We start from the raw sequence: 57,671 nt of genomic DNA on the forward strand, positions 1-57,671 counted from the left end.
GATGAATAAAAACAGGGAGTGTTAATCATGGAAGATTTCCTCTGTTTTACCTTTCTTTTACATCAAGTTTCTATCAATAATTTATGCTTATAAAGATGTTAAGTATAAATGTTCAATTAAAATAATGATCTTCTGAATAATCCCATCAAATAGCTTACGACTTTTAGGCAGAGTTAAAAATAGAAAAACTAGTCTCGCTATAAATAAAATAATATCGTTTGAGGAAAGTGGCCCACCCGACAGGATTTGAACCTGTGACCGCACGCTTCGGAGGCGTGTACTCTATCCAGCTGAGCTACGGGTGGTTAATATGTTAAGGCACTATTATTCAATAATAAAAATCAGTGTTCCCTGTACTATTAGCTGCAGGTGAATACTAGAATGTGTCATGGCTTAATTTATATAACACTAAGTTCTAAATGAACAACAAATAGTGTAAAGATTCAAGCGCGGCAAATACTATAGTTTAACGCCGATTATGTCTAGGGAATATGTTAATTTGTGTCGACATATATAACTTCGTTGATAAGAACCTCGAATACTGCAGTTGATAGCAGTCGTGATCGAAAGACGGTAGTTAACCTACGCATTCATCGTGAGAATATACTTGTTTGTTAATTAAATTGTTAACAGAATGAGGGAAAAAGATGTACTTTCATCATGAAGATGCCTAAAGTAAAGGCTATAATATCTCTTATCTCAATACCCTATAAGCAAACACTTGACTATGAAATATCTCTCGATTGTTTTTACCTTTCTATTCATATCTATGATTACTCCTTTAGCAGCGCAATCATTTGATACAGAAGTTATTAGTGCAGAGTTGTACAATGACACAATACAACGTACAGGCAAGCTTGATTATAAGCGCACTTTAGCGCTTTCATTTAAAAGTACTGGCTACTTAGAATTACTAAAAGTAGATGAGGGCGATCAATTTACCAAAGGGCAATTATTAGCCTCACTTGATGTAACTGAATTAAAAGAACAAAAAAACTCAAACTATGCAAAATTAGTACAAGCTAAGCGTGAGGTAAAACGTTTAAGTAAGCTTATGGGTGCCAAACTAAGTTCTGAGCGTGATTTAGACACAGCAAAAACAGAAGTTGAAGTATTACGAGCAGCCTATCAGCTTTCAAGTTACAGTTTAGAAAAGGCACAAATATATGCGCCCTTTTCTGGTGTAGTGTTGTCACGTACTACTGAGCTTGGTGAATTACAGAGTCCAGGACAAACAGCATTAAAAATAGCTAAACTCGAATGGGTTGTAAAAGTAGCTTTAACTGGACAAGAAATTGCTCAAATTCAATTAGGTCAAAAAGCGAGTGTTTCACTCAGCCATGTCGGTATCGTTGAAGGCGTAATTAGTAAAATACCAGCAATGGCTGGTAGCAACGGCAACCTATTCACAATAGAGATATTATTACCGAAAATAAAAATATCTGCGGGGATGATTGCTGGGCAATTGGCTGCTGCCACCATAGCTTTTGAAAGTAATATGTTTGTCTACAAATTACCAATATCTGCACTGGTTGCTGTGGACGAAGTAGGTAAAGCAATTGTGATTGCACAAACAGAGCAGAGTTCAGACTTCAAACAATATAGCTTTGAAATTTTTCAAATAGACAACGATTATGTATACGTAAAAGCCAATCGTAATGACGAGTCATTAAAGATAATGACTACAGGTTGGCAAAATTATTCTGAAGTAGGGAAATAGTCGTTATGCAACTCCCTCGCATTGCAATTAAAAATGCTCAGTTTACTTTTACAATAGTTGTACTTTTAGTGCTGGTTGGCATAGTGTCATATTTTCAAATGCCACGTTCTGAAGATCCTCAGTTTGATATTCCGATCACCTTACTTGAAATTATTTATCCTGGTGCATCTCCTACCGATATTGAAACATTAGTCGTTGACCCTCTCGAAGAAGAATTCGCAGAAATTGAAGGGATCAAAAAAGTTGAGTCGCAAATTAAAAATGGTGGTGCGCGCATCGAAGTTACCTTTTTATATGGTAGTGACCCAAATGCAGCTTACAATGAAGTAAAGCAAGCCGTTTCAACAGTAAAACCCTCGTTACCTGAAGGTGTACAAGACGTATTAGTATTGAAAGCAACACCTACCAGCGTTGCTATTATCCAATTAGCCTTGTGGAGTGAAACAACAGATTACAAAAGCATGGAGTTTCATGCCAAGCAGCTCGAAAAGCGCCTTGAGGCAATTGAGGCGGTAAAAAAAGCCGATATTTGGGGATACCCAACACAAGTAGTCGCGGTTGACTTAAATCTTGCCATGCTTAAGCACTACGGTATTAGTATTGCCTCAATCAACAATGTACTCCAAAAGCGGGCTGTAAATATAACGCCAGGCTTTGTTGATGCAAGTACTCGCCGTTTTAATGTTAAAACTAGCGGCAATTATCAACATATTGATGAACTTAATAATACGGTAGTTTATTCTGACAACACTGGCGTTATTCGGTTAAAAGATGTTGCGCATGTTACCTTTTCAAATAGAGAAGCAAACTACTTAGCCTACTACGATGAGAAACCGGTAATATTTTTAACGGCTGAACAAAGAACGAACACGAATATATTTGCATTGACGCAGGCAATAGAGTCTGAAATTTCAGCGTTTAAACAAACGCTACCCGATAACATAAAAATAGACACACTTTTTAAACAATCTGATGGTGTAGAAAACCGAGTGAATGGCTTCTTCGATAATTTATGGCAAGGCCTAGTGCTTGTTGGGATTATGTCATTGATTTTTTTAGGTGTGCGTGAAGCCGTTGTTGTTATTGTTGCTATTCCTTTATCTTTTCTAGTGGCGATTGGTTGGTTAGACTTCGCAGGCTTTGGCTTGCAGCAAATGTCTATTGTAGGTTTAATTATCGCGCTAGGTTTATTAGTAGATAATGCCATTGTAGTCACTGAGAGCATTCATCGAGAAAAGAAAAATACCGCATCTCTGGCTGATGCAGCAGCAGCGGGCACCAGTAAAGTCGGTTGGGCAATTACCAGTGGCACAGTGACGACAATGTTAGCTTTTTTACCTATGCTGATGTTGGCAAGTGATACGGGAGATTTTGTTCGCTCTATGCCTGTTACCGTAGTGTTAGTTTTATTGGCTTCTTTATTAATCGCCTTAACACTAACACCATTGCTTGCGAGTAAGTTTTTCAGTAAAAAGCCGAGTAAATTTAAAACCCTACAACACTATGCTAATGGCTTTGCTGAGCAATATTATGTGCAAGGGTTAAGCCGCTTAATGAACATAAAGCTCATTATGCTTGTAGTTGCCTTTATTGCTTTATTCGCTATGGCGTCTCTCTTTGGACAGGTAGGCGTGAGCTTATTTCCAAAAGCTGAGAAGTCTATGCTGTTAATTGATGTAGAAACACCAGCAAATTCATCTCTGGATTATACCAACGATGTTATGCAATCAATGACTGGCTTTATTAAAACTCAGCCTTATGTAGAAAAAATTGCCCTTAATGTGGGTAACTCTAATCCTCGTATTTACTACAATGAGATTCCAAAACGTGGTGTATCGAGCTACGGGCAAGTACTATTGGTTCTAAAAGAATATGACGAGCAAGAAGTTAATAAGCTAGTTGCGTCATTGCGAAAAGAGTTTTCAACATGGCAACAAGCAAAAGTTACCGTGAAAGAGTTCACCCAAGGGCCAGTAACTGATCAGCCAATTACCGTAAGGTTAATCAGCGAGTCATTGTCAGATCTTGAAAATGTAGCCAGTGATTTACAGCGTAAAATAGCTTCAATACCAGGCGCTATTAATTTAGATAACCCAATTGGTATTGCTAATACGGAATTAGCCTTAGCAATTGATTATGATAAAGCGGCTTTATCAGGTATTGATATCAACCAATTAGACAATGCAATTCAAACTGCGTTATCAGGCACCTTTATTGGGCAATTTAACGATGCCAACGGGGAAAACTATCCAATATTAGTTCGCAGACCTAAAAGTGATTTATCAGGCCTTTCTGACATCACCATCGTTAATCAGCAAGGTGAAAACATTCCATTAGGGCAATTTGTAGAGATTAAATTACAAAAAGGCCGAACAGACTTTTTTCATTATCAAAAGTTACGGATGGCTAGAGTATCTGCTGATGCCGCCCAAGGTTATTCGGTGCAAGAGATTACCAGCGAAGTAGTTAACTATTTAGATAACTACACATTACCAGCAGGCATGTATTACATATTAGGTGGTGAAGAAGAGTCTCGACAAGAGTCTTTTGCAGGTTTATCTCAAATTATGTTGATCACGGCAATCGGTATATTTGCTATTTTAGTTTTACAATTTAAGTCATTTTTGCAGCCATTAATTATTTTTACTTCGATACCTTTTGCTATGACAGGTGCAATTCTAGGCTTGTACATCACGAATTTATCATTTTCTATGATGGCCTTTATTGGTTTAATTAGTTTATTTGGTATTGTAGTTAATAATGCCATTATTTTGATTGATACGACCAATAGAAACTTGTCGACGGGTTTAGCTAAAAAAGAAGCTATTTTATTGGCCAGCTCAACGCGATTTACCCCAATACTACTAACCACGATCACTACCATTGGTGGTTTATTACCGTTAACACTTTTTGGTGGTAGTTTATGGCAACCATTAGGCGTAGTTATAATTTCAGGACTGTGTGTTTCGGCGATAGCGAGTTTTATTATTGTGCCAATACTCACCGAGCTATTTACAAAAACAGATGAACCTCAAATAATAAAAGAATAAATCATGGATTTTTACGGCTTAATTGGTTTTTCACTTGCAGTAGGTGTTTATACATTATTTGCACTGCTCATTATTGCCGCGCGTAATTATAGCTTGGTTGCTCGTGCAGTATTAATTTGTACTTTAGTTACTTTAAGCAGTAACTTAATTGCAGCATTACAAATTAAGCTTGGATTCAGTCTTCAATGGGCAATGCTTGCAGACGGATTTAAAATTGCTTGTTGGTCGTTACTCATTATTTTGTGCAATACCGAGCACCGAAACCTAAAAGCATTGGTGAGCAACTATTATGTTCGACAATATATCGGCATTTGGTCTGTACTCATGGTGGGCTCTTGGCTCGCCAGCTATTGGTTAGGTTATGCGTATGAATATATATTCTTACTATTCATTATTTTAAACTTATGGGTGTTGGTATTGCTCGAGCAGCTATATCGTAATGCTGACTTGCAGGTGCGTTGGGCTATTTGGCCGTTGGTTGTAGCATTGGCCAGTGTTGCTATTTTTGACTTTGTTATTTATGCGCAAGCCACCATGGTTGATGGCATTGATTTTAATTTTTGGTTTAGTCGTGGTTATTTAGCTTTTCTGGTAACACCACTGCTATTAATTAGTATTCGTCGAATTAAAAATGGCGAAGTCCGTATTTTTGTTTCTCGTAATGTTGTCTTCTATAGCTCAATGTTAATGATAGCCGGCGCTTACTTATTGTTAATGTCTTTTGCCGGATATATCATCAACTTTATTGGTGGAGAGTGGGGTGACTTAGTCAGTCTCGGGTTTTTAGTGCTGAGTGGTATTGTGCTAGTGGCTTTACTGATCACCGAATCTTTAAGGCGCCGTGTAAAAGTTTTTATTGCGAAAAACTTTTTTGCCAATAAGTATGAGTATCGTGACGAGTGGCTAAACTTAATTGAGAAAATTGAAACCACAAGTGGTGCAAGTCATTATCAAATGGCTACGCAAATTATGCAGTCTAAGGTTGAAGCGTCTTGTGGTGCAATAATTAAAAAATTCTCTAATCAGCATTATCAGTTACAGTATAGTCATGGCATAGAAATTAACGACGAACTCGAAGAACACCTTTTAGAGGTTGGCTTATTTTGTCATCAACAAGGCTGGATTGTTGACGTAAACGAATATGAAAAATCTCCTTTACTTTATCCTGATTTGACATTGAATATTGCGTTATTACGAGCTAAAAAAATTCAAATAATAGTGCCAATATTTATTGGCAAAGCATTTTATGGTTTGTTTCTCCTCGCCAATGAACAAGAGCTAAAACGCTTAAACTGGGAAGATAGAGATTTATTATTTGCGATTTCTAAACAATTAGGCAACTTCGTATCTTTGTACGAAGCCACAGACAAGTTAAGTGAATCGAAACAATTCGATGCCTTCAATCGCATGTCAGCATTTTTGGTACATGATCTAAAAAATGTTCAAGCGCAATTAGCGTTAATAACAGCAAATGCTGAAAAACACCGAAATAATCCTGAATTTATTGATGACGTATTTGAAACGGTAGAATCAGCGACACAACGTCTAGAAAAGGTTTTATCACAATTACGGAAAAAACAAGTAGAGCAATCGTCGAATAGTCAAACAGATATCGCATTAACTATCAAAAAAGTGGTTGAACAAAGCAACTTAAGCTTACCTGTAGTGCAGTTTGAACAGCAAGGTGATTGTTCCACTTTTATTGATAACGAATCATTTCATTCGGTTATACATCACTTAATACAAAATGCTCAAGAAGCTACAGAAAGTGATGGTTGGATAAAAGTATCAATTGTTGAGAAACAGCGAGTTATCAGAATTATCATTGAAGATAATGGTTGCGGTATGAGCGAAGAATTTATTAAGAATAGATTGTTTAGACCTTTTGATACCACCAAAGGAAATGCCGGTATGGGCATTGGGGTATTTGAAGCTAAACAATTTTTTGAAAACATGGCTGGTATTATAAAAGTTACAAGCACGCCTAAAAAAGGCACAATGTTTACCATTGATGTACCAAAAAGAACAATAGGCGCGATAAACGGCCAAAATTTACACTAAGGATCCAAGTAGCATGGAAAAGTTGTTAATAGTAGATGACGATAAAGGTATCCAAAAACAATTAAAATGGAGCTTATCTGATTATGATGCTGTACTCGCGGCGGATCGTGAAAGTGCAGTTGCTGCTGTTAGGCGCTATGAGCCAAAAGTGGTTACATTAGATTTAGGCTTGCCACCAGACGAAGCAAATGCCTCTGAAGGCCTTGCGGCATTACAAGAAATCTTAACTATTGCCCCACATACTAAAGTCATTGTAATAACAGGTAATGATGACCGTACCAATGCCCTTGCAGCGATTTCTGCTGGCGCTTACGATTTTTATCAAAAGCCAATTGAAACTGACGTTATTAATGTCATCGTCGCTAGGGCGTTTAGTGTTGCTGCCATTGAAGAAGAAAACCGCAAAATGCGTGCAGTTGGTGGAAATGACATTGGTATTATTGGTAATAGCGAAAGCATTGAACGTTTACGTATGATGGTTAAGCGCATTGCACCAACGGCAATTACTGCTTTATTATTGGGCGAAAGTGGTACTGGTAAAGAAGTAACCGCTAATGCCGTACATTTAGCTAGTGACCGAAAAAATAAACCTTTCATTGCGATTAACTGTGCCTCTATTCCTGAAACGCTTTTAGAAAGTGAATTATTTGGCTTTGAAAAAGGTGCTTTCACAGGAGCACACAGAGCAACTAAAGGGAAAATAGAATGTGCAGAAGGCGGTACATTATTCCTCGACGAAATAGGGGACATGCCTTACAGCTTACAAGCTAAACTGTTACGTTTTCTTCAAGAAAAAAGCATTGAACGCTTAGGTGGCAGACAAGAGATTGCTGTAGATGTTCGTGTAGTTTGTGCAACTAACCAAAACCTTGAACAAATGGTTGCTGATAAAACCTTTCGTGAAGATTTATTCTATCGAGTCAGTGAAATAACGTTAAACATTCCGCCGCTTAGAGATCGTGATGAAGACGTCATCATCCTTTCACAGTACTTTCTTCAACATTATGCGGTTGAGTATAAGCGTAATGTTAAAAGCTTCTCTGAAGATGCCTTAAGCGCGATTAAAGCACATAAATGGCCGGGTAATATACGTGAGTTACAAAATAAAGTGAAAAGCTCGGTAATTATGACCACAGGTACACAAGTTACTGCGATAGATTTAGGTTTTTTTGAAAATCAGGATAAGAGTTTCGAACTTTCGCTAAACTTGCGTACTGTGCGCGAACAAGCTGAGTCAATTGCGATACAAAAAGCCTATGCTATTTCTGAAGGCAATATGTCGAAAGCCGCTGACTTGTTAGGGGTAACTCGACCAACGTTATATTCATTAATAGAAAAATACGAATTAAAAATTAACGCTTAGTGTTTAGTTTGAAAATTCGAGTAAAAAGCTAAAAATAACCGTCGTAAGGCGGTTTTTTAGTTTAAGAGGTTTAGAAATAAATCAAGCGAATAGCAATCAGTTGTAGCTCGGACTTTAGTCCGTCAGTCCGCCAGCGATCAACAATAAATTATTACAAAGCGCAGGTGTACTTTCTCTTTAGCTGAATATTACTGCAGAGGATTTATCGCGAGAAACAGGCTGACATGGTATTTAACCTGAACTCTGGATAATGAGTGCTTGAAACTCAAGTGAACCAAAAGCTTAGGTAATAAAGTAAATGCTATAGCCAGGTGAACATCACGAATAGATATTATCAATGCTTCATTTTATGCCATTTCCAAGGCAAAACGTTTATGAATAGCGCGCTATTTATCGACGTTTTAACGCTGAAAATGGCTTAAAAGGGAGCATTGAGCAAGTGCTGCTTATCCAGAGTTCAGGTTATTTAACATGATGGACTAAAGTCCAACCTACATAAGTCCTAACAATACTAATCTAACGTGTAGGTCGGACTTTAGTCTGTCAGCGCTCAAACAAGCGTTAATGACATACGCAGTGCTTATGCAAATAAAATTATCAAGGTAATCCCCACTAAAAGCAGGGATACAAGCAGGTTAGGTGTTATTTTTCGCTTTTATCGTCTGTATCAGTGTAAATGCGACTTTTATGTTTAAGCATCTTATCAACATAACGTGCCATTTTAATTTTCTGCTTAATATTACTTTCTAATATTTCTTCTACTTCTCGTAATACTTCTTTAATGCTCTCAACTTTTTCAGCAGAATTTACCACAACTTGATTTGGTTCAGTGCTGGTTAATTCTGCGGCATTTAAAGAACCGGTTAACTCAACTTCCATCTCTTGTGCTACTTCATTGATCGCAGCCGAATTTATACTGTTTAGCTCTTCTAAAAAGCCAAACAAGAGTAGCCGATCAACAAAAATATTAATCTTACGTGGCACACCTAATGTTTTCTCATGAATAAGATCAAATGCAGCATCAGAAAATAAATCTTCTTTATTACAGCCCGCTTGATGTAGCCTATGGTTAATATACTTTTTAACTTCTTCTTTAGATAAAGGTTTTAAATGCGCAGAGGCGATAATTCGTTGACGAAATTGCTCCATATTTGGCGCTTGTATAATACCTTTAAGCTCTTCCTGTCCGAGTAAAAAGCTCTGGATCAAAGGTTTATTATCTAATTGAAAGTTAGATAACATACGCAACTCTTCAACGGTCTCACCAGGTAGATTTTGTGCTTCATCAACAATTAATAATGCACGCTTACCTTGTTGATGTAACTGAATAAGAAACTTCTCTATACCTTGTAGTAAGTCGGCTTTACTGTTGCCTTCAACAGAAATGTTAAACTCTGACACCACTAACTCGAGTAATTCTTGAGGATTAAGTTTAGTGGTTACAAGTTGCGCGGCAACAATGCTTTTATCCGCTAAGTTATTTAATAAATTGCGGGCTATTGTCGTTTTTCCTGTGCCAATTGGCCCAGTTACCACAATAAAGCCTTCGCCTTGATCTAAACCATATTGTAGGTAAGACAAAGCGCGTTGATGATGGCTAGAAGCGAAAAAAAATCGTGGATCTGGACTTAACTGGAACGGTCTTTCTTTAAAACCATAGTAATTTTCATACATACTGCTAAAAACCTTTGGTTACTTTGGCGCTAACGCGACCTTCTTCGTAATTGAATAATGCATTATCAGAAGCTCTGTTTAAGTAGCTTAACGATAAATCAAAAGACAAGGCGCTATTTAATGATTTCTGATAACTGATTTCGTAACGTCTATATCTGTCGATACGCTCAAACTCTGTATCTATTTGCAAATTAGTTTCGGTATAAGATAAATCAAAACTGATACTCGAACGACCACTGACTTTTCTGCTTACATTTAAGCTGGAAGCACTTCGTTCATCCTCATTAAAGGATTCTAAATTTTCTCTATTTTGATGGCTCGCGGTAAAGCTAATTGTTGTTCTAGGTAATGCTAAAACAGAACTCCAATTTAAGGTTTTATTTAAAGAAAAAACGTTGTCTTCAACCAAAGTAAAGTCTTGAATAGGGAATAATTGAAACCCAGGGTTGTCAGGTTCATTAGGGTTATCAGGAAATATACTGCCCTCATCTTTAATAATACAATCAGCTACGGATGTTATATTACTTGAAGGACAAAAATAAAACCCAACGAGGTTTGCTGCAAAATTATTACGGGTGAAAGTTTGTACATCTTCTACATAACTAATTGAGTTAGTTAAGCGTTTATTTCTATGAGTAAAATCTAAACCATAACTGGTGCCATAAAAGCGTTCAGAAATATTAGCGGTAAGTTTAGTTCGTGGTGAAGGTTGCCATTGCACTGAAGCATTAACATAAGCTTCTTGTTCGTCGCCATCTAAATCTAGGTTATCACCAATAGGCTGATTATAAGAAACATTTAACGCTAAACGCGGTGTAATTAACCAACGAGCACCTAAGCCGTATGAGTTCGACTCAATAGAGCGATTACTGTTATTAATATCGCCACTATTGTCTTCATCATAATATCGTAGAAAAGGATTAAGGCCATAGCCTGTTATCCAACCAATTTTAACTTCACTTTGGCTTTGTTTACCTTTTTGATTATTATTTTCTAAATCTTGGTAATCATGTTCAACTTCCCAAAAAACATGGCGAGCGCCAGTGCCATTTGTGCTGGTAATTCTGCTGTTTATTCCTTTTTGATTTCCAATATTGTCTTCTGAATTAGTTTCTCGATAACCAATCGAAGAGTTTACAATAAAGTCACTATTATCGATGTTGTATTCAAGACCACCGCTGTAAGTTTCTACTTGCACTGTATCAGCTGAAACAATATCGGCTAATGCATTTCGGCTGCCATTTCGTGATTGATTAGCAATATCGACGCCACCATAAACGACAATACCATTAGGCCAAAGTTGAACTCTTAAATCACTCGATAAGGTTTGATAGTCGCTATCAAGATCATGATCATGACTATATAAAGCATAAATACTTTCTGATGAAAAATTAAATTCTGCCTGTTGTGCTTTATATGTAGATTCAATGTTTAATCCAACTTGGGTTACCAAGCTAGATTGTTCATTATTAGTGGTTAAGCCAACATTATCAGAGTATGTTTCATCGACAATAATACTAGGATCAAACTGCCACTCACCTGCAACAGCAAGTTTAGAGCAAATTAATGCAATACAAACAGCACTAAGCTTAGTTTTATGCGCCATACCCATAGCCGTAATAGCCATACAAATCCTTATGAGATCTTATTGCTTTATTTAATACTAGACCTAGTGCTAAATCTTCATTGAGATGTCGAGTTGCTGTTTGAATATCAGCAATAGAACTTTTAGATTCTTCAACAACAATAACGCCTTGCCCCATTAAACTCGCTAGTACCAATGTTTCGGTCACACCTATTAATGGCGGGCAATCAAAAATAACAATACGATCAGGGTATCTATTCGCCAATTCATTCGCTAGTGTTGCCATTTTCTCACTGGCTAACAACTCGTTAGACAAATGATGCGGCTTACCCGCGGGGATTAATTTTAGTTTATCGATATCGGTGTTATAAATTATATCGCTAACTTTTTCAGATTTACCCAGTAAGTATTCAATAAGGCCAGGACTGTCTTCAACACCTAACTCGCGAACTACACTTGGGCGAAGTACGTCGGCATCAATAAGTAACACGGTTTTATCTTGCTCAAGTGCAATACTTAACGCTAGGTTAATCGCAACGAAAGTTTTACCTTCATTAGGCTTTGCGCTACTCACCATAATTAAATTACTGTGGTGTAAAGTTTTTGAGGCATTACCAAAAGCATTATTAAGAAGCTTACGTTTAATTTGTCTAAATTCGTCTTTAATACTTTTGCGGGTACCGTTATCGATTAAATAGCCACGCTCAGCTAAGCTTACTTTATCAAGTGCTAACGTATCTTTTTTCTCTACATTAGTTGCTTCGACAGCAACCTTTTCATGAGGAATTGGCTGTTGTTCAACTTTCTCTGAATCGTCATGACTTTTTTGTTGTTGCTTAGCTAGCGCTTTTTCTATGATACTCATAAGTTATAAAATCCCTCTGATCGGCGCTAATAAAGCATTAGGAGCAATGGCATAAAGTATAAAAAATGCCAATACGATTAATAGCACACTATTAGAAATAATAAATATCAGGGTTTTTCTTTTGTGCCAACGTTGTAAACCTAAGTTCTCAGTGGCAGACACAATACCGAATACAGGAATACCAGTAAGTTTAGACACTTGGCTACTAGAAGTAACCACAGGGTTAATTTGGCTAAATAATAATGACAAGCCAACACCTACACCAAAAGCAAAAATTGTAGAGCCAAGTAAAAACAAAATACGTTTTGGCCCTGCAGGTTCAGTAGGAGCTCTGGGTGGATCAATCACTCTAAATTGAATCGGATTGGTTGTTTCATCAGCTTGTTGTGCTAATTGAGCTGTTTCCTGACGATTCAATAATTCTTCATATTTATCTTTTGTTATTTCATAGCCACGGTTTAATGAGGTTAATTCAGCTTCTATTTCTGGCAAAATATGAATTTTACTTTCAAGCTCTTTAACTTGTTGGCGATAATCCTTTGCGCGAACATTAGTTGAAGCAACAGCGTTTTCTAATTGGTTGACTTGAATTTGCAATTGTTGAATAACAGGGTTTTGACTAGTAGCAAGCTTATTGTTATCACCGTTATTAGTTGCATTCAAATACTCATCAATTTCTTTAGTTCGCTGAGCGTTTAAATGTTCTAACCGACGTTTAACTTCTTTAACATCAGGATGCATTTCAGTATATCGTAACTGAAGTGAATCGAGGTTAGCTTCTAATTCCGAAATTCTGTCGTCATACGTCGTTTGAATACTGTTCGAATTCATAATGTTATTTTGAGCATTATCATTACTTGACGGAGAAGAATTCAATTGTGACTTCGCTGATTTTAATTGCGTTTCTTGTTCAAGTAAGTTCAATTCAGTTATTTTTAGCTGCTCTTTAACTATATTTAATTTTTGATAAAAGCCACCATATTGGTCAGGTAATACGCCGCTGTACTTTTGTTTAAAATCAGTTAGTCGAGATTCTGCAGCTAATAAACGGTTTTCATAATCCTTAATCTGAGTTGTTAAGAACTTTTGTGCGGTATTAGAATCACTACGATTTTCGCCTAAGGTATTTTCGATAAATACAGTAAGTGCAGAATTAACCACGTTTTTGGCCATTTCAGGATCTTTATCTCGGTAAGTTATAGTAAAGATATTTTCATTACGACCACCGGTTTTCTTAATAATAATATTAGTTTTTAAGTCATCTATTAGTTCTTCATAAGCTGCTGGAGTGTTAGCTTGAACATCAAGATCTGTCATACGGGTAATGCGTTCTAAATTCGGACGACTTAACAACGTTTTTATCATTAAACGTATTTGCACTTCAGGATCTGTATTTACAGTTAAACCTTTAAGTAGCGGACCGAGAATAGATTGAGTATCAGCATATACACGAGCTTCAGACTCATAAACATTATCGAGTTGAGAAATAAAAACCCAAGCAAAAGGGCATATTAACCATGTTGATATGATAATAAAGCGACGTTTAAGCCAAATACCTTTAAGGTAATCGACAATTTGTTCTATAATTTCTTGCATTCCTGACCTCTAAAACAGGTAAATAAATCTATTGTGTTTAAAACCATGTTTCAGGTATAACAATAATATCGCCAGGTAATACATCAACGTTAGCTAATATTTCACCATTTTTAATCAAGTCTTCAATGTAAATTTCATACTGTTTTTGAAGACCATTTTCTATTCTGACTAACTTAGCACCATTACCGTTAGCAAATTCAGTTAAGCCACCTACCTGAATCATCACATCAAGTAACGTCATGTGTTGAATATAATTAACGGCTTGCGGTTGAGCAGCTTCACCTATTACACGAATTTGTTCACTAAAAGGGCCTACAAAGTTGTTTACGGTTACGGTAACAACGGGCTCTCGTAAATAAGTTGCTAGTATTTCTTCAATTGAACGGGCAAGTTCGGTTGGGGTTTTACCGGATACAGGAATGTCTTCAACCAAAGAAGTCGTGATCATGCCATCGGGGCGGACTTTAAATGTGCCTGAAACTTCAGGGTTACGCCAAACAAAAATATTAACCACATCACCAGCACCAATTAAATATTTATAGGAGTCAACATCAACTGTATTCGACTGATGAAGCTTGGCAGGTGGCAATGTAGCTGAGCTACAACCAGCTAAAATATAACCAAAAGTAAGAAATAAAATCGCTTTTAATGTAGTAGTCATGCGTTTTTCCATGGTTTTAACCTTATTTATTTATAACCGTATTTTATATAAGCTAATTGATTGTATTTGATTTTTACAATTGATGCACATTATTTAATTTATGTAAATATATTGTAAATGTAGTATTTTAAATAGTCTCTTGTTTACATTTCACAGTGAATCCATTCTAATATACAGCTTAAAAAATAAAAACATCTAATAATGAACTGTGCTTCATACTAGAAAGGAACTTTATTACCTTATGTCTAGCCCTAAATTTCGTGATTTATCTGCGGGTAGTAAATCTTTAGTGTTAATCGAATTTATCTGCTTTGCTGGCGCACTTTTACTTAGCTTATACCTAAATAAAGTATTTCAGTTTGTTGAACACGATACTCAAAAAACGCCAACGAATATTCTTTTTATTCATTCAGTTGTTTACGCCTTAGTAGTGCAGTTATCGTGCCTTGCTATGGGCCTTTATGACTCGAAATTGAGAGAAAGTTTGCGAGGTGTAATAAGGCGTTTACTCGTTTCAATTGCCATAGGCTTTTTTATTGTCTCATTATTCAATCCATTTTACGGCTCAGGCTCATTAGCCATTGAGTTACTTGCAGTCGCTTCATTAATTAGCTTCTTTTTTGTTTGTGGAGTACGTTATTTTACCCTTCAAATTGATTTCTTTGGCTTTAATAAGCGTAATATTCTCGTATTAGGGGCAGGTGAGCGAGCGTCAATTATAGAGAAACGAATGCGTCGTGACGTTGACCGACAAGGTTTTTTTATGCACGGCTTTGTGGTTATGAATGGCGATGCTGAACATGGCATTGTCAACGAAAACAGAATTACACTCGACTGCTCATTGGTTAATTATGCACTAGAGCATCAAATTGATGAAATTGTTGTTGCCAATGATGAACGTCGAGAAAACCTGCCAGTAGATGAACTATTTGCTTGTAAAATTAGAGGTGTTGAAATAACCGAAATATTAGATTTTATTGAGCGTGAAACAGGTCAAATTGCAGTTAATTTAATTTATCCAAGTTGGGTTATATATTCAAATGGTTTTGCGTCTGCGAATCACTTAAGAAACACCTTAGACTGGATTTTTAATGCCACCATGGGGTTTTTCTTATTCCTCGTTACATGGCCTGTAATGTTGATTACCGCATTATTGATTAAGCTCGAAGATGGCTGGAAATCACCCATATTTTACTCGCAAGAGCGTGTAGGGTTAGACGGGCAAGCTTTTAGAATTGTTAAATTTAGAAGTATGCGAATAGATGCAGAAAAAAATGGCGCACAAATGGCAGCCAAAGATGACGATAGAACAACACGCATCGGTAAAGCCCTTCGCAAATATCGTATTGACGAACTCCCTCAAATTTATAACGTAATGGTAGGAGATATGGGCTTTGTTGGCCCACGCCCAGAGCGTCCTCAATTTGTTCAACAGTTAATTAAAAATATTCCATATTACAACGAACGTCACAACGTTAAACCTGGGTTAACTGGTTGGGCACAGCTTAAATACCCTTATGGCGCTACAGAAAAGGACTCTTTAGAAAAGCTAAAGTACGATCTGTATTATATTAAGCATCGCAGTTTTATGTTGGATTTACTTATTTTAATTCGAACGGTTGAAATTGTATTGTTTGGAAAAGGTAGATAGCTTTTAGTTTTCTATTATTTTCGTTAAATTTTTCGTTTAAAGTTTTTGTAAAGAGGTAAGATAAGTTGAAAGTTTTGCACGTATTGGAATATTCTAGGCCTAATATCAGTGGTTACTCTTTGCGTTCAGATGCCATTATTCGTCATCAACGAAAAATAGGTATTATAACCAATCAGTTGACAAGTCAACGTTATCAAGATTTCAAAGCATTAGAAGAAGATGTTGAAGGGGTTGTTTATCAGCGAACCGAACAATCGACTTCTTTTTTATCTAAAATACCTTTTATTAATTATCTCGCACACATCAGTCATTTAGCTAAACGAATTGAAAAAGCGGTACTAAAAGATAGGCCAGAGGTTATTCAAACCCATTCGCCAATGTTCAATGCACTAGCGGCAGTAAAAGTAGGGAAAAAATATAATATCCCGGTGACATATGAAGTTAGAGCATTGTGGGAAGACGCGGCAGTAGACACTGGAAAAACCAAAGAAGGTAGTTTTAAGTATCGTATGATCAAAGCCATTGAGCAAAGTGCCTTTGAAAAAGTTGATGCGATTAGTTGTATTTGTGAAGGTTTAAAGGCCGACATAATTAAACGTAACATACCCGAGAATAAAATATTTGTTACACCTAATGCGGTAGATATTGAAAATTTTCAACCCTCATATAGTCGAGATGCGGAGCTAGAAAGATCTTTAGGCTTATCTGGAAAAAAAGTGGTAGCATTTATTGGCACTTTTTTTAAATATGAAGGATTAGCTTATGCAATAGAAGCTATGAAAACTATTGCTAAAAGTCGTGATGATATTCATTTATTACTTGTTGGTGCCGGTAACGAGTTAGAAAATTTAAAACAACAAGTTGCTCAAGCTAAGCTAGAGAAATTTGTGTCATTCGTGGGCAGAGTCCCATTTGATCAAGTTAGTCGTTATTACAGTTTGGCTGACGTTATGGTCTTTCCTCGAGAAAGCATTCGATTAACCGAGTTAGTTACACCCTTAAAACCTTTAGAATCTATGGCTCAATTTAAACCGGTTATTGCTTCAGATATAGGTGGCCACCGCGAGTTAATTAATGATGGTGAAACTGGTTTTTTATTTCCTGCTGACAATGCTAGCGAGTTAGCTAGTAAAATTATTGAAGTTATCGATAACAAAGTATTACTGAATAAAATTAGTGAGCAAGGCTTGCTGTTTGTTCGTGAAAATCGCAACTGGTTAAATACCGCTAAACAGTATTTACCTGTTTACGAAAGGCTAACTAAATAAATGCCTGAGGAAAACAAGTCAATACTAATTATAACCAATTTGTATCCGGTTCCGTGGGGACCAAACAGAGCAAGTTTTAATAAACAGCAATTTGACCTACTAAGTAAACACTTAACAGTTAATATAGTTATATTGTTGACATGGAAAGAATGGTTAGGTCATCGCAAAGCATGCAATAACACATCAAATATTAAATATTGTCCATATTTTTATATTCCTAAATTCGGTCGTCGCTTAGTGCCGACCTTTCAATTTTTATCATTACTCTTTTATTTACCTTGGATCAAGAAACAACAGTTTTCTGGAATTTTAGCCTCCTGGGGATTTCCCGATGCTGTTGCTGTTTCAATGTTAAATAAATTTATCAAGTTACCTTTGTATGTGAAAGTTCATGGCACTGATGTTAATGAAAATAGTCAATACCCAGCACGCAGTGCTTTAATGAAAAAATGGCTCAATAAGGCTAATACTATTTTTTGTGCGAGCCAAGCCCTAGCTGATGTCTTGCAAAAAACAGGAATTAACAAACATAAATTAGCCGTTAACTATAACGGTGTAAATCCTGAGGTTTTCTACCCTGTGGATCAGAAGCCGCATCATCAGCATTTTGTTTTTGTTGGTAGTTTAATTGAAACAAAAGGCTGTAATGAGCTACTTTCAGCATTTATTCAAGTTAAACATAAACACCCTGAAATAGAGTTAGATATTATAGGTGAAGGGCCAATGAAAAAAATATTGGCTGAGAAAATTAGTCAATCTGGTTTCACAGATAGTATTCGTTTACAAGGTTCTGTAGTCTTATCAAAAGTGGCTGAATTTATTCGCCATGCAAACATTTTAGTTTTACCAAGTTACCGTGAAGGTGTTCCAAACGTGTTGTTGGAAGCATTTGCTAGTGGTACACCGGTAATATCGACACGTGTTGGTGGTATCCCAGAAGTAGTCAACAATGAAGTAGGGTTAATCGTTGATGCAAAAAATGAATTAATGTTGGCAAGTGCAATGGAAAAATCATTGACTATAAAATGGTCAACTCAAGCTATTCTTAAGCATGCAGAAAACTTTGATTGGGAAAGAAATGTCCAACATGTTTTAGATAAAATGGAAGGTTCATGAAATATCTAAAAAGAGACATAAGACAAAAACAACAAGTTTTAACAGATGAAGGTTATCAAGTCTCCATGTTACGTACAATAGTGAGTGATGGCACCTCAGCTAATGTATTATTTCGTTTAACTAGTTGGCTTATTAAATACAAGCTATCACCTTTAGCACTCATTTCCTTGTGGTTAAATAGAGTAATTAATGGTTGTGTAATAGGCGCAGGAGCTACGTTTGAACAAGGGTTCGTAATTATGCACCCTGTAGGTGTAGTGATAAATTCTAAAGTTATTGGCGGAAAAAATATTGTGGTGGAAAGCGGTGTAGTTATTGGTGATGAAAAAGGTCAGGCACCAATATTAGGCAGTAATATCTTTATAGGTGCTGGTGCAAAAATTATTGGTGGTATTAGCATTGGAGATAATGTGAAAATTGGCGCAAATGCGGTCGTGGTAAAAAGTCTTCCAAGTAATGTTACTGCAGTAGGTATACCGGCAAAAATAATAAACAAAGGTGATAAATAATGTTAATCATCTTTTGGCTTTCATTATGTTTATTAGTATATTCATACTTTATTTATCCCTTGCTACTAAAGCTATTCATCAAGCCTAAAAGCATTACTTTACAAGAATTAAAAGAATACCCAAGTGTTGATATTATCATTGCGGCCTATAACGAAGAGTCTTGCATAAAAGCACGCATAGAAAATGCTTTAGCGCAGGATTACGCTGGCGAACTGAACATATTTGTTGCATCAGACGGTAGTAAGGATAATACCGGTGAAATCATCACGAGTTTTACCGACCCTCGCGTTAAAGCTTTTAATTTTCCTGAAAATAGAGGGAAAATATCTGTTTTAAACGATCTTATTGCGCAATCAAATGCTGATTACTTGGTGTTAACCGATGCTAATACTGACTTTAAGGCCGATGCAATTGATATACTTATAAGAAGCTTTACTGATCAAGTTGGCGCTGTTTCAGGTGAATTAATCCTAGAAACTGATGACGGCAACCAAAACCAAGACGGACTTTATTGGCAATATGAGCAACTCCTTAAAAAGTACGAGTCAGCGTTAGGTGGCTTGTTGGGGGCTAACGGTGCTATTTATGCAATTAAACGCGAACTCTATATGCCGTTATCGAAAGACACAGTCGTTGATGACTTTTGTATCGTTATGAATGTTAAAAAGCAGGGATACCAAGTGTTATACAACGACCTTGCCATTGCAACAGAAGAAGTCGCCCCTTCACTCAAAGAAGAGTTCGGTCGTAGAGTAAGAATAGGTGTTGGTAACTATAAAGCCTTTATGGTTAACACATGGGCACTATCACCTTTGCAAGGTTGGTTTAGCTTATGTTATTGGTCGCATAAAGTATTACGGTGGTTCGCACCGCATTTAATGTTGGTTATATTTTTAACAAATTTAGCATTGCTAGGTGCGCCATTTTATAATTTGTTGTTTATTGGTCAAATACTGTTTTATGCAATCGGCCTTTATGGTCAGAAAAAAATAGATAATGGTGATAAAGTTAGCGGGATTATTGCAATAGTCAGTTTTTTCTTATCGATGAATATTGCCTTAGGACAAGGTTTCTTAAAGTTTTTGAAAGGACATCAAAGCGGTGGCTGGCAGAGAACAGCTCGTTCAGGAGATAAAAAATAATGTATGCTTTTCTAGTTTTATTCGTTTTAGGTTTAGTGGCTTTTTGGATGATACTCAAAAAGAAAAATATGGACATTTGGTTTGTTTCATACCTGAAAAATGTAATAAGCAGACCAAAAGTTGATGGCCCAGTACATGTTTTGTTTTGCTTTGTTGATCACTTTGAACCACAGTGGAAAAATCGAGATAATATTGAGCTAGAACGTGCACGTGTCGATCGTTGGTTTAAAGACTATCCATTAATGGCTGAGCAACATAAAGATGCTGATGGCCACATGCCTCAACACTCTTTCTTTTATCCACAAGAAGAATACAGACATGAGCATTTAGCTAAGCTATCTGATATGTGTTACCGCGGTTTTGGTGAAATAGAAATTCACTTGCATCATGATAAAGATACGCCAGAAAACTTTACTAAGGTCATGACAGATTTTGCCAATATCTTACACCATGATCATAATGCGTTACCTGTTCATCCAGACACAGGGCAAATAATGTATGCTTTTATCCATGGTAACTGGTCACTAGATAACTCACTTCCCGATGGTTATATGTGCGGTATCGATAATGAACTAGCGCTACTAAATAGAACTGGTTGTTATGTTGATATGACATTACCTGCAACGCCTAGCCCAGCGCAAACTAGTAAAGTTAATGCTATTTATTATGCCGAAGGACGACCAGGTAAATGTAAAAGTCATGATACCGGTATTGATGTTGAAGTGGACAAAGCTGAGTCTGGTGATGTCATGCTTATTCAAGGCCCTATTGGTATTAACTTTAAGTGGAGAACACCCAAAGGTTTACCTCATGTTGAAAATGCTGATGTCAGAAAAGCCTGTCCGCCACTTAAAAGCAGAATTGATCAATGGGTTAGTTCACACATCCATGTGAAAGGCAGACCAGAATGGACGTTCATAAAAGTGCATACTCATGGCACACAAGAAAATGATATGGATACTTTGTTAGGACAACCCCGCCATGATATGCATAGTTATTTAGAAACCAAATATAACGATGGCAAAAATTATGTACTACATTATGTATCAGCAAGAGAGATGTACAATATTGCCAAAGCCGCTGAGGCGGGGAAAAACGGCAATCCAAATGAGTACAGAGACTTTATTTTAGCTAAACCAACATTTAAACAGTTGTAGTTGTATGGGAGCTAGGATGCTAACAAATGTTAAACATAAGTTGAGTAAACTTATTGCTGATGCGGTATTGCCCAATGGACTCTATTGTTTTAATTACCATAGAATTGGCGAAGCTAGTCTTACTGAATACGATCCTAATGTTTTTAGCTGTAATGAAGCTCATTTTGCTGAACATATGCAATATATTAAAAAGAGTTTCACTGTCGTTACGCTTGAAGATCTCCCCGTAATATTTAAAGGAAAAATTACAGATAAAAGATATGCGTTAATTACCTTTGATGACGGCTACATTGACAACTACACTAAAGCGTTTCCTATACTACAGAATAATGAAATATCAGCTACTTTTTTCTTGGCAACAGATTTTATGAATAATGCCGAAATTCCATGGTGGGATAGAATTGCTTACTTGGTTCGTCATGCTCAAGTTGATGAAATTAAACTTAATAATTGGCCTGATGTAATTACTCTATCTAAAGAGGATGTACCGACAAGCATAAGAAAAGTGCTAGATATTGTAAAAATAAATAATGGTTCCACTATTCAAGAAATACTTCTCGAATTAGAGCAAAAATTATACATACCTAATGATGAACTTGTGAACAATGAACCTTTATTTATGACTTGGGATATGGCGAGAGAAATGCAAAATGCGGGTATGAGTTTTGGTTCACAAACCTGCAGCCACAGAATCATGTCGCATTTAAGTATTGATGAACAAGATCTCGAAGCTAAGATCTCAAAAGAAACTATAGATAAAGAACTGGATATAAATATAACAGCCTTTGCTTACCCTGTAGGCGGTAAAGACAGTTTTACAGTTGATACCATCGATATTATTAAAAAATATTATCAGATGTCATTTTCTTTTATCGCTGGTATTAATACCTCTGAACATTTAAATGAGTTTTCTATCGAGAGAATATCCGTCGACAGTAATTGTAATGGTATGCAATTCCCTTATAAAGTATTAAAGCTTTATTTAAAAAAGCTGCATAAAAGTGTTTGGAAGTAAAAATGAATTATAGAAAAATTTTTCGTAAAGTACTATTTCCTTTCTATTACACCACCTTGAAAAAAAGTCACGTTGTAGAAAAGGTATCTCAAGCTAATAAGCGTTTAACGTGGACACAAGACGAGCTTAAATCATACCAATGGCAGCAACTAGAAAAGCTATTACATTTTTGCTGGAGCAACGTGCCTTACTACAAGCGAGTTTGGCAAAGTGCTGGTATTGAATCTGTTGAGCAAATAGATAGCTTAGAGAAGTTCTCAACATTACCCGCATTAACGAAACAAGACGTGATGACTTACTATGACGAACTTGTTCCTGCTTGTAATAAAGCCACAAATATAAAAAAATCTACCGGTGGTTCAACCGGGCAGCCATTTCACTTTGAATTAAACATGGCTAGCCATGAAGAAAGGTTAGCCATAGCATGGAGAGGGTACGGCGAAGTGGGCGCTGACTTAGGCACTAAAGCTGTATATTTGTGGGGTGCTAGCTTAGGCAATGTGTCAGCCTTTCGTCAGCTCAAAGAAAGCCTTTATCATCGCTTTTTCAATAACTACATACTGAACTCTTTTGAGATGAATAACAGCAATATTGATGAGTATGTAAAACGCATCAATAAAATAAAGCCCGATGCAATTGTTAGCTACGTAAACCCTTTAGTTGAATTAGCAAAATATATTATTGCTAATAAAATTAAAATGCATCAGCCCAATACCATTGTTACCGGTGCTGAAGCGCTTTATGAACATCAAAGAGAATTAATTGAAAAAGCCTTTAGTTGTCCTGTTCATAATACTTATGGCTGCCGTGAAGTTATGCTTATTTCTTCAGAATGTAAAAAGCAGCAAGGCTTACACATTAATATTGATCAATTAGTGGTTGAAACGCTTGTTGATGGGAAAAGTGTTGTTGAACAAAGCGGCGATATAGCCATTACAGATTTAACCAATTACGGTATGCCACTCATTCGATATCTCAACGGTGATTGTGCCACGTTATCAAAAGACACATGCGACTGTGGTAACCCGCTGCCTATGATGAACTCAGTCGACGGGCGCAAGCTCGATATTATAAAATGCCCGAATGGCCAATTACTTCCGGGTGAATTATTTCCACATATGTTTAAAGACTTCACTTGGATTGCAAAGTTTCAAGTGGTGCAAACTGAACTCGAAGCCATTAATGTAAAAATAGTGCTCAACGCACAAAGTACATCGCCTGACTTTCAGCCAATAGAAAAAATAATCAATAAATATTCAGAAGGTAGCTTAATCATTAAATTTGATATTGTAGATGATATCCCTCTGACACCTTCAGGTAAAAGACGAGTAACCGTGTGCAAAGTATAGAAAGTGCCTTAGGAGAAAACGTGGATAGTAAGCCTAAAAGTGTTCTGCATATATTGTCTAGCTTAAATATAGGCGGTGCAGAGCGTTTTGTTATCGACTTAGCCATTGAGCAGCGGCAGTCACTAAAGCTTAATAGTGCTATTTTATCTTTTGGTGAACAGGATGATGTTTTAGTTGCTGAATGCATAAAAAACGATATCCCTGTACATTTTGTTGAAGGCAGCCGAACAGAAAAAATAAAAACTATTCAGCGTGTGATTAACGAATTTGATATTTTGCACTTTCATTCGCCTTTCACTCTATTATTTACTTGTTATAGCCCAATGCTATGCAAACGAAAAACAGTTATTTATACGCGCCACGGAGCTGAACCATTTAATCAACTTAAATGGCGTGTTATGCATAAAATTACGCAATTTATCGTCGACCAAATCACCTTTGTCTCAAATGAAGGGCAAGCTGTTTTTGGCAAAGTTAATAATTGGCAGAACAAACCACAATCTGTTGTTGATAATGGCATTTTAATACCGCAAGAAAATCATCAGAAACCACTGAATGAACAACAGGCTAAAATTAAACTAGGCTCTGTTGCCAGAATGGTTCCCTTAAAAAATCAAATCTGTTTGCTACGAGCTTTAGCAAAAGTGCCAAAAGAGTTAGCAAGTAAATTCGACATTCACTTCTTTGGTAATGGCCCTTGTGAGGAATTATTAAAATCAGCGGCGGCTGAAAGTAACCTATCTGCAAGCATACATTTTCATGGCATGCTAGTTGACCGAGAGAGTATATACAAACACATTGATGTAATGGTAGTAACTTCAGAGATGGAAGGTCTATCTATTGCTATTTTAGAGGCTATGGCACGACACATACCGATATTGGCAACTAATGTAGGTGGAAATCCCAAACTAGTACAAAGCAATGTTACAGGTCAGTTATTTAACTATGATGATGATACAGCGCTTTCAAAATTGTTAACGGAGATAGCCGCCACACCAGAGTTAATTGAAAAATGGGGTAATGAAGCCTATCAACTGGTAGTTCAAAACTATTCTCTGGAAACTGTTGCACAAAAATATATGAAGCTTTATTTAGCTGACTAAATTGAATTATTAAGGACTTTGCATGAGCGTATTAGTTTCTGTTGTCATACCCGTTTATAACGGTGATGAATATTTAGAAGCAACGGTTAAAACGATTTTAGAGCAAGACTATCATAACTTTGAAATAATACTGATCAACGATGGTAGTAAAGATGGCTCTGAGCAGCTGATAAATACCTTAGTTGACAACAACAGCAATATTAAAGGCTTCCACAAGCAAAATGGTGGTGTAGCGGCTGCACGCAACTATGGCATTGAAAGGGCAAATGGAGAATTAGTCGCTTTTTGTGATCAGGACGACTTTTGGCTGCCTACTAAGTTATCGAAACAAGTACCACTTTTTGAAAACTCTAAAGTAGGTCTAGTTTATTGTGGCGCCATTGCTGATTATGCCCATCTTAATAAGCAAGATAAACCGAGCTTCGAACGTAAATATCGTGGCGATGTATTCGACAAGCTTATACAAGTCAACATGTTCACGTGCTGTACAGCTGTTGCACGCAGAAGCTTATTACAAGAAACGAAAGCATTTGACGAAGAGCGCAGCTTGATGGGAGTAGATGACTGGTTAGCTTGGTTAAAACTCTCGCTAGTGTGTGAACTTGATTTTGTGCCTGAGCATTTAGCCATTCATGTATTTCATGGTGACAACTATTCATCAAATGAAGAAAAAATGCATGCCGCTGAGTTAGTCTGCTTGGATAAAATTCAACCTATGGCTGAGAAACATAACAAATCGGTTGATTGGGATGAAATAAAGCAGAATTTACATGTTAGATATGCCAATACCTATATTTATAATGGCATGTTTAATTTAGCGGGTGACACGCTATTAAAAGCGTCGTTACTGAAAAATAACAGCAAATTGTCTATAAAGGGTAAGTTGTTTAAAACAGTGCCTAATTTTATTTGGCGATTTATGCAAAAAATAAAACGTGCTGCTTAACATTTTTAATAGCGTTATAGTTCAAATTTATTATCCACAAAGAGTTAATTATGAATGTTTTCCCACGAGCACTGAAAGATGAGTACTAAAAAACTATTTTTTAAGAGTTCAGTTTTTCGATTTATAGAAAGAATTGTATTAGTTGTATCCTCGTTATTACTTACTCCTTATTTTATCAATGTACTTGGTGCTAATGGTTACGGCTTTTGGTTGTTAATCCTTTCCATAATCGGCTGGTTCAATATTATTGAACTTGGTTTTCCGTCAGCAGTTCAACGCCATACCATACTAGCGTTAGAGAAGGATGATCCTGTAGAAGTGAATACTGTCTTTTCAACAAGTATTGTACTTTTTGGTTGTTTAGGCTTTGCTGCTGCAACTTTGCTGGCTTGTGTTGCTTTGTTTTCTGCTGATTTCTTTGGATCAACAGTCGATGCAGATGCATTAAAAATGGCTTTATTTATCTTATCAGCAAAAATATTGATGGATTTTTTAATGAACCCTTTTCATGGTTTCATTACTGCTTTTTTAAGACTCGATATTGATTCAAATTTGGTCATGGTTAATGTACTAATAAAGTCTATTTTGATATTTTTATTAATACCGAGCATGAATATTTGGGGGGCAATCATCGCAACCTTGTTTGCCGACGTATTAACAAATGGGGTCAAGATTTATTACATAAAAAAACTTTATCCAGCGATGAAGTTTAGTTTCAAGTTAGTGTCTAAAGAAGAGTTAAAATCATTATTCGCTTTCTCTAAACACGTAGTTGCTAATGGGGTTGCTAATACCTTAAATTCGAAAGCCGATCCCTTCATTGTTACAAAGCTTATAGGTCTTTCATCTGTTGCTGTTTATGGCGTTGCTAACCGTTTAGCTGAACACATTAAGTCTTTTGTTTTTACAGTGAATGGCTTTTTATCTCCTGTTTTTATGAAAAAAATGTCGAAAAATGAAAATTTAGATGATTTGTTTCATAACGCGATAATGATTAACTTATTTTTTGCTACGTTGTTTTCAGCACCTTTAATTATTCTAGGTAAAGCCTTTATTGTTCTTTGGGTAGGCGAAGAATTTGAACCTGCGGCCAATATTCTTTATTTTCTAATTTTTACCTTCTTTTGCCAATCAATTTATACATCGGTTAATCAAGTGCTACTTGCACAAGCTCAGCATCAATATATTTCATTGGTTAGCCTTTTTGGGGCAATAACTAATATTTCATTATCGATAGTATTAGGCTTGAAGTATGGACTTATAGGGGTTGCTATAGGCACCTCTATTGGTTCGTTTATTGCTAATGTTGTACTCAGTTTATGGTTGTATAGTTTCTATAATAAATTAAAGCTTTATTTAATTATACGTAAACTCTTTATGGCGAATGCTTTAGTTTTTGGTGTCGGTTTATGGCTTGCACTATCGGTTATGACTAAGATTTCTTGGTTTGAACTTGTTTTATATGGCGCAGCGAGCTTTGCTATATTCTTAGTGCTTAGCTGGTTATTGGTGTTAGATAAAAACTTGAGAAAGATATCCGGGGACTACTTTATATCTATAAGTAAAAAAGTACTTTCTAGAAAGTAAGATTGGATTGTATAAAGCTATTTGAGAAAAAGTACTTAAGTTTGAACAAAATTATTAACGGATTAATGCTAGCGCTATATAACGCTCTATTGGAGAATAAGTTTTGGGAAAATGTTTAAGCTGTTTTTTAGAGTCGAGAGATAATAACTTTAATTTAATCCGGTTTATTGCCGCCTTCGGTGTCTTGCTGAGCCATAGCTATGCGCTGTCTATAGGTAATAATTCTAAAGAGCCCTTCAAACAATTAGTAAATATGTCATTTGGGCATATCGCTGTTGATATTTTTTTTATTTCAAGCGGTTTTTTAATCGCTAATAGTTTGTTTTTGAAAAAAAACTTAACGACCTTTTTATGGGCAAGGTTTCTTCGTATATATCCTGGTTTATTTGTAGCTGTATTATTCTGTGTGTTTATTGTCGGAACATATTTCACAAGTTACTCATTAGTGCAATATTTAACAGATAGTCAAACATACTTTTTTCTGTTCAAAAATACAGTACTTTTCTTTGGCGAAGAACCCCGCTTACCAGGCGTATTTGAATCATTACCTTGGCCAGGAGTTGTTAATGGTTCTTTGTGGACATTACCATTCGAGGTTAAAGCCTACTGCCTTTTAGTTTTTTTCAGTATTGTTATCAATCGATTACTTATTTGGTCAAATGGCGCGTTAAATGAACGTTTAATATATTTACTAATTCCTATTTTGGGTATGCTAATTTATATATCTAATCACTTTTCTAATTTCTTACCTATTTCATATTTTGCATCCGAAGATTTTAGGCTTTATTCGTTATTTTTTATAGGGACAGCATGCTATATTTTTAAAGATAATTTAGTACTTTCGAAACGAATATTTTATCCTGTTGTACTCACATTGCTAGCTTCATCTATAAACACAGAACTGTTTTTTATTGTTTATAATTTGACTATATTTTATGTGATATTTTATATCGCATATATACCTAGAGGTTACATACGTAAATTTAATCAATATGGTGATTATTCTTATGGTATTTATATTTACGCATGGCCAGTACAACAAAGTGTTATTGCTTTTATACCAGAGGTTGGTGTTTTAGCACTGTGTATTTATTCTTTTATTGTGACTATATTTTTATCTTACTTTTCTTGGCATTTGATTGAAAAAAAGGCATTGAAATTAAAAGGAAAAGTGTCATTTAAGCTTAAATGATACTGTATTTTTAGACTTTTAAACCAAAAATATTAACTGTCTCGTATCAAATGTTCATTCCCACATCACTGGCTTGAAAAACTAAATGGGTAAGGAAGGAAAAATGAAAAACGTCGCTGTATTATCCTGCTGGTTTGGTCATAAATTTAATTTACCGCTAAAAATTAATTCACTCCTCACCTGTAAACAGTGGATATATGCGAGTATTAAAAACCTTCTGCCTTTTAAAATTTTAGATGCGTTGGGGTTTATATCCATTATTCCACATTCGCCTTACGGTATAGAGAACTGTTATTTTTATTCAAATAATAAAACATTAAAAAAAGAAGTTGAGTTTAAGGGGTGGCATTTTTGTTTTGTAGAAGGGGATATTGATAATGGAGAAAGTATCGCTTCATCATTACTTGCTAAGAAAGTTAAGTTTCTGCAGATAAATAATATTAATTTCAACTACTTTGAGCATCTTATATATATGGATAGCCGACGAATTACCGACGATATAAACCATATAATAGAAAAGAATCAAAAGGGTATCCTTATAAGGTATGAAGCAAAGCTTAAACCTACAATATGGCATGAAGTAGAAGAAGCGAAAGGCCAAGAAAGATACGCTAAACATATGAGTAAAACCATTGATTTTATTAATGTTAAGTTAACGAAAGGCTACTCTCCTAATAATAGGGTAATGAATACAGGTATTATCGCTTACTCAATGAGCAAAAAAGATGAAGAGATTAGAGCAATGTGTGATGAAATATACAACGCCTGTATTAGGCTAAAACAACCAGAGTGTCAGATATTCTGGTGTCTTTTATCACAGCCTTACATTGATATAATCTATGCTATTGAATCTTCAGAACTAAAAAGTCGTTCGGGACTATAATTTGACTTAAAAATTAAAACTCATATTTCTAAAATTTTCCATGTAAGTATCTGTTAAGTGTTGACCCAATTGTTTCAAGTCTTTAGTTGGAGTAGCCATTGCAATGCCTACAGATACCGATAGATTTTCAGGCAAAACACCGCTAGGCATATGAGGGAGATCCCATGTTTTCATGTAATTAATTTGTTTTCTCAAAGTTGGAAGTAATGCAACTCTCGGTACACCAAAAGACATTGATGTAATTAAACCGTGTAGGCTACTACCGCAGTAACAAGAGGAGTTACGGATAATATTCATTAAATCAAAAATATTACCTTTTAAATAAGTGCTATAAGGTATGTCACTCGCTAGTAAAGACGCAACTTTATTAATGCCTATAACGTCATTGTGGCCAGCTGCGTTACCTATTGCTATAAATACTATAGGTAAGTTAAGAGCCTTACTGGTTTGAGATAGGGCTTCAGCAAATGCTTTTTCTTTACCTCTTACATGTCCTTGAGATATTTGGAATACTATATATCCGTTGATATGCATTTCTATGATACTTTTAGTTTTAAATGAAGACTTCTGCTCGAGTTCGTCGATAGGTATATAAGACGACATAATCGTAGCCGAGTCAGGAGCTAGTTTGGGTTTAGAACAACCTACTCTTTCTAATTGAGATTGAGAAAATTTATCCCTAACAGAAACAAAATTAGTCTCATTCATTAGCTTATATAGAGCATATATATCATGCTCCTTAGTAACATTTGAAACGCCTGTAGCTCCCACTGAATTGTAAATAACTTTTCTTGAAGTTCCTATGTCATTACGACTTAAATTGAATGGTAAATCAGAGGTTAAACCCACAAGACGAGAGGTTAAATACTGTGTGAACTTAGGGAAGTAATAACAAGCTATACGCTCATATAATGGGAAAAGGGACTTTGGTAAAAGATATCCATAGGCTGATTGCCAATCGCAAGCTACCACATCGCCACCAGCCAGAATTAACGTTGCATCATCCTTACTCATTTTAAGTGCTTTTTTTATTGTGATTGTCTTTTTCGCACCGTAGGTAGATAAATCACTATTAATTAAACCTGCAATTAATACTTTTTTTTCAGGGAATTGTTCATTAATCACACGTCCCATGATCAAAGGAAATAATAAATCACCATAATTGTGCCTATCAAAAGCACCATATAAAATAATATCATTCATAGTAATAAAACTGGAAAATTTAAGTTGGTTGCAGCTAAACTACCAAGCGTTTATGAACAAAAGATGACAAATTAAAAATAGTTTCCAGATGAGATATACAGTATTTCACATCGTTGGATGTATCTTTATTTGGATAGATAAAGAAGAGGTAGGAAGTTATTTTAAGGTTTTACGATTCGAAAAGATAACCAGCAGGAATTACAAAAAAATCAGTTTCACTTGCTTTAACCCCTCATCCCTCTAAATATCTCTAACTATTTCTATAAGCTCAGTTGTTGAGATTGATGGTGTTCTAGGTAAATAGATAACTTCGCAAATATCTTTGAACTCATCAAAGCGTCCTTTCCAATCATCACCCATCACCAATACATCGGCTTTAGTATCAATAATATATTGGCGTTTAAGCTCTAAAGATTCCTCAAAAAAAACTTCGTCAACACACTTTAACTCTTGAATTATTTCTCTTCGATGAGTTTGATTACAGATGGGATTACGTTGTTTTTTAGAAAAATTTAAAGCGTCTGTAGATATCCCTACAATTAAGTATGAGCCCAAAGATTTCGCTCTTTTTAATATTTGTAAATGACCGATATGAAATAAATCAAATGTACCAAATGTGAGGACTCTTTTCATAAGTTAATATCCTTATTTACTGTCTAAGTAGTTAAATAGTTTAGTGGAAAAAGGACAAGCACCATCATTAGCCTTTTCATGAAATTGATTTTTTAAAGCCTTATATTCATTTTTATATTCATCATTAGTTTGATGTTCTTTTAATGATATTAAGCGCTCCAGCACCTCATTCCAAGAATAACAATAAGGCTTGAGTGTTACATCTTCAAATTCGAAATAAAGAGACCGCTCACGTTTTTTGTATTCGTCTAAATCAAATGGAGCGAAAATAATTGGCTTGTCGGATAATAAAAAATCAAAGTAAATACTTGAATAGTCGGTAATTAAACAGTCATATTGATTGATTGATTGATAAATGTCGTTGCCAGCATCGAGCTTAATTACAGGAGAATTTTTGATTTCTTCAACTACTTGAATAGGTGGTTTATTTACAGGATGCATGCGTAGTGTTAATTGAATATTATGCTTAGCCAGTTGGTTTTCTATTGTTTTAAAGTCAAAACCATAGCGCTCAAATAAATCACACTCTGACGCTATTCCTCCTCTAAATGTTGGCATATAGATACATTTAAATGGGCTGTTCTCAGTTTTATTTATGTTATCAAAAAACACATCATTGCGAGGAAAACCACAGGTTAATACTTGTGATTTATCTACTCTAAAAGCTTGAGCCAATGTCGTTTGAGTTAATTTACTGGTAGAAATGACTATGTCATTTCTATGTTTATTATAAGGTGACAAGTAATCAACAAATCGACCAAATATATTTTTTGGTTCTTTGTTTTCTGTGAAGGCATCAAACATGATTTTTTTTAAAGGAATACCATGCCAAAGCTGAATTACTTTAGTTTTCTTACCTATAGACGGTGAAAATAGATCATCGTGCAAAGATTGACAAATTATAACCTTGCTCGCTCTGAGTTGATGCCAAATACCTAATAAGCTTTTTTCATGATAAGCAATGTAACCTAATTGCTGAACTTCCTTGATAACATCAAAATTCTTAGAGATCCAAACTACTTTAATCTCTTGCTTATGGTGTTTATTCACATATTCAAAAAATGCTTTTGGATTGTCATTATATTTTTGGCCAAACCACGCACTAAATACCCATATTTTTTTATTCTTTGGAGTAATGTTCCCCAAAGTGTAAATAATAATATTTATTAGTAATGTGACGATAAGTTTAATTTTTTTCATTTAAGTGACTCATAATCTTTTGGTAACTTTACACTGCATTAACTAGGAATAGCGACTAGGTTTTACAAACCTAGTTTTAATGAAATATATACAGCAACTATAACGACCCAGCAGTACCCCATAGATCTTAACGCAGGAGAACTACTGAAATGTTGTTGGTATTCAGGGCAGACCTTAACCATACGGATATGAGACGCAATTGTCATGCCCATAAAAATGAAGAGTGTTAAGGTAAACATACGACTGATAAAAAAACCTGTGATCATAAAACCAATCATCGAGAAGAATAGGGTTTTATTAAGTAATCGCTCATTTTCAAATGCGATGTGTTTCTCTTCGTCTACTATCGATTCTTCAGCATCAGCTTCTTTTTTTAGCTTACTTGCTTTGATAAATAGGTAGCCTGTTAATACCGTGAAAATTAAGGCCCCACCCCATAGAGAATAACCAGGGACACCTAATTCACCTGCAACATGTATATAGGAGTTATGAGCAACGAGGCCATGATGATCAAAAAACCTACCTTTGCCAACACCAAACACTGGATTGGCCATGAGCATTTGTATACCAGCATACCAAGCTTCTAATCGTCCATTAGCAGAAGAATCAATGCTACTCTGTAATGAAGCAATAACAGTAGCAGCAATAGGGGCCAATAAAACAACAGAAACAAATAATTTAGGTCCTGCATTCACGACTAGAAAATAAATACCAACTAAACCACCAGCACCTAGCATACTGCCTCTTGAGCCCGTCAAATAAATACCGTAGCCCAAAGCACAGAGGACACCAAGCATCGTTAGCTTTAAAATTCTTGAACTTTTCTTATAAAAATATATTGCAAAAGGGATGTTCATGACTAGAAACATTCCCAAGTCATTAGGATCATTGAAAAAGCCTAGATACGTGATTCTTCTTTCACCTAAATCTATATAGCCAACAGAGTGTGTATTTAATGCCCATCCAAAGCCTTCGTATGCAGTTTGCTGCACATGGCCATTATGTACCATTAATAACGCAGCTATTAAACAAACCACCATTAAAATGTGTTGTCGTTTGATTGTCGTAATGCAGACACTCATTAAAAACAGTGGAATGATTGCACTAATAAAGAGCTTCTTTGCTTCTTCGATACCAAACATGCCTGAGCCATTTAAAAAGCCTGACATTATAATCAAGGGGATTAAAGCTAATAACATCCAGTGTTGTGGGTATAACTTTAATGGTCTTTGTGCGAGTAAGACTATAAAAAATGAAGTTATGGCAAATACTTTTATCAATATCCATTCAACACTTGCTTGAAACATTTCATGGGGACGTATAAGTGATGATGCCGTATAAAGAAATAAAAAGAAAAATGCTGCTGTAGAGTCTTTTTCTTCACTAGTAGGAAACTTACGTGTCATTGGAATGAGAGTCCTTTCGATATTTTCATTATCGTATTGTTATGACGGAGACTAAAGTAATCGAGGTTATTATCTATTAAACAGATTAAATGTCTATCATGTTTTTTTGATTAGCCCGTGATAGCTCTTCTATAATGCTTGATATTTATGTTATGAAAGAAATAATTCTATGTACTAATTTATGTAGAAAGACTTTTTTAGGACTAACCTTAATGTCGATATTAGTCATAGGTTCTCGAAGAGCCGAAAATTTTTCTTTATAGCTATCTTTGAGCTCTCCCATCATAAAGTCATAATACTGGTGAGGGCAATTTTCGATGCTCCATAGGTGTAAAGATAATCCTAATGAAAAATTGGCATATCCTTCGCTGTTCCAACCACATTGATAGAAATACAGTGTAGTTTCATCGAAAAAATAATAGTTAATCGCAATAGGATTATTATCAATACTAATAGCACTGATTTTTATCGAACTTTTAGCTCTAAACTCTTCATGAAAACGGTTAAAGTCTGCATGAGCGAAAGCACCTGTATTACCTCTACTTTCCCAAAGGCTTTGATGATATTCAATAAGCTTAGCAATATAAATTTCATAGGCTTCGGGTTTAACCCAATGATAAGTGGCATTGATTTTTTTTAATTGGTTATTTGAACGTTTATATCGAGCACGTGTATTTTTACTTATGTTTTGCAGTGTCCATTTTGAGCGTTCAACGCAATATCGACTATGTGTTGTTACTGCAGTGTATTTAAAAACACTCTCTAACAGGCATTTAATATGACTGCTTTGCAAAGCAGCACGCCAATATATTTTATCTACATTGAATTCAGCTAATCTTTTTTGCAGATCGGGTAATACGATTGCTTCATATTTTTTGGCTATGATAGCGTCACAGTATTCCGACGAAACTTCAGCTTCTTCTGGTTCTCCTTGCCCTAGAGGGTACAACACCTTCAAGTGAGGCCACTGCAATGAATGCTGGATGTAACATGGCAATATAGCGACTAAGTTGTTGTCAACGTAACCCGTTAGCGTAGATAACTGCCAATTACTTTGCCAATAAGTGTGATACCAAATTAATATCCATTGAGGGGAAGAAAATGGACTTGTAGTAGAAGATTGCTGTAATAATTCTTGCCACTGTTGTGCAATTGTATCTAAGCCAGCAAAGTCAGTAATTAATTGCCACTGTATACTTTGAGTTACCTGTTTATTTTCTGTTATTTGGCTCATTGCGTGTTGTTTGCGTTTAACCATAACTCTAACCAAGGTAAGTCACTGCTAGTTGAGTATGTCCAGCCAAAACGCCTTGGCGGTAAAATGGGTAAATAGTCATGCTTTTTGTTTTGGTACTTTTTGTTAATGTCTTTGCATTGCTGTACAAACACGTTAAAAAGCTCTTGTAGTATAAAAGTATCTTCATTGTTCTTTGTTTTTACATATAAAGACTTTCCAATGAGGCTAGCTACATCACATGCATGTTGGCGGTCTGTCCATTGGTTTTTAATTTGCAGGCGTTCATTATCCATTGAAGAAAGATAGAGAGGCAATACCATGTTATTTAGTCTTTCGTCTGCGAAATGAATCCCATAATTCGGCATAAAATCACCAAAAGCACTTAGTAATGCGGCCGACTTCTTATCACCGCTCAGTTTATAATAACGCCATAAACCATCACTTAATAGCGCCATCATCCATGGTGAGCATACAGGAGAACTACCCGCTTTACCTTCATGCGATTTATAGGTATGTTGAGGGCACCCTCGCATTGGCCAATCTTCTCTTGGATTAAAAACCATTTGTACAGTCGCTTCGATAATTTCGTCTATCCGATTTTTAGCCTTGATGTTGCCCGTTACCTCCCAGTAGGCAATAGCAATGTTTAATGCGGCAGCTTGATGCCGTTCAGTCCAGAATATATGTTCATTTTCATAGACTGGAGACCAACTTAATGACCTTTCATAAAAAGTTTTTAAAACACTGATTATTTGTTTATCACCAGTTAGAAAATAGTAATAAAGTAACCCATTGGGCATTAAGTACTTTAAGTCATAGCTTTCTTTTAATGTAAATTGGCCGGTATCATCTATATTTTTCAAGTAAAACTTTGCTAGCCTTGTACCTTCTCTAAGCCACTTAGGATCGCCAGTTAATATAAATAATTGATAAATTGCTCTGGGTCGATCAAATAACCATTGTGAAAACTTGTTCATTGGATAGCCTTTTTCGATCAGCATGTCCGCATTAGTAACAAAATTTGCATAAAGGGTCTGAGGATCGGTATACCAGCTATTATCTATAGCGTGATTTTCTGGCTGCAACAAAACACTTTCGCCAAGCCATGATATAGAAGGATAAACCAGATACGTTTGAGTGTTTGTAAATATGTTGTTTGTTGGTAGCTCTTTTTCTGCAGGTACCCATTTTAGGGAAAATTTTATAGAATGTGGAGGTTGCTTTAGGTTTTCATGATTGCTTATATCTATCGCTAGCAATCGAATAAATTTTGATGATTGATTATTGTGCCACGTGTTTAGTACAGCAAAGTCACTAGCAATTTTCTCATCATTTATGTGCAAGCTGAGTTTAGTATTTATGGCTATTTTTAAGTTTGGTACAGGTAAGATAAACACAGATTCATTTACCGGCGCTGAAAATGTAATTCGAGACTCTTGCGAGTATAAAGGTATTGATGCTATTAAAGTCAGCAGTAAGGTAAATAACTTCACCAATTTAATTTTATTCATCATTATTTATGATCTATTAAGGTGAATTTTGATAAAACAGGACGGTGGTCACCACCAAGGCTATTTAAAGTAGTAGCTTGTTCGATACTAAAGTTTTTTGAAAGCAATATGTGATCTACTCTCACACCAGGAACAGAAAATCCTCTGTATTTGTAGTCAAAAGTATTGTTAAAACCCACGGAAAAATCTGAAATCACATTTTTAAATTGATTGAAATTACGTCGGTATAAATTGTCAGTAACGGTCATATTAAAATCTCCCGAAATTATTACGTTTGTCTCTTTTTCTGCCCACTCACTTATTAAACTAGCAGAAATTACTCTATTAGAGTGAACTGTATCTAAACTATTGTGATCACTAAAGGCTCGTCTAACTGTAGGAAAGTGAACATTAGCAAGGTTTACATTATGATTATTGATCTTAAGTTCATAGAATGCAGCTAAGTCACCATAGCCATTAAATAAAGAGTTCCCTAGAGAGTTAACCTTCTTAAATTTATACTTGCTGATGAAACATAAATTACCTTTGCAATCTTTAAACGGGTAAGTATCGAAAATTTTATAGCTTTTAATGTTTTTTGCCTCTTGAAAAGCAATGGCATCTGGGTCGTAGTATTTTATTAATAATGCTAAACGACTCAACTCTACGCCTTCACCAATGTTTGCCGTTACTAAAGTAAATGAAGGCAAGTTACTTGTATTTGGTGCATTAGTGTTTATGTTTACTTGAAAATCTAGGTAATAAAAGCTCACTGTAACAATGAATGGCAAGGTATATTTTTGCCACATAGTTAAACGTGACCATAAGGCAGCTAATATTACGCAAATACATATGAGCCAATAGCGGGGTAACGCAAAAAGAATATACTTAATCGTAAGCATAGCATCACTGTATGGAGCCACGATTGAAAAAATAAGAATTAAAGCCGTCAATAATGACAAGCAATATAGCGCTAGGGTTACGAAATTTAAAAATAAACTTTTTACTTTTAACATTTTATATCCATGTGTTTAGAACAAACAACACTAGCCACTCTTATAATACTGCTGTGTTAGTCATTATTTAATTAGCACTTTGTAGGTTTTTTCTCTCTTTAGTACAATCATACGAGCAGATGGTATATTGCCAGTGTAAATAGGTTTCACTAACTCCCATCAAACCAGCTAATATCCTTTGTTTTTTAAACGCTCCAGACGATGCAAATCTTTGCTTATCTATTTCAAAAGATACTCTAATTAGCGCTGTCTTATTTCTTTGTGAAATTGTTATATATTGCCAATCGCCAGCAACTTCTTTATTAATTTCTCGCCAACCGTGTGGGATAAAATTATTTCCAAAATCTGTTGGCTTACCATTATCTAATTTACCATTAAAGAAGTACTTTAAATAATGCGATTTGAACATGCCTAACTGCAGAATGCTTTCTTCAACGTATGTAAACTTAGCTATTAATGGTTGTATTTCAGTAGTTTTACTTATTTCTGTGTTAGTTTTAATATTTGGTATTAGCAACGATTTTAACAGTGTTGATGAAATAGCTACGACTAAACTAAAAATGATGATATTGGCGGTTGCTGGGAAAGTATTTTTTGGTAATGTACTGTTATTATGAATATTTTCTTGAACTGATAGTTGATCATTATCAGCCAATTTATTACCCCACATAAATAATAAAAACATAAAAGGAACGTATAAATACCAGCCAAACATATTATGATCTGTCATTAAATCACTCTCCATGTTGGTGTATTCACCGATAAGTATTAATGCTGTAATTCTTATCCAGTTGGTTAATAAAGCACCTAATATGGAAACGCTGAAAAATAATAATGCTTTGCGTGTGTTTTTTATATACAGAAAGTTAAATAAAGAACTAATCGCAAGAGATACAATGAGGTACCTTAACCCACTGCAGCCGTCTGCTATTTCAAATACACCTGCAGGAATGGTAACGAAGTTGCCTTCAACATATGTAGGTATTCCGCTTAGACTCATTAAAAATGTTACAGAAGCTACTGATACATTTTGTAATATCACCGTTAATAAGCCCCAACCTGGCATTAAAAAAACGAGAAAAAGTGTCGGAAAAATAACTTGCCAACTTGCTCTGTATATTACTAACGTGCCAGAAAGTAAAATAGCCATCGTCGCCGCCCAATAACCTAAGTTTATTTGTGCTGAGACCATAATAAAGAACAATAGAGCACTAAAACAAAGCAATGCAATTGGTAATAATGAAGGGGTGTCTCTATAAATTAACTGGCCTGTTTTCGATAAGTGGTAATATAGATACATTGAAATAACAGGTATTAAATAAGCATGTGAATACGTGCCATCGTCAAAACTATTTTCCCATATTGTTTGTATTACTGGGATATTAAAAATAGAAAATAATACAAAAATGAGTATTAGGCCAACAAGGGCTTGGTAAGTAGGCTGATTCAGTCGACTTATTGCTTTTTTATTAGTCATTTTAAATTAAGTCTTTCGTTATCTATGAGGAAGGTTGATGCTACTTTTTATAGTACCAGAAAACCATACGTCTATTATTTCTACTGTATCAATACTTTGGTTGTCATGCCATGGCTTTTTGAGGACTAAAAATAAGTTAATGTTAAAGTTAGCTAAAAGTAAAAAAAGCAAATTTGATTGAATTTTTTTCGTATCTGTTTACTAAGTACTTTTAAAACTTTCTATTACAGGTAAACTAATACCATTAATAAATAATAATATTTAGTTAAGGTAAGTTTAAATGAAAATTGGCATCATTGTTGGTACACGGCCTGAAATTATAAAAATGGCGCCAGTGATCAGAGAATGTGAAAAAAGGAACATCCCATTTTTTATTATTCATTCAAATCAGCATTACTCAAAAGAAATGGACAGTATTTTTTTTGAAGAACTACACCTTCCAGCACCACATTATAACTTAGGTGTTGGGTCTGGCTTGCACAGTAATCAAACTGGTAACATTTTGATAAAAATGGAACCTATTTTGCTGGAAGAGAAACCCGATGTTGTGCTTGTTCAAGGTGATACCAATACGGTGTTAGCTGGCGCATTAACTGCTTCTAAGTTAAATATTAAAGTAGGGCACATTGAGGCGGGATTAAGAAGCTACGATCGCACTATGCCTGAAGAAACCAATCGAATTATGACTGACCATATCAGTGAGTATTTATTTGCGGTTGGGCCGAATCAAGAAAATATTCTAAAATCTGAGGGTATTCCTAGCACTAAAATTCATACCGTTGGTAATACCGTTTCTGATTCACTTTTTCAGCATTTAGAAATCTCTGCGAAAACGAGCAAAATATTATCTGAGCTTAATTTAACTGCTGGCGAATACTTTCTAGTCACGGCGCATCGTGCTTCAAATGTTGATATTATGTCAAACCTTATGGAGTTATTGCATTTATTCGATGAAATGCATAAAAACTATACAGGAACAATTGTTTGGCCAATTCACCCTAGAACCCAGTCTAAACTCAAAGAGTTTAATATTGAGCTGCCAAGTTACTTACAGTTAATCGCACCTGTTGGCTATTTAGACTTTATTCAATTACAAAAGCACGCGAAGTTAATTTTAACTGATTCTGGTGGTATTCAAGAAGAAGCTTGTTTATTGGGTGTGCCTAGCCTGACTTTACGAGAAAATACAGAACGACCAGAAGCCGTTGAAGTTGGCGCTAGTGAATTAGTCGGTAGAGATGCCGTTAAAGCCGTTAAAGCCGCTAAACAATGGCTAAACCAAGATGATTATTCTTGGAAAAACCCATTTGGCGACGGACATGTAGCTGAGTATATAATAGATGTAATCGTTAAAGATTTAACACAAACAGATAGTTCTACAATAATTGCTAAAAACGAAACTATTGCTGTGATTGGTATGGGTTATATGGGCTTGCCTATCTCAAGCTTAATTGCTCAGGCGGGTTACTCTGTTACCGGTGTTGACTTAAGTCAAGATAAGGTTGATTCAATCAATCGTGGCGAATGTCCTTTTGACGAAATTGGTATGCCAGAGTTAATTAAAAAGGTTGTAACACAGGGCTTCTTAAAGGCATCAATTACAATCCCTTCAAGTGATACCTATTTAATTGCTGTGCCAACACCGCATAAAGATAGTCGCTGTGATCGCAGTTATGTTTTTGCTGCTGCAGACGCTATTGCTAAAGTGGCTAAAGATGGGCAAATAGTTATTATTGAATCTACAATATCTCCTCAAACAAGTTTAGCAGTAGCTCAACGGTTTGCTGATGCTGGTATTAACGTAGAAGTGGTACATTGTCCTGAGCGAGCTATTCCAGGCGAAACGTTGAATGAACTGGTAAATAATGATCGTATCATTGGGGCATCTAGCAAAGCAGCGCAACAAAAAGTAAAAGACATTTATCAAAGCTTTGTTAATGGTGAAGTTTTCTTAACTGACTTAACAACTGCTGAATGTATAAAGCTGGTAGAAAATACATCACGTGATGTAGGAATCGCTTTTGCAAATGAATTAGCACAAGTTTGTGAAGAACTTGATGTCGATGTACATGAAGTTATTCGTTTAGCTAATCGCCACCCTCGAGTTAATGTTCTAAGCCCAGGACCTGGTGTTGGCGGTCATTGTATTCCAATTGATCCATGGTTTTTAGTTGAGAATACTAAGGCAGGTGAGTTCATCCGTTTAGCGCGTAAAATTAATGATGATCGACCGAATATTGTTGCAGAGCAAGCGCTTGAATTACTTAAATCTGTAAAGGGCACTAAAATTGGTATTTTAGGTGTTGCTTACAAAGCTAATGTAGATGACTGTAGAGAAACACCTGCTGATGCAATACTAGCTCACTTTAATAAGGCTGGTATTGAGGTGAGTTATCATGATCCTTTCGTGCCTTCATGGGGTTGTAATAAAATTAGTTCACTTGATGAAATAGATTCTTGGGCAGATGTACTGATATTAGTTACCGACCACAGCTGCTATAAAGGGATAGAATTTATTAGCCCTTTATTGAATACCAGATCTTAATTTGAATCCTGCTTTTTAGCAGGATTTTTTATAAATGAATAATACTGAAGGCTATTTTGTATATAGTGAGCTGTTAAATTATTAGCTTTAAATAAATGATACATTTATTCAATAATAAGAAATGGCAACTTAAATATGTTTAAAAGTGCATACTAAAAAATAAAAAACTACAAATATTAATAATAAAACACAGGGAGTTGATGTCTTGAAATTCAATCATTTAGCAACGTATTTAGGCGTTGCAGTTTTTATTGCTGCTTGCGGAGAAACAGTAACGTCACAAGAGCATATTGCTAAGGCGAAGACGGCAATCGAGAAAAACGAGTTTAGTATCAGCGAAATAGAGTTAAAGAACGCGTTAAAAATTGATGCAGAAAACCCTGAGGCTAGGTTTTTACTTGGTCAATTATACTTATCTCAAGGCAATGGTTTAGCAGCTGTTAAAGAATTAGGGCGAGCAAACACCTTAAATTATGATGCAAGTAAAGTCGTGCCTTTATTGGCTAGAGCCTTTTTGCTAACTGAAAACTATGAAGATATTTTAAATCTACTTGAAGACGGCAAAGATTTAGTTTTATTAAGTAAAATAAAATATTTGTCATATAAAAGTATTGCCGCTTTGCTTAGTGATAAAATTGAATTGGCTAAAGAAACCGCCTTTGAATTAAAGGCGTTGTCTGAAGCTAATTCTTATACTTTTTTAGCACAAGCGTATATAGATTTTGCTGAAAACAATGCTGAAGAAGCGCTTTTGAGCGTAACCAAATCTATATCAGCAGACGCGAACAATATTGATGCTTTATTGTTAAAAGGCCATATTGCCTTTGCCTTAAATAATTTTTCGCAAGCCGTAGAAAATTACCAACTTTATGCAGACCTACAACCACAAGTAGGGGTTACTAAGTTACTTATTGCTAATGCATTACTTAGGGATGGGAATTACGATGAAGCAGAGAAGTATGCCGATGAGATCCTCTCGGTATTAAGCACTCAGCCTATTGCTAACTATGTTAAAGCAGTCGCCTTGTTTGAAAGAAAAGACTACACGCTTGCTAAGGAGTATGCTGAAACCGCATTAAATCAAAACTATAATTTACCTGTTTTAAAATTAATAGCGGGTACTAGCGCGTTTTATTTAAATAACTTTGAGAGCGCTCATCTCCACCTAAATGCAGTAGCGAAACAGTTACCACCTAGTCATTATGCAAGAAAAATATTGGCAATAAGTCAGCTTCAGTTGGGGCTAATTGAAGATATAAACGACACACTTGTAGGTTTTAATGCTACAACCTCGGAAGGGGTCGATTTTCTATCTAATATGAGTTATCAGCTCGCTGAGCTAGGCGCTGTCGAAGATGCTAAATTAATATCGAAACAAGCTGATGGCGATGTTGAATTGAGTGCTCAACAAAGTGTTCGTCAGGGCGTTTTAAAGTTAATGATGAACGATCCCTCTGGTGTGGAAGATTTAGAACTAGCGCTTGAAGAAAATCCAGATATTGAAGGTGTTGAACTTGCTATTGCCTATGCTGCTTTACAAAAAGGTGACTTTAATAAGGCGCTAAACGTTGCACAAGGGTGGCAGGAGAAACAGCCCGATTTAGCGGGAAGTTATAACATGCTAGCGGCAGTTTACATTGCGCAGCAAAAAGATGATTTAGCCAAAAAAGCATTACAAACTAGCTTAACTAAAGATGAAAATAATCTCTTTGCACTCACCGAATTAGCGAAGCTTAATTTTTCTGAAGGAAACAACACAGAGGCTGAAAAATTTGCTTTACGTGCGGTGGATAAATTTCCAGATAACCCGAGAGCATTACGATACTTGTATTCAGTAAAGCCTGAGCCTGCTGCACTAGATAAGATTAAATTGGCATATCAAAAAGACAGCAGTAATATTGCTCTAAATTTACTTTATATTGATGCACTTATTGCATCTGAAGACTTAGCTCAAGCTTTAGATATTTCAAACGCACTTGAAACTAATGTTAAAACACCGAAAAAAGCATGGTTACAACGCTTATCTATTTATAAAAAACAGCAGAATGAACTTCAATTAGTAACGGCGCTTGAAAAATGGCTTCAAGTTAACCCATATCATATTGAGCCTGTTTTAATGTTGTCTGAATACTATGTTAAACAAAGGCAAGCAGATAAAGCATTACAATACTTAAACAAAGCATTGTTAGGGCAACATAAAGAGAACTTAGCGGTGAAAATTGTTAAAATACAGTTGCTATTAAATCTTGGCAAGTTGGATGACGCTAAAACTCTTTACCAAGATTCTCAGTTTGAGAAAGTTAATCCTGCACTTCAATCAGGCCTAGAAGGACGAATAGCTTTTCTTGAAAAAAATTATGTTGTGGCACTTAAAAAATTAGCACCATTTTATAAAGCTTACCCTTCAAGCCAAAATGCAATGCTAGTTGCACTAGCGCAAAAGCAAGCACAAAAAGGTGATGAAGCAATTCAAACGTTGAAAACCTTTTTAAAAGCAAATGATTCAGACACCCAAGTTCGTTCTTTATTAGCAAGCTTTTATCTCGAGCAACAACCTGAAAAATCTATACCGCTATATGAAAGAATGTTAAAAGATAGTCCTGAGAATGTTGTTTTTCTAAATAATTTAGCGTGGCTAAATCTTGAAAATAACAATTTAGAACTTGCTTTGAAATATTCATCTGAAGCAATTAAATTAGCGCCTAAGCATCCTAGTGTACTTGATACGCGAGGTATGATTTTACTTAAATCGGGCGATAAAAACATTGCACTCAAAGCATTAACAAGTGCTTTTGAATTATCAAGAGGCACTGATATTAATATTGTGCTTAACTATGCTGAGGTGCTTATCGCTAATGATAAAAATGACGAAGCACGTAAAATTTTAAGACGTTTAAAGCCAGAAGATCCTGAACAAAATGTAAGATTAAAGCTTTTAAAGTCGTCAGCAAACTAATATCAATTTAATTAATTTGTATTTAAGAATCAGGTTTATCTTCTTAGCCTTAGTAAAGGCTAAGGATTATAAACCTTCATTCAGTTAGCCCGCAGTGCTCTTCGTTTTAAAGTTATTCAGGTGAATAACTATCACATACCTTTTGTATACTAAACGACGTAGAGCGAACATTTGGAAGTTGCATAATCAAGATTTAAGGAATTAATATGAATATCAATAGTAACCCTAAGTTAGCCATTTCAGCTCTTTTATTATCAACCATATTGCTTGGTTGTGGTGACAATAAAACGCCAACTGAATATATGGCTGAAGCAAAAACAGCGATTAATGACGGCCAGAAAAGTGTGGCTATTATCAATCTGAAAAATGTATTAAAAACTGAAGCAGATAATGCAGAAGCGCGTTTTTTATTAGGTTCAGTTTACGTGCAGCAAGGCTTATGGGTAAATGCTGAAAAAGAACTTAGAAGAGCTGAAACGGCAGGTTTTTCAGATGATAAACTTAGTTTATTACTATTGAAAGTTAATTATCGACTTGAAAATATAGATTACTTGGCGGCAATTACTGAAGAAAATAAATTGAATGAACTAGCAAAGTTATACTTGGCTCTATCGGCACTTAAGAGTAGAGATATAGTAAAAGGCCGCTCTATGCTGGATGAAATCATTTTGGTTAATGATAATCAAAATATAAGTAAATTAGCTATGGCATGGGAGTCATTTTTAGATAAAGAGAACAAAGCCTCCTTAGCATTTTTGAACGCTGCGGAATCTGCAGATATTATCCAAGAAGATATAATCGAGTTACGAGTTGCGAACTTTGTTGTGCAAAAAAAATATGAAGCGGCAGCTGAGCAGTTAGAATTGTTTTTATCACGTTATCCTCAATCTCATAGTCATAGGCTTCAGCTAGCTGATCAATATGCTAAATATAGGAACTACGCTAAAGCAGAAGAAAATGCTGATTTATTATTAACACTTTTTGAAAATAACGTTGTATTAAATAGAATTAAAGCAGAAATAAAATTTAATGAGAAAGAGTACACCTTAGCTAAAGAATATGCAGATATCGCACTACGTAATAGTAATGATGTTTTGGCGAAAATCATTGCAGGTTTAAGTGCGTATCAACTTGAGCAGTATGAAGCATCATACAATTACTTAAGTGCCTTAAGTGATGCTTTTGCAAAAGACCACCCTGTAAATCAAATGATAAAGCTACTGTCTAACCAGTTAGCCTATGGTGACGCGGGTATAGATAGTACATTACCTGATATGGTTAGCTCTTTAATTCAAAGTGGTGATTATAATAAAACGCGTGAACTCATCGAAGGAGATTCTAATTCAGCAACCCTAAAAGAAGGTGTAATAGATTTTAGATTGGGACTGTTAAAAATTATTGAAGGAGATAATTCATATACAGAAGATTTTGAACGAGCAATTGCTGATGGATATGATGGCATTGAGCCGAGAATTTTACTCGCTCAGCAATATTTACAAGATAAAAAATATAGTAAAGTTTTAGAAATTGCAGAGTCTATATCTTCGTCAAATGAAGTAACTGCTTTTCTACTTGAGGGGAGTGTCTATCAAGAACAAGGTGAGCTTTCTAAAGCATCTGAAGTTTATCAAAAAGTACTTGTGAAAGAGCCTTCTCATACAGGTGCTATGTTTAAACTGAGCCAAGTTTACTTTAAACAAGGTGATTCAGATAAATCTATTTCGCTACTCAAAAATATTTATTCTATCTCGTCTTCTAATGTTTATGCAGTTCGCGCGTTATTTAAGTTTTCTTTAGAAGATAAAAATAAAAAAACTTTAGAGCAGTTTTTTATTACGCAATTGGCAGAAGATAAAAAACGCCTTAATAGGCATATAGTTTTGACTGAGTTTTACTTACTTCATAAAGAATTTGAACAGGCATTAGACATTACTACTCGCTATTTATTAGTGTCACCTGAACAATTGGAGTTGACGTTATTAAAAGCCAGAGCGCTCTTATCATTAAATAGAGTAAAAGAGGCAGAAGAGAGTTTAAATACTATAGAAAGCTTCGCTTTTGGTCACCCTGATTTTGTTAAAAGTAAAGCGATATTTTTGAATGCGAGTAACAAAAAAGCAGAAGCAATTAAAGTGATTGAGGATTTTATCGTAACGAATAGTAATGAGTTAAATGACGAATTGTTATTACTATTAAGTAGTCTTTATATTGAAACGGTGAAGATTGCGCAGGCAGATAAAACTTTAAATAAAGTTAAAAACAAGCAAAGTGCTAGATATATTCGTATAGCGGGGAAAGTAGCGTTAATTAAAGGCAATAATACTTTAGCTAAAGAGCTTTTAAGTAATGCCTATAAAGATAACCCTATACAAATAGTGGTATTAGAGCTTGCTCAAGCATTACAAAACTTAACTGAAATTGACGCCGCAATTGAATTACTAGAAAGCCACATTGCACAATTTAAAGAGAGCAATGTTATTTTATTGAATTATAAATTAGCCGAATTAAACGAGGGGAAATACCCCTCAAAAGCAGAACAGTACTATAAGAAATTGTTAGTGGATACAAACAACAGTGTTGTATCGATAAACAATATAGCTTGGTTTTATTATACTCAAGGGCGTTATAGCGAAGCGAAAACATATGCAACAATCGCTGTAAAGAAAGCGCCAAAATTAGCCCCTGTACAAAATACTCTAGGGGTTATTTTATTAGCGTTAGAAGAGTACAGCCAAGCAACCTACCATTTAAAAATATCTGTGGAATTAGAACAAGCAAACAATAAATATAAAGTATGGCTAGCAAGAGGCTATATGTTGAACAATGATTTAGAAGCCGTTAAGAGTCTACGCGATTCTATAAAGGTAGAAAGCTTAGATGCTGAAATGACATTAATGTTTAATACGATTTATGCTAACGAGGAAAGAGTATATTAGTATGTCAGGTATTTTTACAGTTTTGGCTTTCAATAAAAACGACTATAAATAAAACCCATTATAATCAATCGATTGAAAAGTTGGCTTGCTATGTGCATTGATACTAACAAGCAAGAACATTAATTAAATTTAATATACAAAAGGGAATATAAAATGAAACTTACTTTATTAAAAGCAGCAGCAGTTGCAAGTGTATTAGTTTTTAATACAGCTTATGCTGACTCAATCCAAGTAGACTTAAACGACAGCGGCGCTAGCATTACATCTGCATTTGACAAGTTAGGTGTTTTCTACGATTCACATACAGTTGTAAATGTAGCAACAGGTGCAGTGAGTACTTATGCCGGTGCAAACTTAGTTGGTAATAACATCTTAGGTTTAGGTGATGTATATTCAAGCTTTTCTGATATGACAAGCAATGGTACAGAAAATATTTTATTATCTTCACCTAACGTTTCAGCATTATTTATGGAAGGTATATCTGCAGGTTCATATTTATCATTTGGTGTAGACTTAGTTGGTTCATTTAGCCCTACTAATGGCATTGTATATTCTTCTGGTACTTTAGATTTATGGCAGGGTTACACTGATGGTGTTACTCCAGCTGAAAAAATAATGTCATCTACATTCGTTTCAGGTGGCATTACAGCTGGTAACCAAGATGTATTATCTATTGCTGGTCCTGCTGATATATTGAAAGATGACGTATTATTTTTCGACCAAAATGGTACTCCAATTTCATTTGAAGATTACTTAGCTGCTAACCCACTTACAGATATTCGTTTGACTATCGATCAAAATGTTGTAAATGGTGCTAATTCACTAATCACAGCTGTAGGCGGTGGTGCAGGTTTTATCGGTCAATCTGGTAACGAAGTATATGTAAGTGCAGGTCATAACGCATCACTTACATTTAATGTGCCAGAGCCAACTACTTTAGCTATTTTAGGCTTAGGTTTGTTAGGTTTTGCCGGCTCACGTCGTCGTAACTCTTAATTAGCACTTAACCTTAGCTAAACTAAAAACCGCCATTAGGCGGTTTTTTTATGTCTATAATCTTTAAGTTTAGTTCAAGGTGCTATTAGAAACCTTTAAAAATAATTGTTATGAGAATAAAAACATGTGATGAGTGAGCAAGTAAAAACTTTAAATTAGTGAAGGCTGGTTACTATATAAAAATGTTAAGTGGCCTATGTTTTATAAGTGATTATGAAATATGAAGATAATAATAGTAATTCTGATTAACTATGTAGTTTATAACCCTTAGTTAGTGATTAAATTTGGTAGAGAAGTGATGCAAGGCAATGTGCTTGCAGTGTTGTAAAATACGTAATATTACTCGGCTCATTCAAAGAAAAATCGCCCAAAGGCGATTTTATTAGTTTATAACAACAATATGTATTAGTTGCTCTCTTTCAATAACTCTTTAACACGCCAAAACATGAAGCGTTGTAGCCAGTTTCTATTACCCCATGGTCGCCAGGTTTTAATTAAGTTGTTTCTGTAGGCGTCGAAATGCATACCATGCGGAGCATGTATAACATTTCCACGGTTTAGCACTAATTTTAATACGTTAGTACACAAGGTGCCTGCTGCAAGCGAAATACCCATACAGGTTGATGGAACTTTTTTCTTAAGAAAATTAACGGATGATCTATCCACTAAATAATGACGTTGTTGAACAGACGGCGAAACACCGATTACAAAACGAATAATATTATCGTTAAATATTTGTGATTTTTCTTCTTCACTGGCATTTGCAGCGGCATCAACTATAGCGAAATACTCATCGAAAGACATTTTTCCAGGTATAAATACTAAAAATGCAGTCCCCATTCCCATTGGTGCAGCTGTAATTGCAGGAATGCCCTTTTCGTAACAGCGACGAAATACTTTACGTCTGATTTCTAATACAAAAATATCTAGACTGTCTACATAGATATCAACACCATCTAGAAATTCATCAAGATTTTCTTCATTAATACCTGCATTGAAATTTTTAATGGTAGCTTCAGGGTTAATGCCTCTTACCGTCTCTTCCATTACTGCAGCTTTAGCCTTTCCAAGTGTCGACATATTTGCGCCAGCTTGGCGGTTAAAGTTGGCTACATCATATTCGTCAAGATCTGAGATGTGAAAATTACCAATACCTAAACGCGCTAACACTATTGTGTGATCACCACCAACGCCACCTAAGCCGCCAATGGCAACTTTTGTATTTCTAAGTTTTTGTTGTTCTTCTTGAGTAACCCAACCAATATTTCGTGAGAATGCTTCTTCATAGTTAAACATGGGGATCCTTATATACTAAAAACTTAATTCTATTGAGACTGTTCATACGTTAATGATAGTTAAAAAAAGTAATCTGGGGTAACTAAATCAGAGCTGACTACAAATTTCTTTTTGTATTTCTTTAAATAAACATTTAAAGCCTGGTGATAAATTTTCCATGAAAATACTCGGGTTTATATAATACGGCGCCCTTATTCCATGATAATCAATTGCTTCGCCAAGCTGAATGAAGTTTATACCGACAAATTTCATACTGCGTGCTAGCCTAGGTTCCATCATAACGTAAACATGCTTAACACCTGTTTCCATGCTCATTGTTGCTGCGGCCATGTATAGGCCGATGGCGATGAATGGGAAACAACGTAATTCAGTTTCTGAGTAGGTCGGCTCATTGATTGCACCTACAGCTGAACCTCTGAATTTATCGGTTTTACGACGTCTGAAGTCAGCTTTAACCGCGAGGCGAGATATTTCAGCTATTTCTTCTCTAGGGAAGTTACGTGGGTGGAGTTCTTGGTTTTGTATGGCATCTAAACAGTATTTTTCTATGGGTAATAATTCAGATTCATTCGCCGATTTAACTACACGAACACAGCTGGTATAGGTATTTGACGGTTTGTGTTTGATCATTGAGAAAATTGACTGAGCGTCAAACTCGTCTTGTTCTTTACCTTCTGCTTTTACTTTTTCAAAGGCTAACTCTTCGCAATATACATTGTGGCGTATACGGAAAACTTCATCGCGAAGCTCAAGGTTACTTGCAAATTCTGGTTGTAGGAATTGGGTAAAATGCTCAGCAATATTCATTGCATCATTGTTCACTTTGATTGATGCAATACGTTTGGTTATGCCGCCAATTACTGGGGTGTTTAGTAACTTCTTGCTCCAATTCATTATTTTCTCATTTTATATGGTTAAAAAAGTTAACCGATAATATATATTTATTACTGTAGAATTAATTTAGCACTTTAAATATGATTTATGAAATATATTTGTTAAGTATTTATTAATAATGTTTATTTTATATAAGTTTAACCGCGATTCTGAGTTTTAATCGGTACAATTTCCATTGCTGTTTGGTAACCTACATCAAATAGTTCGAGTTTTTTCTCTTCACTCATACCAAAATCAACAGCGGAAGATAGCCCTGCATTTATTATGATGGTGTTATGCCAGAATGCATCGTTGATATATTCGCGTGATATCGTGGTCATAAATGTGCGAATGAGTAAAGTGACATAATTAACGATAGGGAACATACCGTCGGTTTTTAATTCGTCATATTCGTGTTCACCTCTTAAGCGAAAACATAATACGGGAGTGCCATCCATCGCCCAATCTCTGTGCAAGGCGTCTTCTGATAAAATACTGCCATCTACCATTAAATGACTGCCAAACTTTTTAAAACTAAATACCAGTGGTATCGACATTGAAAACCGAACAGCGAGAGATACTTTCATGCCGGGTGTTCTTTTGCGATCGAAAATTACTGGACGACCTGTTTTGACATCGGTAGCGACAATATGCAGGTTGCAGTTAAGATCGTTAAAAGTTTTCCCTGATAAATGCTTGTCGACCCATAGTTCAAAAACATCACCTGAGCTTAAGCCGCCATTTCGAATTAAACTAATAATTGAGAAACCTTTAAATTGATTATAGTCAGTAGTTAAGGCGATTTTTTTCATTTTACTAATCGAAAGGCCGGCAGCGTAGAAGCTGGCAATAATGCTTCCCCCTGAAACACCGACAAGGTGGGTAAAGTCAATGCGTAAATCATCTAATGCTTGCAGAACGCCGATATGAGCAGGTAAGCGCGTGCCTCCGCCAGCTAAAATAGGTACTATAGTTTTCGCCACTCAGTAATTCTCTTTATTGTTGTTTTATTATTGTGTCATTTAATTATGGACAATAATTTCAAAATCGCTAACAAATAAGTATGCTAAGTTAAGGTAAAGTGTGAAATTTTTTAAAGAGTGAAAACATGAATTATTTATTACCATTATTAATATTTATCGGATTGCTATTGAACCCGGTAGCAAAAGCGAACTTGGTTGACACCGTTAGCTTGGTCACACCTTCGGTTGTCGGTATTGGTGTTTATACCCCAACAGGGCGGCAGAAAAATCAGCTAAATGGTACGGGCTTTGTTGTTGGCGATGGCACCTACATAGTGACAAATAATCACGTTATTAATACAGAGTTAGACGAAAGTTTATTGCAAAAATTAGCGGTTTTTACCGGCAAAGGGCGAGCAGCTAAAGTTAGGTTAGCCACTTTAATTGCCACTGATAAAGAACACGATCTAGCAATTCTTAAAATTGAAGGCAAAGCGTTACCGGCGTTAACCTTAGCAAAGAATGACTTTATTAAAGAGGGTAGTAGTATTGCATTTACCGGTTTCCCTATTGGTGCAGTACTTGGGCTTTACCCTGTTACACATCGTGGCATTATTGCTGCGGTTACACCAACGATTATCCCTGTTGATGACTCAAGACAATTAAGCATTGCTATGCTTAAGCGTTTACGAGATCCCTATTTAGTTTATCAATTAGATGCCACAGCGTACCCCGGTAATAGTGGTAGTGCTATGTATGATGTTAAAAACGGTGAGGTTGTTGGTGTTATAAATAAAGTTTTTGTTCAGCAAAGTAAAGAAACGGTGATCAGTAAACCTAGCGGAATTACCTATGCTATACCGGTAAAATACCTACATCAATTATTGAAAAAACATAATATAAAGAGCTAGTTAATTATGCACTGTCAGGTATTTTTACATATTTAAAATACCTGAGTTCTTTATTCTTCAGCACTTTCCTGTGCGTTAAGTGAGTTTGTTTTACGGGTAAGTAATTGAGATATTGGCACCAGCTCAACATTATTTTCAGCAAGCAAGGGTAATAGTTTACGAAGCGCCGTTACCGTTTCAGGGTGAGGGTGAGCAATTGCAACCACTGTTTGGTAACGTTTAGCGTCTCTAATGAGTTGTTTAAACTGTTGTCGAATATAATTGTGCTCTAATTTATTATCGAGAAAAATATGTCGATGTAAACTTGGCACCCCAAAGCTAATAGCAACCTTCTCAGCTTTACTCGCGCTAGTGGTAACGCTATCAATAAACACTAGATTTCGCTCTTGAAGAAACTGCATAGTCCAAGCCATAGGTTGATACAGCTCAGTTAACTTACTGCCCATGTGGTTGTTAATACCTAACGCAAAGGGAATTTCAGCAAAAGCATTGGTTAAGTTTTCTCGAATGCCGGTTTCACTCATTTCACTAGTTAATGCGCCTGGTCCTAGCTTTTTGCCGTTTTTTGCTTCCATTGGAATATGCAAAATAACATCATTATTGTTCGCTTGTGCTTTTAGCGCTAACTTTTTTCCGTAAGGGGTATGTGGCAGAATAGCGTAACTAAGCTTGCCTGGTAAATACAGTGCTTGAGCATCACTTTTGCGATAACCAATGTCGTCAATAATGATCGCTACTTGTGCTTGTTGAGCATAAAGTAAAGCAGGAAATACTAGGCTAAGGAGCGAAAAAATTTTGAATAATAATTTAAGCACGGTAAGTTTTTCTTATAACAAGGCATAACGGAGAATAGCAGTTCAAGTGGTCAAAATCGACCAATTCAAAGCATAATAATTGCATAACTCAACAGTTTTATTTGCACCAGAGTTTTGGATTAACAGCTAAACCTGTGTGTCTAATTTCAAAATAAAGCCCAGAGTTAGCTTGTCCACCACTTTGTCCAACTAAAGCTATAGGTTCACCTGCTTCTACTCGGTCGCCTACTGATTTAAGTAAGGCTTGGTTATGACCATATAAGCTCATGTAGCCATCACCATGATCAACCACAGTAACTAACCCGTAACCTTTCAACCAATCTGAAAATAAAACAGTACCATTGTGAATAGTTTTAACTTCTCGACCAATAGGCGCTGAAATTAATACGCCTTTCCATTTTAAGTAACCTTGCTTGCTTGAACCAAAGCTATGACTAATTCGTCCTTTAACTGGCCAACTGAGCTTATTTTTTAATTTACTTAAACCTACTAATTTTTCTACTTCTTTTGCTCTTTTAGCTCTTTCGGCATCAGCAGCCATTTTCTTTAACAAGGCAACTAACGCTTTTTCTTCTTGCTCTAGTTTATTGAGTTTCTGTTGTTCGGTAAGCGCTTTTTTATTCAGTGCTTTTAATGTTTGCTGCTGTTTTATTTTTGATAATTCGAGAATTTTTTTCTGTTGGTTTTGCGTTTGTGTTAATTCTGATAATTGCGCAGCTTGTTGTTGATACTGTTGAGTAATGTTATTTAATTGGGTAATTGTACTTTTAAAAGCCTCAATTTCTTTAATACGGGCGGTATTTAAATACTGATAGTGCGTAATGGTGCGCTGTACGTTACTGGGTTTTTCTTGATTCAAAATTAATTTTAGATAATCGTGGTGCCCGGCAGAATAGGCAGCTCTGAGTTGTTTGGCTAGAATTTGTTCTTGTTGTTTTTTATCGAGTTCAAGCTGTTTTTTTTCAGCATTTAACTCAGCTAGCTTCTTTTCTGTTGCGCTGAGATCGCTGCTGGTATTGGATAAATCTTTTGCAATTTTGCCGATAGCGAGATCATCAGTTTTTAACTGTTGCTCTAAATCACTGATTTTAACGTTGGTGTTTAACAGGTTTTGTTTTTGCTGATTAATCGCATGTTGAAGATCACTCAGTTGTTGAGTGGTTTGTGAACTTTTATTTGAACTGCTATTAGCATTTGCTTGTGCTTTGCCAATAAAAAATAAACACAACACAAGTAGCCCAAGGCAAAAAGCAAAGCCAGCATTGTGCTGGCTGCGTTTTGAAGTTGGGTATTTTATGTTGATACTATTCGGCAAAATAACAAGCACGCTTAAGTTCAGTTAATGTTAATTAGAGAATACTATTTGTTAATAACAATTCGCTAATCTTATTTAGTGAGCGTTAATAGGTTATGCCCAGTCATTTCTTTTGGCTGTGGCATATTCATTAATGATAAAACAGTTGGGGCAATATCACTAAGCGCGCCTGATGTTGCCATTGAGGCTTTTCGACCAACATATATTAATGGCACAGGCTCACAAGTATGTGCAGTATGGGCTTGTCCAGAGATAGGATCTAGCATTTGTTCTGCGTTGCCGTGATCTGCGGTAATTAAACATTCACTACCCGTTTTTTCTAACGCACTAACAATGCGACAGATACAGTGGTCAACAGCTTCACAAGCTTTTACAGCGGCATTAAAGTCACCAGTATGACCAACCATATCACCATTAGGGTAATTACAAACAATAAAGTCGTGATTACCGCTTTCTATTGCAGCCACTAATTTATCGGTTAACAGTGTTGAATTCATTTCTGGCTGTAAGTCGTAGGTAGCTACTTGTGGTGAGGGCACTAAAATTCGTTCTTCACCTTTAAACGTGTCTTCTTTACCACCGCTGAAGAAAAAAGTTACGTGGGCATATTTTTCAGTTTCTGAAATACGAAGTTGGGTTTTGTCATGTTTTTCTAACCATTCACCTAAAACGTTATTAAGTTCAACTTTAGGGAATGCACATGGTGCGTCAATGTCAGCTGCATACTCGGTCAACATAACAAAACTGCCTAACTTAGGCTGATGCTGGCGTTGAAAGCCTGAAAAATCTGGCTGAGTAAAACAACGGGTAAATTGGCGTGCACGGTCAGCGCGAAAGTTCATAAAAATCATTGCGTCGCCATCTTCTACTTGAATAACATCTCCGTTTGCATTGGTTATCGCAGAAGCTTTGACAAATTCGTCGTTTTCGTCACGCGCGTAAGCAGCATGTAAAGCGTCGGTTGCTTTGCTGTATTGATATTGCGCTTGGCCTGCTACCATTAAATTGTAAGCCGATTCAACGCGATCCCAACGTTGGTCTCGATCCATAGCATAATAGCGACCAATAACTGAGGCAACTTGACCACAGCCGAGTTGTGCAAACTTTTCTTGTGCTTTAATAAGTGACGCTTCAGCGCTGCGTGGTGGTGTATCGCGACCATCTAAAAAGGCATGTAGATAAATTTTTGTAGCGCCTTTTGCTGCTGCCATTTCTAGCATGGCAAAAATATGGTCTTCATGACTATGAACGCCGCCTGGAGATAGTAAACCGAACACGTGAATAGCTTTATTATTGCTCACAGCATTATCTACTGCGCTAGCTAATATTGGGTTGTTTTGAAACTCGTTATCTTGAATGGCCTTAGTAATTCTAGTGAAGTCTTGGTAAACAATGCGACCAGCACCTAAATTAACGTGGCCCACTTCCGAATTACCCATTTGCCCGTCTGGTAAGCCTACCGCCATGCCCGAAGTTTCAATTAACATATTAGGCTTATTCGCCATTAAATTGTCTAGTACCGGGGTATTAGCATGAAAAATAGCGTTTGATTCGGTGTTTTCTCTATATCCCCAACCATCTAGAATAATAAGAACAGTAGACTTCTTGTTTGGCATCACGGTTTCCTTTAAACGAGCAAATATAGGTAAAAATAATACGAGCAAAAATAATTGAATATAATTTTCAACAGCAGTATATCAAGTCATGATGTGAATATCTTCTGTCTGTTTAGACAAAATGTTTCAGTTTTAAGATCAAAAACCTGCGATATGCCATAAGTTATTTCATTATTGTGTTTTTCTATGAAAAGTTCAGTTTGGGTTTAGTTTATTAGCCTGTATACTGTGGAAAATTTTTAGTTAATTAGAATATAAAACTTATGGACCAACTTATCACTTTCGCAATGAGCCAGCCTTTACTTAGTGGAGCATGGTTAGTTATTGTTTTAATGATTATTGTCATTACTATCAAAATTCAAATGTCGCCTATTAAGCAATTAAGTACACAACAAATGACTTTTTTAATTAATAGAGAGTCGGGTGTTGTAGTTGATAGCCGCAGCGAAAAAGACTTTAAAGCAGGGCATATTGTTGATGCTGAGCATCTTGGCAATGAAAAAGTCAGTAAAAATGACTTTGCTAGTCTTGAAAAACACAAAGATAAACCCATTATTGTAGTATGTAGTGCTGGCCTTAGTGCAAGTAAAGTGGCTAGTCAGCTAGCAAAAGCAGGTTTCACTAAAGTTAGTATTCTTAAAGGTGGAATGAGTGCTTGGTTAAGTGCAGGTTTACCTGTAACTAAGTAATTTTTGTAATATAAAATTAACAACGGACAATCATAATGGCAGTTGATATATATACCAAAGCAACTTGTTTTTATTGCATGCGAGCGAAAGCTTTATTAGATGATATGAACGTTGCTTACAATGAAATAAAAATAGATGGTGATGCACCACTACGTGAGAAAATGATCAAGCGTAGTCATGGCGCTTCAACCGTGCCTCAAATATTTATTAACAATAACCATATCGGTGGTTGTGACGATTTATTTGCATTGCATGCACAAGACAAATTAGCTTCACTTTTAGCCTCTGAGTAAAAGTGAAAATATCTTAGAATAAAATGCCAATACATAATGGCGTAAAATATAAAGGACATAACAACATGGCTGACGAAAACCAAACTGGCGCAGAAGCAACTACTGAGCAACAAGCACCACAATTTGCTATTCAACGTATTTATACAAAAGATATTTCTTTTGAAACACCAAACTCTCCAGCAATTTTTCAAAAAGAATGGAAACCTGAAGTTCAATTAGATATTGATACTAAATCTAACAAGCTAGCAGATGACACTTATGAAGTAACTTTATCGTTAACGGTTACGGCTAAAGTTGAAGAGCAAACGGCATT

At 35.7% G+C, this 57,671-nt stretch carries 44 protein-coding genes and 1 tRNA gene (1 of these 45 running past the window's edge); 25 read left to right on the forward strand and 20 right to left on the reverse strand.

The features are described from left to right. Positions 1 to 228 precede the first annotated feature (228 nt). A tRNA-Arg gene (locus AC27H3_RS11640) sits at positions 229 to 305 on the reverse strand. 464 nt (positions 306 to 769) lie between these two features. Here AC27H3_RS11640 and AC27H3_RS11645 point away from each other — a divergent pair. From AC27H3_RS11645 to prsR, 4 genes are read left to right on the forward strand one after another with little or no spacing between them, the layout of a single operon-like run. Continuing rightward, positions 770 to 1,720: an efflux RND transporter periplasmic adaptor subunit gene (locus AC27H3_RS11645; RefSeq protein WP_487106400.1), complete on the forward strand. Its 951-nt coding sequence runs from the start codon at positions 770 to 772 to the stop codon at positions 1,718 to 1,720. 5 nt (positions 1,721 to 1,725) lie between these two features. Continuing rightward, positions 1,726 to 4,770 carry an efflux RND transporter permease subunit gene (locus tag AC27H3_RS11650; RefSeq protein ID WP_487106401.1) on the forward strand — a complete coding sequence of 1,015 codons (3,045 nt, stop codon included), beginning with the start codon at positions 1,726 to 1,728 and terminating at the stop codon, positions 4,768 to 4,770. Between the two features lie 3 nt (positions 4,771 to 4,773). After that, positions 4,774 to 6,831 (forward strand): XrtA/PEP-CTERM system histidine kinase PrsK, encoded by a 2,058-nt coding sequence (gene prsK, locus AC27H3_RS11655; RefSeq protein ID WP_487106403.1) that lies wholly within the window; start codon positions 4,774 to 4,776, stop codon positions 6,829 to 6,831. Positions 6,832 to 6,844: 13 nt separating this feature from the next. Next, complete coding sequence (gene prsR / locus AC27H3_RS11660; RefSeq protein WP_487106405.1) at positions 6,845 to 8,194, forward strand: PEP-CTERM-box response regulator transcription factor; 1,350 nt, start codon at positions 6,845 to 6,847, stop codon at positions 8,192 to 8,194. A 642-nt stretch (positions 8,195 to 8,836) separates the two neighbouring features. Here prsR and AC27H3_RS11665 read toward each other — a convergent pair. Genes AC27H3_RS11665 through AC27H3_RS11685 form a run of 5 tightly spaced genes read right to left on the reverse strand, consistent with a single transcriptional unit; the run spans position 8,837 to position 14,575 of the window. Further along, entirely contained in the window at positions 8,837 to 9,868 is a 1,032-nt protein-coding gene (locus tag AC27H3_RS11665) for an XrtA/PEP-CTERM system-associated ATPase (RefSeq protein WP_487106407.1), read from the reverse strand. A gap of 4 nt (positions 9,869 to 9,872) precedes the next feature. Continuing rightward, positions 9,873 to 11,495: a TIGR03016 family PEP-CTERM system-associated outer membrane protein gene (locus tag AC27H3_RS11670; RefSeq protein ID WP_487106409.1), complete on the reverse strand. Its 1,623-nt coding sequence runs from the start codon at positions 11,493 to 11,495 to the stop codon at positions 9,873 to 9,875. Further along, positions 11,464 to 12,318 carry an XrtA-associated tyrosine autokinase gene (locus AC27H3_RS11675; RefSeq protein ID WP_487106410.1) on the reverse strand — a complete coding sequence of 285 codons (855 nt, stop codon included), beginning with the start codon at positions 12,316 to 12,318 and terminating at the stop codon, positions 11,464 to 11,466. The genes AC27H3_RS11670 and AC27H3_RS11675 overlap by 32 nt, the downstream gene beginning before the upstream one ends. Before the next feature lie 3 nt (positions 12,319 to 12,321). Further along, positions 12,322 to 13,914: an XrtA system polysaccharide chain length determinant gene (locus AC27H3_RS11680; protein ID WP_487106412.1), complete on the reverse strand. Its 1,593-nt coding sequence runs from the start codon at positions 13,912 to 13,914 to the stop codon at positions 12,322 to 12,324. A gap of 37 nt (positions 13,915 to 13,951) precedes the next feature. Next, positions 13,952 to 14,575: an XrtA/PEP-CTERM system exopolysaccharide export protein gene (locus AC27H3_RS11685; RefSeq protein ID WP_233131453.1), complete on the reverse strand. Its 624-nt coding sequence runs from the start codon at positions 14,573 to 14,575 to the stop codon at positions 13,952 to 13,954. Positions 14,576 to 14,816: 241 nt separating this feature from the next. Between AC27H3_RS11685 and AC27H3_RS11690 the strand changes: the two genes are divergently transcribed. The 13 genes from AC27H3_RS11690 (at position 14,817) to AC27H3_RS11750 (ending at position 29,493) form a co-directional block, all read left to right on the forward strand. Continuing rightward, entirely contained in the window at positions 14,817 to 16,226 is a 1,410-nt protein-coding gene (locus AC27H3_RS11690) for a TIGR03013 family XrtA/PEP-CTERM system glycosyltransferase (RefSeq protein WP_487106414.1), read from the forward strand. Positions 16,227 to 16,291: 65 nt separating this feature from the next. Further along, positions 16,292 to 17,494 (forward strand): TIGR04063 family PEP-CTERM/XrtA system glycosyltransferase, encoded by a 1,203-nt coding sequence (locus AC27H3_RS11695; RefSeq protein ID WP_487106416.1) that lies wholly within the window; start codon positions 16,292 to 16,294, stop codon positions 17,492 to 17,494. Between the two features lie 135 nt (positions 17,495 to 17,629). Then, positions 17,630 to 18,610: a glycosyltransferase gene (locus AC27H3_RS11700; protein WP_487106418.1), complete on the forward strand. Its 981-nt coding sequence runs from the start codon at positions 17,630 to 17,632 to the stop codon at positions 18,608 to 18,610. Beyond that, on the forward strand, positions 18,607 to 19,119 hold the full coding sequence (locus AC27H3_RS11705) for a serine O-acetyltransferase (protein WP_487106419.1): 513 nt from the start codon (positions 18,607 to 18,609) through the stop codon (positions 19,117 to 19,119). The genes AC27H3_RS11700 and AC27H3_RS11705 overlap by 4 nt, the downstream gene beginning before the upstream one ends. Then, positions 19,119 to 20,261 (forward strand): glycosyltransferase family 2 protein, encoded by a 1,143-nt coding sequence (locus tag AC27H3_RS11710; RefSeq protein ID WP_487106421.1) that lies wholly within the window; start codon positions 19,119 to 19,121, stop codon positions 20,259 to 20,261. Before AC27H3_RS11705 ends, AC27H3_RS11710 begins: the two co-directional genes overlap by 1 nt. Then, positions 20,261 to 21,418 carry a hypothetical protein gene (locus AC27H3_RS11715; RefSeq protein WP_487106423.1) on the forward strand — a complete coding sequence of 386 codons (1,158 nt, stop codon included), beginning with the start codon at positions 20,261 to 20,263 and terminating at the stop codon, positions 21,416 to 21,418. The genes AC27H3_RS11710 and AC27H3_RS11715 overlap by 1 nt, the downstream gene beginning before the upstream one ends. A gap of 16 nt (positions 21,419 to 21,434) precedes the next feature. Continuing rightward, positions 21,435 to 22,433 (forward strand): polysaccharide deacetylase family protein, encoded by a 999-nt coding sequence (locus AC27H3_RS11720; protein WP_487106425.1) that lies wholly within the window; start codon positions 21,435 to 21,437, stop codon positions 22,431 to 22,433. Positions 22,434 to 22,435: 2 nt separating this feature from the next. After that, positions 22,436 to 23,782, forward strand: coding sequence for a phenylacetate--CoA ligase family protein (locus AC27H3_RS11725; protein WP_487106427.1), 1,347 nt, complete (start codon positions 22,436 to 22,438; stop codon positions 23,780 to 23,782). Between the two features lie 20 nt (positions 23,783 to 23,802). Then, a complete protein-coding gene (locus tag AC27H3_RS11730; protein ID WP_487106429.1) occupies positions 23,803 to 24,885 on the forward strand; it encodes a glycosyltransferase family 4 protein in 1,083 nt (360 codons plus the stop codon). A gap of 22 nt (positions 24,886 to 24,907) precedes the next feature. Next, a complete protein-coding gene (locus AC27H3_RS11735; protein WP_487106431.1) occupies positions 24,908 to 25,831 on the forward strand; it encodes a glycosyltransferase family 2 protein in 924 nt (307 codons plus the stop codon). 78 nt (positions 25,832 to 25,909) lie between these two features. Next, positions 25,910 to 27,418, forward strand: coding sequence for an oligosaccharide flippase family protein (locus AC27H3_RS11740; RefSeq protein ID WP_487106433.1), 1,509 nt, complete (start codon positions 25,910 to 25,912; stop codon positions 27,416 to 27,418). Between the two features lie 103 nt (positions 27,419 to 27,521). Next, the gene (locus AC27H3_RS11745) at positions 27,522 to 28,610 is read left to right on the forward strand and encodes an acyltransferase family protein (RefSeq protein WP_487106435.1); all 1,089 of its coding nucleotides are present in this window, start codon (positions 27,522 to 27,524) and stop codon (positions 28,608 to 28,610) included. 103 nt (positions 28,611 to 28,713) lie between these two features. After that, positions 28,714 to 29,493 carry a hypothetical protein gene (locus AC27H3_RS11750; protein WP_487106436.1) on the forward strand — a complete coding sequence of 260 codons (780 nt, stop codon included), beginning with the start codon at positions 28,714 to 28,716 and terminating at the stop codon, positions 29,491 to 29,493. 6 nt (positions 29,494 to 29,499) lie between these two features. Here the strand turns inward: AC27H3_RS11750 and AC27H3_RS11755 are convergent, their stop codons facing one another. The 8 genes from AC27H3_RS11755 to xrt form a co-directional block, all read right to left on the reverse strand. Beyond that, a complete protein-coding gene (locus AC27H3_RS11755; protein WP_487106438.1) occupies positions 29,500 to 30,696 on the reverse strand; it encodes a polysaccharide pyruvyl transferase family protein in 1,197 nt (398 codons plus the stop codon). 240 nt (positions 30,697 to 30,936) lie between these two features. Further along, complete coding sequence (locus AC27H3_RS11760; RefSeq protein ID WP_487106440.1) at positions 30,937 to 31,329, reverse strand: FAD synthase family protein; 393 nt, start codon at positions 31,327 to 31,329, stop codon at positions 30,937 to 30,939. Between the two features lie 12 nt (positions 31,330 to 31,341). After that, complete coding sequence (locus tag AC27H3_RS11765; RefSeq protein WP_487106441.1) at positions 31,342 to 32,529, reverse strand: CDP-glycerol glycerophosphotransferase family protein; 1,188 nt, start codon at positions 32,527 to 32,529, stop codon at positions 31,342 to 31,344. Positions 32,530 to 32,591: 62 nt separating this feature from the next. Continuing rightward, positions 32,592 to 33,935 carry an O-antigen ligase family protein gene (locus AC27H3_RS11770; protein ID WP_487106442.1) on the reverse strand — a complete coding sequence of 448 codons (1,344 nt, stop codon included), beginning with the start codon at positions 33,933 to 33,935 and terminating at the stop codon, positions 32,592 to 32,594. A 145-nt stretch (positions 33,936 to 34,080) separates the two neighbouring features. Beyond that, positions 34,081 to 35,193 carry a GNAT family N-acetyltransferase gene (locus AC27H3_RS11775; RefSeq protein WP_487106444.1) on the reverse strand — a complete coding sequence of 371 codons (1,113 nt, stop codon included), beginning with the start codon at positions 35,191 to 35,193 and terminating at the stop codon, positions 34,081 to 34,083. After that, a complete protein-coding gene (locus AC27H3_RS11780) occupies positions 35,166 to 36,686 on the reverse strand; it encodes a hypothetical protein (protein ID WP_487106446.1) in 1,521 nt (506 codons plus the stop codon). The genes AC27H3_RS11775 and AC27H3_RS11780 overlap by 28 nt, the downstream gene beginning before the upstream one ends. Beyond that, positions 36,686 to 37,678 (reverse strand): endonuclease/exonuclease/phosphatase family protein, encoded by a 993-nt coding sequence (locus tag AC27H3_RS11785; protein ID WP_487106447.1) that lies wholly within the window; start codon positions 37,676 to 37,678, stop codon positions 36,686 to 36,688. Before AC27H3_RS11785 ends, AC27H3_RS11780 begins: the two co-directional genes overlap by 1 nt. A gap of 67 nt (positions 37,679 to 37,745) precedes the next feature. Then, entirely contained in the window at positions 37,746 to 39,155 is a 1,410-nt protein-coding gene (gene xrt / locus AC27H3_RS11790; protein ID WP_487106448.1) for an exosortase, read from the reverse strand. Positions 39,156 to 39,435: 280 nt separating this feature from the next. On the opposite strand from xrt, the gene wecB reads away from it, so the two are divergent. The 4 genes from wecB (at position 39,436) to AC27H3_RS11810 (ending at position 48,588) form a co-directional block, all read left to right on the forward strand. Further along, positions 39,436 to 41,700, forward strand: coding sequence for a non-hydrolyzing UDP-N-acetylglucosamine 2-epimerase (gene wecB, locus AC27H3_RS11795; RefSeq protein ID WP_487106450.1), 2,265 nt, complete (start codon positions 39,436 to 39,438; stop codon positions 41,698 to 41,700). Positions 41,701 to 41,905: 205 nt separating this feature from the next. Next, positions 41,906 to 44,656 (forward strand): XrtA/PEP-CTERM system TPR-repeat protein PrsT, encoded by a 2,751-nt coding sequence (gene prsT, locus AC27H3_RS11800; protein ID WP_487106452.1) that lies wholly within the window; start codon positions 41,906 to 41,908, stop codon positions 44,654 to 44,656. A 206-nt stretch (positions 44,657 to 44,862) separates the two neighbouring features. Then, entirely contained in the window at positions 44,863 to 47,592 is a 2,730-nt protein-coding gene (prsT, locus tag AC27H3_RS11805) for an XrtA/PEP-CTERM system TPR-repeat protein PrsT (protein ID WP_487106454.1), read from the forward strand. 153 nt (positions 47,593 to 47,745) lie between these two features. Next, the gene (locus AC27H3_RS11810; RefSeq protein ID WP_487106456.1) at positions 47,746 to 48,588 is read left to right on the forward strand and encodes a PEP-CTERM sorting domain-containing protein; all 843 of its coding nucleotides are present in this window, start codon (positions 47,746 to 47,748) and stop codon (positions 48,586 to 48,588) included. 405 nt (positions 48,589 to 48,993) lie between these two features. Here the strand turns inward: AC27H3_RS11810 and AC27H3_RS11815 are convergent, their stop codons facing one another. From AC27H3_RS11815 to AC27H3_RS11825, 3 genes are all read right to left on the reverse strand, one after another. After that, positions 48,994 to 49,884, reverse strand: coding sequence for a ThiF family adenylyltransferase (locus tag AC27H3_RS11815; protein ID WP_487106458.1), 891 nt, complete (start codon positions 49,882 to 49,884; stop codon positions 48,994 to 48,996). Positions 49,885 to 49,971: 87 nt separating this feature from the next. Beyond that, positions 49,972 to 50,778, reverse strand: coding sequence for a PEP-CTERM/exosortase system-associated acyltransferase (locus AC27H3_RS11820; RefSeq protein ID WP_487106460.1), 807 nt, complete (start codon positions 50,776 to 50,778; stop codon positions 49,972 to 49,974). Between the two features lie 137 nt (positions 50,779 to 50,915). After that, positions 50,916 to 51,740 (reverse strand): patatin-like phospholipase family protein, encoded by an 825-nt coding sequence (locus tag AC27H3_RS11825; RefSeq protein ID WP_487106462.1) that lies wholly within the window; start codon positions 51,738 to 51,740, stop codon positions 50,916 to 50,918. A gap of 125 nt (positions 51,741 to 51,865) precedes the next feature. Between AC27H3_RS11825 and AC27H3_RS11830 the strand changes: the two genes are divergently transcribed. Next, positions 51,866 to 52,630, forward strand: a complete 765-nt coding sequence (locus AC27H3_RS11830; RefSeq protein ID WP_487106464.1) for a S1C family serine protease — start codon at positions 51,866 to 51,868, stop codon at positions 52,628 to 52,630. Positions 52,631 to 52,680: 50 nt separating this feature from the next. On the opposite strand, the gene AC27H3_RS11835 is transcribed toward AC27H3_RS11830, so the two are convergent. From AC27H3_RS11835 to gpmM, 3 genes are all read right to left on the reverse strand, one after another. Beyond that, positions 52,681 to 53,445, reverse strand: a complete 765-nt coding sequence (locus tag AC27H3_RS11835; RefSeq protein ID WP_487106465.1) for a divergent polysaccharide deacetylase family protein — start codon at positions 53,443 to 53,445, stop codon at positions 52,681 to 52,683. Positions 53,446 to 53,542: 97 nt separating this feature from the next. Next, entirely contained in the window at positions 53,543 to 54,760 is a 1,218-nt protein-coding gene (locus AC27H3_RS11840) for a murein hydrolase activator EnvC family protein (protein ID WP_487106467.1), read from the reverse strand. A 71-nt stretch (positions 54,761 to 54,831) separates the two neighbouring features. Further along, positions 54,832 to 56,376, reverse strand: a complete 1,545-nt coding sequence (gpmM, locus tag AC27H3_RS11845; protein ID WP_487106468.1) for a 2,3-bisphosphoglycerate-independent phosphoglycerate mutase — start codon at positions 56,374 to 56,376, stop codon at positions 54,832 to 54,834. A gap of 263 nt (positions 56,377 to 56,639) precedes the next feature. Between gpmM and AC27H3_RS11850 the strand changes: the two genes are divergently transcribed. From AC27H3_RS11850 to secB, 3 genes are all read left to right on the forward strand, one after another. Next, on the forward strand, positions 56,640 to 57,065 hold the full coding sequence (locus tag AC27H3_RS11850; protein ID WP_085306020.1) for a rhodanese-like domain-containing protein: 426 nt from the start codon (positions 56,640 to 56,642) through the stop codon (positions 57,063 to 57,065). Between the two features lie 32 nt (positions 57,066 to 57,097). Then, positions 57,098 to 57,358 (forward strand): glutaredoxin 3, encoded by a 261-nt coding sequence (gene grxC, locus AC27H3_RS11855; protein ID WP_101685982.1) that lies wholly within the window; start codon positions 57,098 to 57,100, stop codon positions 57,356 to 57,358. A gap of 65 nt (positions 57,359 to 57,423) precedes the next feature. Next, on the forward strand, positions 57,424 to 57,671 hold the 5' end (the start) of the coding sequence (secB, locus tag AC27H3_RS11860) for a protein-export chaperone SecB (RefSeq protein WP_085306022.1). 262 nt of this gene lie beyond the right edge of the window; the window shows 248 of its 510 coding nt (coding positions 1-248); its start codon is at positions 57,424 to 57,426; its stop codon lies beyond the right edge, outside the window.

The sequence above is a fragment of the Colwellia sp. NW0002-52-1 genome, from assembly GCF_057550865.1.

Excerpts from the sequence above, each read along its gene's own strand:
- AC27H3_RS11720 (WP_487106425.1), top strand. The coding sequence starts at position 21,435 with ATGCTAACAAATGTTAAACATAAGTTGAGTAAACTTATTGCTGATGCG.
- AC27H3_RS11770 (WP_487106442.1), bottom strand. The coding sequence starts at position 33,935 with ATGACACGTAAGTTTCCTACTAGTGAAGAAAAAGACTCTACAGCAGCA.
- AC27H3_RS11690 (WP_487106414.1), top strand. The coding sequence starts at position 14,817 with ATGTCTAGCCCTAAATTTCGTGATTTATCTGCGGGTAGTAAATCTTTA.
- AC27H3_RS11765 (WP_487106441.1), bottom strand. The coding sequence starts at position 32,529 with ATGAAAAAAATTAAACTTATCGTCACATTACTAATAAATATTATTATT.
- AC27H3_RS11815 (WP_487106458.1), bottom strand. The coding sequence starts at position 49,884 with ATGTTTAACTATGAAGAAGCATTCTCACGAAATATTGGTTGGGTTACT.
- AC27H3_RS11675 (WP_487106410.1), bottom strand. The coding sequence starts at position 12,318 with ATGAGTATCATAGAAAAAGCGCTAGCTAAGCAACAACAAAAAAGTCAT.
- gpmM (WP_487106468.1), bottom strand. The coding sequence starts at position 56,376 with ATGCCAAACAAGAAGTCTACTGTTCTTATTATTCTAGATGGTTGGGGA.
- AC27H3_RS11705 (WP_487106419.1), top strand. The coding sequence starts at position 18,607 with ATGAAATATCTAAAAAGAGACATAAGACAAAAACAACAAGTTTTAACA.
- AC27H3_RS11645 (WP_487106400.1), top strand. The coding sequence starts at position 770 with ATGATTACTCCTTTAGCAGCGCAATCATTTGATACAGAAGTTATTAGT.
- AC27H3_RS11750 (WP_487106436.1), top strand. The coding sequence starts at position 28,714 with ATGAAAAACGTCGCTGTATTATCCTGCTGGTTTGGTCATAAATTTAAT.
- AC27H3_RS11760 (WP_487106440.1), bottom strand. The coding sequence starts at position 31,329 with ATGAAAAGAGTCCTCACATTTGGTACATTTGATTTATTTCATATCGGT.
- AC27H3_RS11725 (WP_487106427.1), top strand. The coding sequence starts at position 22,436 with ATGAATTATAGAAAAATTTTTCGTAAAGTACTATTTCCTTTCTATTAC.
- prsR (WP_487106405.1), top strand. The coding sequence starts at position 6,845 with ATGGAAAAGTTGTTAATAGTAGATGACGATAAAGGTATCCAAAAACAA.
- AC27H3_RS11670 (WP_487106409.1), bottom strand. The coding sequence starts at position 11,495 with ATGGCTATTACGGCTATGGGTATGGCGCATAAAACTAAGCTTAGTGCT.
- AC27H3_RS11740 (WP_487106433.1), top strand. The coding sequence starts at position 25,910 with ATGAGTACTAAAAAACTATTTTTTAAGAGTTCAGTTTTTCGATTTATA.
- AC27H3_RS11680 (WP_487106412.1), bottom strand. The coding sequence starts at position 13,914 with ATGCAAGAAATTATAGAACAAATTGTCGATTACCTTAAAGGTATTTGG.
- AC27H3_RS11710 (WP_487106421.1), top strand. The coding sequence starts at position 19,119 with ATGTTAATCATCTTTTGGCTTTCATTATGTTTATTAGTATATTCATAC.
- prsK (WP_487106403.1), top strand. The coding sequence starts at position 4,774 with ATGGATTTTTACGGCTTAATTGGTTTTTCACTTGCAGTAGGTGTTTAT.
- AC27H3_RS11665 (WP_487106407.1), bottom strand. The coding sequence starts at position 9,868 with ATGTATGAAAATTACTATGGTTTTAAAGAAAGACCGTTCCAGTTAAGT.
- wecB (WP_487106450.1), top strand. The coding sequence starts at position 39,436 with ATGAAAATTGGCATCATTGTTGGTACACGGCCTGAAATTATAAAAATG.
- AC27H3_RS11685 (WP_233131453.1), bottom strand. The coding sequence starts at position 14,575 with ATGACTACTACATTAAAAGCGATTTTATTTCTTACTTTTGGTTATATT.
- AC27H3_RS11830 (WP_487106464.1), top strand. The coding sequence starts at position 51,866 with ATGAATTATTTATTACCATTATTAATATTTATCGGATTGCTATTGAAC.
- xrt (WP_487106448.1), bottom strand. The coding sequence starts at position 39,155 with ATGACTAATAAAAAAGCAATAAGTCGACTGAATCAGCCTACTTACCAA.
- AC27H3_RS11650 (WP_487106401.1), top strand. The coding sequence starts at position 1,726 with ATGCAACTCCCTCGCATTGCAATTAAAAATGCTCAGTTTACTTTTACA.
- AC27H3_RS11755 (WP_487106438.1), bottom strand. The coding sequence starts at position 30,696 with ATGAATGATATTATTTTATATGGTGCTTTTGATAGGCACAATTATGGT.
- AC27H3_RS11735 (WP_487106431.1), top strand. The coding sequence starts at position 24,908 with ATGAGCGTATTAGTTTCTGTTGTCATACCCGTTTATAACGGTGATGAA.
- AC27H3_RS11810 (WP_487106456.1), top strand. The coding sequence starts at position 47,746 with ATGAAACTTACTTTATTAAAAGCAGCAGCAGTTGCAAGTGTATTAGTT.
- prsT (WP_487106454.1), top strand. The coding sequence starts at position 44,863 with ATGAATATCAATAGTAACCCTAAGTTAGCCATTTCAGCTCTTTTATTA.
- AC27H3_RS11785 (WP_487106447.1), bottom strand. The coding sequence starts at position 37,678 with ATGTTAAAAGTAAAAAGTTTATTTTTAAATTTCGTAACCCTAGCGCTA.
- AC27H3_RS11775 (WP_487106444.1), bottom strand. The coding sequence starts at position 35,193 with ATGGTTAAACGCAAACAACACGCAATGAGCCAAATAACAGAAAATAAA.
- AC27H3_RS11820 (WP_487106460.1), bottom strand. The coding sequence starts at position 50,778 with ATGAATTGGAGCAAGAAGTTACTAAACACCCCAGTAATTGGCGGCATA.
- AC27H3_RS11715 (WP_487106423.1), top strand. The coding sequence starts at position 20,261 with ATGTATGCTTTTCTAGTTTTATTCGTTTTAGGTTTAGTGGCTTTTTGG.
- AC27H3_RS11780 (WP_487106446.1), bottom strand. The coding sequence starts at position 36,686 with ATGATGAATAAAATTAAATTGGTGAAGTTATTTACCTTACTGCTGACT.
- AC27H3_RS11850 (WP_085306020.1), top strand. The coding sequence starts at position 56,640 with ATGGACCAACTTATCACTTTCGCAATGAGCCAGCCTTTACTTAGTGGA.